Origin of the sequence: Aquimarina litoralis, assembly GCF_039523995.1 — a bacterium.
Taxonomy (GTDB): domain Bacteria; phylum Bacteroidota; class Bacteroidia; order Flavobacteriales; family Flavobacteriaceae; genus Aquimarina; species Aquimarina litoralis.
On sequence record NZ_BAAAGE010000001.1, the window covers coordinates 1,598,412 to 1,656,082 of the forward strand.

A 57,671-nucleotide genomic window follows, 5' to 3' on the forward strand; every position below is an offset into this window, starting at 1 on the left:
ACAAGCAGATACAATAGCTTTTTCATTTTGGGATGTATTGTTTATTTCGTTTTTTCTACAATTAGATTAGCTGTTTTGTCACTGGCTCCTTTTCCACCTAATTTCTTTTCTAGATCATAATATTCTAAGAACATGACAGCTCTTTTATAGTCATCCAATATAATTGTAAGTTCTTCTTTAAGTTTTTTTGTATTAAAATCTCCTTGTATTAATTCGGTAACCACAGGTTTGTCCATGATAAGATTTACCAAAGAAATATAATCAAGATTGATAATTCTCTTGGCTATATGATAGGAAATAGCATTTCCCTTATAACATACTACCTGAGGGACTTTAAATAGCGCTGTTTCCAAGGTTGCTGTTCCTGAAGTTACTAAAGCCGCAGTACTTAAACTTAGAATGTCATAAGTCCTGTTCATAATGAGATGAACTCCTTCTTTTTTTATAAAAGGCTCATAGAATTCTTCATCTTGACTTGGAGCTCCTGCAATGACGAATTGATATTCAGAAAAATCATCGACAACACTGAGCATTACCTCAAGCATTTTGCGAATTTCTTGTTTTCTACTTCCAGGTAATATGGCTATTATTGGTCGATCATCTAGTCGATATTGTTTTTTGAAATCATCTGGCATTACCTGTGTGTGATCCGCTATGGCATCGATAAGGGGGTGTCCTACAAAATTTACATCATAATCATATTTTTTGTAAAAATCTTTTACAAAAGGTAGTATTACGTACATATAATCTACGCTTGCCTTAATAGTTTTTACTCTTCCCGCTCTAGATGCCCATACTTGGGGACTTATATAATAGTGAGTAGTATATCCTTTTGGTTTTGCCCATTCTGCAATTCGTAGATTAAAACCAGAATTATCAATTAAAATGAGTGCGTCTGGGTTGTATTCTTCAATGTCTTTTTTACACTGCTTTATGAATCCTAAAATTTTAAATAAATTCCTAATAACTTCTAAAAAACCCATAAAGGCTCTTTCTTTATAATGAAGTACCATAGTACCTCCAACAGATTGCATTAAATCTCCTCCCCAAAACCTAATTTCGGCGTTGGGATCCTCTTTAAGAATAGATTTCATTAGGTTGGCTCCGTGTAAGTCGCCAGATGCTTCTCCTGCAATAAGATAATATTTCATCTTTTAAGATACGTTCAAAGTGTGTTAACCAAATTTGCTGATAGCAATTCCTACTGCGGCTACTAAGGTAGCTAATAGAACACCTCGAGCTCTATAAGGTTTGTTCTGTTTTAAAAATAAAAAGAAAACTATGAGATTAAGAATCGCTCCTAAAGCGATTAAACTTCCCAAAAAGTTATTTTGTTGAGCTGTTTTTAACGTTTCAGTAATACTTAATTCCGAAAACAATAAAATATATAAAGCAATCCCAACAGTGTTTGCAATAATTCCGGTAATAAAACCGATTATAATTTCTTTTTTAATCATGTAATGACCAGTTGTTTAATTCTTGAATATAATGATGAGCAGTAAGATCGAATTGTGTCGGCACTATAGATACATAACCATTCTGTAATGCCCATTCGTCGGTATCTTCGCCTTTATCTTCATTGATAAATTTTCCAGAAAGCCAGTAGTAGTCTCTTCCCATAGGATTGGTTCTTTTATCAAATTCTTCAACCCAATGAGCATTTGCTTGCCGGCAAATTTTAATTCCTTTAATTTCTTCTTGGCTTAATTTCGGGATATTTACATTAAGTACTATTCCTCTGGGAAGACCATTCTGTAGCACATTTTCGACAATTGTTTTAACGTATTTTCTTGCGGGCTCAAAATCAGCATCGATGCTATAGTCCAATAACGAAAATCCGATAGCTGGTATTCCTTCTATGCCTGCTTCCACAGCAGCACTCATAGTGCCGGAATAAATGACATTAATAGCCGAGTTAGATCCATGATTAATTCCGCTTACACATAAATCAGGTTTACGTTTTAAAATCTGTCTTGTTGCCATTTTAACACAATCTACTGGAGTGCCTGAGCAACTATACTCTTTTTGAGGAGCATTTTTATCCACAACAATAGCATCACAATACAGAGTGCTGTTTATTGTAATAGCATGCCCCATAGCACTTTGAGGGCTATCTGGAGCGACGACATACACGTCTCCAATTTCATTCATTATGTTGATTAACATTCTAATTCCTGGGGCTGTAATCCCGTCATCATTCGTAACTAGAATCAACGGTTTTCCTTGTGACATGCGGTTGTTTTTTTCTCTGGTAAAAATACATTTTTTTTATTCTAATTATATAATTCTAAATCAGGAGTATATATTATTAGTTCTTTTAAGAAAAATTTAGTAATATTACCTCTTATTGGCACGATTTTTAATGTATTTTGCCATGAACACCCCTAAATTAAAAATGAGCGTATGAAAAAGAGTTTTTTGGTATTGATGCTTACCGTAATCGTTTCAGCTGCTTCTTGCAGTTTTACAACAAAAGTAGACAACAATGACCCTGACAAAGATCGAATACTGATTGATCTTATTAGTTATGTATTAAGTAAAGGTCATTATGATGCAAAGGATATTAATGATGATTTCTCTAGAAATGTTTTTGTTGATTACATAGACGCTTTAGATCCATTGAAGCGATATTTTTATCAAAGAGATATTGAAGAATTTAAAGAGTTTGAAACTTTAATCGATGATCAAATTAGAGATAAAGAAATTGAATTTTTTAATCTCACATACGAAAGACTGCAAAATAGAATGGAAGAAGCAAGAACCTTGTACAAGGATATCTTGGAGCATCCTTTTAATTTTGATATAGAAGAGTCGATAAATACAGATTACGAAAAGCTATCATACGCAAAAGATAGAGAGGAAATGAAAAATCGATGGAGATTGCAATTAAAATTTAATGCATTGTCCAGTTATTATGATAAGGTTGATGAGCAAATAGACTCCATTACCAAGAATAAAAGTTACGAAAGAAAATCTGCGGTAATCCTTGAAGAAGAATCACGAGAAATTACAAAAACTTCATTAAAAGAGTATTTTGAATTTGCTGATGATTTAGAACGAAAGGATTGGTTTTCTATCTACATAAATTCTATAGTTGAAGAATTTGATCCTCATACATTTTATTTCGCTCCACAGGATAAAGATAGATTTGATATAGCGATGTCTGGTAAATTAGAGGGTATTGGTGCTAGATTACAAAAGAAAAATGATAATGTAAAGATTATCGAGATTATTTCTGGAGGACCCGCTTGGAGAGGAAATAAAGTAGAAGTTGGTGATTTTATCATGAAAGTAAAGCAAGAAGATGAAGTTGAGCCAGTAAGTATTGTAGGTATGCGACTTGATGATGCAGTAAGTTTGATCAAAGGACCAAAAGGAACTAAAGTATTGCTTACCGTAAAGAAAGTCGATGGAACGATTGAAAACGTGGAGATCGTTAGAGATGTTGTTGAATTGGAAGAAACCTACGCTAAATCCTCTGTTGTAAAGAAAAATGGAAAGAATTTTGGTATCATAAATTTACCTAAGTTCTATTTTAACATGCAAGATTATAATCAACGAAATGCGGCCAAGGATGTAAAGCAGGAAATCATACGTTTGAAACAACAAGATATGGAAGGCCTGGTAATAGACCTTAGAGATAATGGTGGAGGATCGTTACAAACTGTTGTGGATATAGCTGGTCTTTTTATTGATAAAGGACCCATTGTACAGGTAAGAACAAAAGGAGAAACTCCTGAAGTATTAAGTGATAAAGATCGTAATATCTTGTGGGATGGACCTTTAGTAATTTTGGTAAATGAATTATCTGCTTCTGCTTCCGAAATTTTAGCTGCTGCTATGCAGGATTATAAAAGAGCAATCATTATTGGAAGTAAGCAGACATACGGTAAAGGTACGGTACAAAATGTAATGGATCTGAACCGATGGATGAGAAGTAACGATTTTGGAGATTTAGGAGCACTTAAGTTAACGACTCAGAAGTTTTATAGAGTAAATGGAGGATCTACACAATTAGAAGGTGTAAAGAGTGATGTAGTTGTTCCGGATCGATATAGTTATATCGATATCGGTGAGAAAGATCAGGAAAATCCACTTCCTTGGGATAAAATTCCAGCTGCTGATTATAATTTATGGGATGGTTATATAGATTTTGACCAAACTATAAACAAAAGTAAAGCTCGTATGGCTACTAATGAGCAGCTTAAATTGATAGATGAAAATGCTAGATGGGTAAGAGAAAAAAGAGATGTAAACGAGTATTCTCTTAATTATAATAAGTATAAAGCGAATATAGAGCTTAACGAGAAGCAAGCTAAACGTTTTGATCGTTTAAATGATTATAAAACAAATCTGACTTTTGAATCTTTGCCTTATGAAAAGGATTTAATGAAAAAAGATTCAATTCTAGAAGAAAAAAGAAATAGATGGCATAAAAGTCTTAGTAAAGATGTATATGTAGAAGAAGCATTAAGTGTTTTAGAGGATATGAAAATTAATAATATTAGAAGATCTAAAAATCCACTTACGCTAAAGAACTAACATGCTTTAATGCAAGAAACAAAATCAAATTCATTAACACAGCTAGCGCTCCAAAGATTTAATAAAAATTTTTGGGGCGTTTTGAGTTTTTGGTTTATCGTAATGTGCGCTTTTATTGCGATCCTTGCATATATGCTGGCTCCTGATAGTTCTAAAAATGCCAATCAGATGCATTTGTCTATTCATTCAAAAGGACCTGGGTTTTCGGTAAAAATGATCACTATTCCTTCACAAGTAGAATCAGATCAGTCTTACTTGAGTAAGATCTTTTTTGGTACAAAAAATATGGATACCGAGATTCCTATAGAATCCTATAGTTTTAATGAGGAAATAATAAATGTAATACCATACACAGAAGGAGAACTTATTGGAGTTTCTAAAAATATAGCATTATCTGGTTTTCCAAAGGGATTAAGCTCAGAGGAAATCGAAAATCAATTTATTCATGATAGAACTTTTATACTGGGAACGGATAAGTATGGAAGGGATATGTTAAGTAGAATGCTCATAGGGATTCGTATATCGTTTTCTATTGGTTTTGTAGCTGTGCTTATATCATTACTTCTTGGAATAACTTTGGGCGCTTTAGCTGGATATTTTGGGGGTAAAGTGGACGTCTTTATTATGTGGCTCATAAATGTTACTTGGTCTATACCTACTTTATTACTAGTGATAGCAATAACCTTAGCTTTGGATAAAGGGTTTTGGCAGGTTTTTATTGCCGTAGGACTAACAATGTGGGTAGAGGTAGCTAGAGTTGTAAGAGGCCAGGTTTTGAGTATTAAACAGATGCAGTATGTTACAGCCGCGAAAGCCTTAGGGTTCACACATTTTAGGATAATTACAAAACATATACTTCCTAATAGTTTAGCTCCAGTAATTGTCATTTCTGCGGCTAATTTTGCAGGAGCAATCCTAATCGAAAGTGGATTGAGTTTTTTAGGTATTGGAGCACAGCCACCTATGGCAAGTTGGGGAGCAATGATAAAAGATCATTACTCTTATATCATTTTAGGGAAAGCGTATTTGGCAATTATTCCTGGTCTTGGTATTATGAGTCTAGTTATGGCTTTTATGCTTATGGGTAATGCATTAAGAGATGCTCTGGATGTAAAAGGGTAAAGTATTTATAGTAAGGAAACTGTCAATTACTTTTATAAGGTGTTCATAAATCAAAAATACCAAGAAGTTCAAACCTAATCAATCAAGTTCATTGAGGCTAGTTGAACTCAGTTACCATGTGTTTTAGACTTTGTCGAGAATAAGTATTGTTCGTATATAGACCTAGAAAATATCTTCAATTTTAAGAGTAATGAATGTATATTTCTATAATCATTTTTTACTTAAACAGATTAAGAAATTACCAAGTGATAATGGAATAGACTGATTAACATCTAGTTAACTTTATTTAAAGCCTTTAATCCTTATATTTAATAACATAAATTAATGTTTATGATGTAGTGTACATCCTTTATTGATCTCATCAAAGTATTTCCTGGGAGACGACGATCATTTTAGTCTTACAGCACAGATACTAGTTGTGTTTAAAGCTATATGAAAAGGTGTTAAAAACCCTTGGATCTCAATCACTCATCAACTACATAATTTTATAATTAAAAATTGGGGATATGAAAAAAATACTTTTAGCACTGTTAATTTTTTATTCGGGAAATCTTTTTAGTCAAGCCATGATTCAAATACGTTCAGTTGTAGCTGATAGGAATTCGCGTCAACCACTGAAATATGTCAATGTAGGTTTTGTAGATAGAGGTTTGGGTACGGTTACGGATAAAGAAGGATATTTTGAATTGTCATTTTTGGAAAAACGCATTACTAACAATGATACTCTACAAATTACATCACAAAACTATTATCCATTGAGGATAGCTTTCTCTGATCTTAAATCTATTATGGATAAAACAAAGGTTTTTTACCTGTCTAAGATTCCAATTGATTTAGAAATAACCAAAAAAGAAGCGATAGAGGTAACTGTTAAAGGTCAGGTGGGTTCCACAGATATTTCGGAGGATAAGATAGGTTGGTCAGAGGAGAGTATGAAAGGTTCTGAGTTTGCAAGTTTGATCGATTTACCTTCAAATAAGGATACTCAGTTACTAAATTTAAAATTTAATGTAGCAAATCACAAAGCGGATAGTTCGAAAGTAAGGATTAACTTTTACAGTGTGGTATCTGGAATACCTGGAGCAAAAATAACTAAATCTTGCTTGTATAGTATTAAAGATAAATCTGGAGAACAAGTCATAGATCTAAGAAATCAAGAAATTATTGTTAATAGTAGGTTTATTGTGGGCATAGAATTGCTGGATAGCTATGGTGATTATGCAAATCAATTACAGTTAAATATGTCAAGAAATTTAGGGATTTCATATCTGAAATCCTCAAGTCAGGATACTTGGCAAAATGTTCCGTATAAAATGTTAGATTTTTCTTTTGATGTACTAAGATCACAAGATGTTTTGGTTAAGGAAGATGTAGGCGAACAGAGCATCAATGGTGTTGTTAAAGTAGGGAAGAAGCCTCTTCAGGGATGTGAGGTAATGGTAAAAGGTCAATTGTATTATACGTATACTAAATCAGATGGAACTTTTAGCATTAAGGCAAAAAAAGGAGATGTACTGGAATTTCGATCTTTGGTAACAAAGCCTAAAGATGTAACGGTTCAGGAACCTCAAAACATGAAAGTTGCTCTCAGATCAAAATATGATAGTTTGTCCGAGGTAATATTAAATTCAGAAAGTGAAGAAAATAAAGAACTGGTTATAGGCTTGGGAATTGGTCCTGTAAAAAAGAGAAGTTTAGGGTATGGAGTTTATTCATTGGATAATAAGGATTTTAACAAGTTTGCTATCAATGTTCCAGATTTAATTAGAGGAAGGTTTCCTGGGCTTTTTAATGGTTTTGGTCGAGGTTCTTCTAGTTTTATTCTATCCAATCGAAGAGCTGTTGTGGTAGATGGAGCAGTTTTTATTGGAGATATTAATACTATTGATCCTAATATTGTTGCCAGTATTTCTTGGGTTCCTGGTTTAGCTGGGAATACAATTTATGGGACTAATGCTAGAAATGGAGTTTTATATATAACTACCAAAGCTGCTATGCGAAATCTGGAATCTGTCAAAAGAAAAGAAAAAAGAAATTCTTTATTAGTAAAAGGCAATTATTATAAAAATTCAGCAAGGGAATATCAGGAGACTTTTAAATTTGAGACTTCTGCGGTTAATCTGCTAACTGCTGCTTCTTTTGAAACGGCAAAGTCAATCTATCTCGAAGAGCTGCCTAAAAATAAAAGTAATATAAGTTTTTACAAGGAAGCTTTTACCTATTTCTTACAATGGGAAGAAAAATACGCCTATGAAATTTTGGGAATTGGAATTGAGATAACGTATAATAATCCGAAAGCACTAAGAGCCTTGGCATTTCTCTACGAAGAGAAAGAGAGATTTCATGTATCCCATAGGATTTATAAAAGAATTGGTGAGCTAGAACCTCAAAGAGCACAATCATATATGGATCTTGCTCAAAGCTATGTATCCATTGGTGATTATAAAAAGGCATTTTCGCTATATAAACTTATCCTAGATAATAAAATACCTGGGGTAGTCTTTGGTGATTCGGTATTACAGATTGCTGTTACAGAAATAAAATATCTTGTGACAAAACATAAAATAGATGTAGATTATAGAGATTTGCATCCTTCTTTTTATAGTAAAGCGCAAGATTTAGATGGAAGAATTGTTTTTGAATGGAATGATCCACAAAGTGAATTCGATATTCAGTTTGTTAATCCAAATGGTAAATATTTTACATGGCAACACTCAGTCAGTGCTAGTCCAAAAGAACTTAATAAAGAAAGGTTAGAAGGGTATAATACCAAAGAATTTATTTTAGAAGAAAGTGATCCTGGAATTTGGTTAGTAAACCTTAAAGGGCATACCAGAAATGATGAGTATCATAATGTTCCTCGTTTTGTTAAATGCACATTATATAAAAGTTATGGAATGCCTGATCAAAGTAAAACAATTAAAATAATTGAATTACATAAGATTGTTGATGATAATTTTTCTATTGCTAGTTTACAATTGGATTAGGAACTTCTTGTTTTCAGAATTTATTAAAAAGGAAAGGGAATTTATAAATTCCCTTTCCTTTTTAATAAAATATAACGTTTGTTATGTTGTTAAAAGCATGGAGGTCCTTGAACCCATGTAGTTCCGTTGTGGTAGCAACAACTTAATGCAGGATTACATCTTCTTCTTGTGTTACCAGGTTTCGTAAGCACTAAACCACCTTGTACATCCTTTTGTTGTGATTTGGATAATGTTTTTGCTCCTTTCAATTTTTTAATCTGATTCATAATTTTTTAAAGGTTTAAGAGTTTGTAAATATTCCCCGAAAGTTTTAAGACATTCGGGGAAATGTCTGAGTGAGTGTGTGAAGAAAAAGAGTATTTACATACGTCTTTTACAAAAATGTTCTTTTCTATGTATATATAGAAAAGATAAATAACATTGTAATTAGCCCCAATTACAACATTATTATGCTTCCATAGGTTGGTTTTCTACATCATAATCTTGTTCTTGTTGGTTCTCTATCATCATACTGGTAAAATGAAAGAATTCATCATAACTGTACTTTTTAGGATAGATAGAAGTATTCATTAATGATGCAGGAGTATAAAATAAATTATTTTTTTCTGCCCAATTAGATTGATTTTGTAATGTTTCTATATGTACTTTATCGTTTTTCGGTGCGCCATATTGTTTTATCCATTTACTGAAAGTTCTGTCATTGAACCATTCAGTGTAAGCTTTTATAAAACTTTCGGAACCATCTTTTTGATATATTTCCATAAGGCGTAAACTTACTTGTGTTGCTTGATTATCTAGGTCATTTAGAGCTACTTTTAATCTAATTACTACTTGTAATTGATCACTCATAGTTCTTAAAACTCGAGTGTAAGCTTCAAAAGCTCCTTTGCAATAACCGCACATTGGATTGGTGAGACTTATGATCTTAAATTTTGCATTTGGATTACCTAAGACTATTTCGTTAGCAATTGCATTATTATCCTCAATTTTTTCGGATATGCTCAATAAATGATCAAAAATTTGACGATCTCTTTTGAAGTGATTTAATTTTACATTCTCGTTTTTATAGTCTTTGTTCTGAACCATATTTTCTTTCACATACATGTAAACCAATATACTTAGTGCTGAAATCATTATAAAGCCAGCTATGGAAACTATAGAAAAAGTAAAAGGAAGATTAATAAGTGAAATAGCTGTTAACCCTATTGAAATTGCGCTAATAGCTAAACATATAGCACACCATTTTTTTATAACAAAGGCTTGCGAGTATAGTGAATAAATGATGAAAGGAATTCCAGCAATTGTAGGTATTAGTAAAGTACTATTAAAACCATAAAATAGTTGGTAAATGGTAAGTATTCCGAAAAAGGTGATGCTGGCATCTGCTAAAGAAAAATTCTTTAATAATTTACCAGTGTTATTATTTATAACATCTCCACAATTAGAATTTCCTACAGAAGTACAAAATTGGTGCATGGTGTTAGATTGAATACCGAGACTTTCTCTAACAGCAAAAAGACCAAAAACTACTCCTGTTACAGATAATAGTAAGAAAAGTATTTGATATACATTAAAAGGTTGATAGAATAAAGATGCTGCTGCTCCTATTAAAAGTGCTCCAAACAGTATGTTTTGAACCAAAGACTCCTTAGAAAAAAGAGATCTGTTTCCAGTACTATGTTCAACAGCAATTACCTTTGGAACCCAAATTTCTTTAAATTCCTCATAGGTAAACTTTTTTTTCTCAAGGTCAGTGTGCTTTAGTTGGATTGTCCCATTTTTGTTGATCACAGCAACAATTTCTTCTGCATGATCTTTTTGTATTAAAGAAATGAAACTTTCTGGTAGTTGATCTAAAGCATCTATTGGAACTTCTACTGCAATATTATCAATGTCAAAATAATCTAAAGTATCAGTTATCGATTGAAAACTTGGGTAATTTGGATGGATTTGGAGTTGAAGCTCAAGGTCTTGTTTATCGTAATTACCTATTCTGTTTTGAATAAGAATTGTTTCCACTATTTTCTCAATACTATTTTTCATGAATACTTTAGATCTTTTGTTTTGTGTGTTTTATTCTATTAAATATACTATAAGTAAAGAACCCCATGCTTCACCTATATAATTTTTTATAAAAGTATTAAGAATTAAGATTTAAAAACTCATAATTCTGATAAAAAAGCTTTGTAAAATAGAAACTTTAGAGCAATATATCGATGAGGGTATTACATAAAATGATAAGGTAATAACCGTATTTTTGAAATTTGAAATCATTTTTAATTTGTAAATAATTGATTTTCAAATTATTAAACAAATAAAGATTAAAAGTAAAGTGTATTTTTGAAGATGTTAAAGTTTTAGAACCTAAAAAGAATGAAGAATGGGTTTCTAATAATGTTTCTTCATGTTTAAGGCTTTTGATACTTTTGTGGTTCTCAGAATGAATTATAAAAGAGATTGATTTGAAAAGAAAATTTGTATATCCAATTTTAGTAATAATTGTAACTATTTGCTTCTATTATGTAGAAAAACATATAGATGCTCAGAAGCCTAACAGTATGGAAAATAATACTATTGGTGATGATGAATTTGGTTTTTTTTATCTACCTACTTCTACAACAGGTGCAATTGTAACCCATCAAAATTATTTTTTATCCTATTCTGAGACACATGAGCAACCAGAATGGGTGGCATATGAATTAAAAAAGGAGCATTTATCCAAGAATGATTACAAAAGACCATTTTTTGAAATGGATGCTAAAGTAAGATCATCATCAGCGGATTGGCGGAATTATAAAAAATCTGGATTTGATAAAGGTCATTTGTGTCCAGCTGGAGATCGTAGATTTACCTATAAGGCTTTTAAAGAAACATTTCTTACCTCTAATATCGCTCCGCAAGATCATGATTTTAATGCTGGGATATGGAATAGACTAGAGCAAAAAGTACGCTACTGGGCCAAAAAATACGATGGTGTATATGTAGTTACAGGTGGTGTTTTATCCAAAGATCTTAAAACAATTGGATACGAAGCTGTTACAGTACCAGACTATTTTTATAAAATTATTCTGGATAAAGAAGCCAAAAACACAAAGATGATAGCTTTTTTGATTCCTCATAAAGATACCAATAAATCGCTTCAGAGTTTTGTCGTCACTACAGATGAAATTGAAGCATTGACTGGAATTGATTTTTTTTCAAAATTACCTGATAATATAGAAGAAAAGTTAGAGAAATCTTCTAGTATTGACGGATGGAAGTTTTAACTGAAGTACTGTAAAGATTTTTTAAACTTCTATATTTCAATGGAAAATATTACCATTCGTTAACCCTATTTGCATCAAGTTTGATAAAAATAAAAAGTAATAATGTAAACCCCCATAAGCCAGAACCTCCATAGCTAAAAAAGGGCAATGGAATTCCCACAGTAGGAAGTAGTCCGGTTACCATACCTACATTAATAACAAAATGTATAAATAGAATCCCGACAACACTATATCCGTAAACTCTACTGAATTGTGTTTTCTGTCTTTCTGCAAGGTATAAGAGTCTTATCAATAGGCCTACAAATAAAATAACCACTGTTGTAGCTCCAAGAAAGCCCCATTCTTCTCCCACTGTACTGAATATATAATCTGTATGCTGTTCCGGAACAAAACCACCTTTAGTTTGAGTTCCCTCTTTCCAGCCTTTTCCGATCCACCCTCCACTTCCAATTGCAATTTGGCTCTGATTCGTGTTATAGCCAATACCTCTAGAATCTACTTCCTTCCCTAAAACAATATTGAAACGATCTCTATGTCTTTGTTCAAAAACATTATTAAAAATATAGTTGACAGAAAAGCAGAACCCAGTGATCACTATGATCGCTAATAGATATCTAGAGTACTTTGGTTTTTGCTTTCTATTTTTAATCAATAAAAGTGTCATCGCTAAAGCAATTCCTAGAACGACCCACAACGGTGAAAATAATAGAGTTAATATGAATAGTGCGGCTGCAGAGGCTCCAATAATTAGATACATAGCGGCTAAACCTTCCCGATATAACGGAAAGAAAAAAGCAGCGTATACTAATGCACTTCCTGGATCAGGTTGAGGAATTATAAATAAAGCCGGTAAAGCAATAATTAGAAATGCTCTTAATTGGTGATTTATTCGGTTAATATTGGTTTGCATATCACTTAGGAACTTAGCAATCGCTAAGGCAGTGGCGGCCTTTGCAAATTCTGAAGGTTGCAATCCTACAGGTCCGAATGAATACCAAGAAGTAGCTCCATTTACATTCTTACCGAATAAAAATAATCCTAGGAGGGATACTAATGAGATGACATATATTAAACCAGCGAAACGTTCGTAAAATTTTGTTTCAATAGCCTGGGTTATTACAATAATTACAATGCTAAGGGCAATCCAGTACAGTTGTTTGATATAAGGTTTCGAAAGATCTGTGATAGAAAACTGTTCATCTCCATAAGATGCTGAGTATATATTAAGCCATCCAAAACCCACTAATAACAAAAATAATAATACGGTTAACCAATCTATGGTACCGACAGTTGATTTACTCATTATTGGTTAATTTTGAAAGGTTCACCACTATAAGGCTTTGCATATTCTTCTTCAAGGCTGTGAGTTAAGACCCAATCTTCTAAATCTGTTCTGGAAATGGTTCCTTTAATATATTTTTCTATCATTAAACTAGCTATCTTACCCGCATATCGTGATCCCCAGTATCCGTTTTCTATAAATACTGTAAGAGCGATTTTAGGGTTGTCTTTTGGAGCAAACGCTACAAATACGGAGTGATCTGTAAGTTGCATGCGCTCTCCATTAACTACTGTGTAATTTTCTGCAGTACCAGTTTTACCACAAATTTCTATATCGTTTACTTGAAGTGCTTTAGCAGTACCCTGAACATAAACTTGATGCATTCCTTCTATAACAGGTTCGAAATGTTCTTTGTCTATAGTAGTGTATTTTGGTTTGGTAAAGTTTTCTATAGCTATAGGCTGACCATCAACAGCTTTTATGATATGAGGTGTGTAAAAATATCCTCTGTTAGCAATTGCTGCGGTCATATTAGCGAGCTGTATCGGTGTTGCCGAAATTTCTCCTTGTCCAATCGCATTAGATATGGTAGCGGTAGAATACCACTTATATTTTGGATAATTATATTTTCTATTGTAGTAATTGGAATTAGGAACAAGTCCTTTACTACCACTAGACAAATCATTGCCCAGATAATTACCTAGTCCAAAGCTTTTTACGTGTTTTTCCCAATTGTCGATACCTTCTTGTGGAGTATCAAATTTATTAATACTTCTAAGGTATACATTGGCAAAATACGCGTTGCAAGATTGTGCAATTCCTGGTATCATACTTAGTGGACTCGCGTGTGCATGGCAACCAAGTTTAGCTTTTTTTCCATATCTAAAGCCATGACTGCAAAAGAAGCTTTCTCTTTGGTCTACAACACCTTCTTGCAAAGCAATTAATGCAGTAATTGCTTTAAATGGAGATCCTGGAGGGTATTCTCCTTTTACACCTCGATCAAACAAAGGTCTCGAAATAGAATCATAATGTAATCTAGTGTAGTTGGGGGATCTTTTTCGACCTACCAATAATTCTGGTTTATAATTTGGTGCCGTAATTAAGGTTAAGATTTCTCCAGTTGAAGGATCTAGAGCTACAATTCCACCACGTTTATTTACCATTAATTTTTGACCATACGCTTGAAGTTCTTCATCTATAGTAATGGTTAAATCTTTTCCATTAACTGGAAGTGTATCGTATTTACCATTTTTATATGGACCAATATCTCTATTAAAACGATCTTTTTGAATTCTCTTGATTCCTTTTATTCCTCTTAATTCATTTTCGTATTGTTTTTCTACACCTTGCATTCCAATAAGATCACCAGAAAGATAATAAGGATCTTTTTTAATTAATCCATCATTTACCTCGGCTATATATCCCAAAACATTGGCTGCATTTTCTGTATGATAATCTCTAAGAGAACGTTTTTGAATATAAAAACCATCAAACTTTCGCATTTTTTCTTGTAGGTAAGCATATTCGTCTTTAGTTAGCTGTGGAATAACAACAGAGGGAACTCGAGGCGAATATATTCTAGCTTTTTTTAATTGTTTGTTGAGCTTTTCTTTAGTGATTTTCAGTATGGAACAAAATTCTAAGGTGTCAAATGGTTTTAGCTCTCTTGGAATTACCATTACATCATAAGATGGTTGATTGGTAACCAAAAGTTTGCCGTTTCTGTCGTAGATAGCACCTCTTTGAGGGTAGTCATAGAGTACTTTTATGGCATTATCTTCTGATAAGGCTGCAAACGAGGTATTATAAATTTGCAAATAAAATAACCTTCCGATAAAAACAACACCGGTGGTAATGATTATTAAATAAAGTAATAGTTTTCTCATGAATCTTTTCTTCTAAACAATACCAAAACAAGCATAATTACAATGATTGAGAATAAACTAGAAAATAACGTTTTTTTTGCAATTAATAGTATATGAGAAAAGTTAAATATTTCTAATGTAAAAAGTATAATATGATGTATAAAAACCATTAGGGTAACATACGCTAAACGCTGTCCAAAATTCACCTTGCTTAACTTCACGGTCTGAAATTCATAGCTTAGTCCAAAAACAGATCTAAGAATAACAGGTCTTAAATATGCTATCGATATGCAAGCGGTAGCGTGTACACCTCCAGAATCTCCAAATAAATCAATAGTTATTCCTAGAATGAAACTTAACACAAGAAACAAACTTTTATTAATGTTAATTGGAGAAAGTAATATGAAAATAATGTAAATGTAAGGGTTGAGGTATCCCCAAAAGTTAATATGATTAAGAATGAAAACCTGAACAAATACCAAGCTTATAAATCTACCTATATATAATGGAATATTATTATTCATTAGTTTTAGGGTTTTCTAACAATCTCACTTCGGCGGTATCATTACTTTTTATAGCATAAACAAAACCAATGTCCGTCATGTCATTAAATAGCAGGACATCTATTAGAAAATAACTTTGGTTTTTGTCTAATTCATAATTGAGGATCGTTCCGATACCAATTCCACGTGGGAATATGGTTGAACGACCGTTCGTAATAATAGTGTCCCCTTTTTTTAGTACTGCTTGTCTTGGTACGGTTTCTAATTGCACAATATTTGGATCTTTACCATTCCATACTAATGATCCATATTGATTAGATTTTTTTAGACCAGCGTTAATTCTAGAATTACTATTTAGTATAGAAATAACTCTACTATAATTGGTAGAAGTGTTTTCTACGATTCCTATAATTCCTTTATCGGTAATGACTCCCATATCTGGTTCAATCCCATCTTTTTCACCTTTATTAATAAGGATGTAATTATCAATTTTACTGTAGTCATTTTTATAAACATTTCCTTTTATAAAATGATACGGTTTATCAAAGGAAGTAGTGTCGGTGTAATTAGTCTGAATGGTATCTGTAGTGAAAAAACTTAATTGATTACGTAATAGTTTATTTTCTTCTAATAGTCGTTCGTTTTCGCTTTTTAGCCCAAAATAATTACTTATAGAGTATCTCCATCCATAAACTCCACCAGATAGAAAATTCGTGGAACTTATGAACTTGCTTTTGTGATAACTATGCGATTGAATGGTAAGAACAAGAGATATAAATAATAACAGCAGGAATAATAAGAAGTTCTTATTCCGTATTAAAAAATTAATAATTTGCTGCATATGTTATCGAGATACTAAAATTTTATCTATAGTAATAACAATCGCTCATACCACGTTATGAAAACAAGTATGAATGATCAAAGCAGAATAACGTAAAAATTACTTTTTAGGTATATTCTAATTTGTTTTTTCTAAAAAATATTATTTAATCAATACACTTTTGTAACGATTGATATTTTTTAGGGTAATACCTGTTCCTCTTACCACTGCTCTAAGCGGGTCTTCGGCAATATAAACAGGCAAATCGGTTTTTTGAGATAATCTTTTGTCTAAGCCTCTTAGCATAGAACCTCCACCAGCAAGATAAATTCCTGTGTTATAAATATCCGCAGCAAGCTCTGGAGGAGTTTGCGATAATGTTTCCATTACAGCATCTTCAATTCTAAGAATTGATTTGTCCAACGCTTTTGCTATTTCACGAAATGAAATTTGAACTTGTTTTGGTTTTCCGGTAAGAAGATCACGTCCTTGAACGTTCATTTCCTCTGGAGGTAATTCTAAATCTTCTGTAGCTGCTCCAATTTGGATTTTTATTTTTTCTGCAGTGCGTTCTCCGACATATAAGTTATGTTGAGTTCGCATATAGTAGATGATATCGTTGGTAAATACATCACCTGCAATTTTTACTGATTTGTCACAAACAATTCCACCTAATGCAATAACCGCAATTTCAGTAGTACCACCACCTATATCTACAATCATATTTCCTTTAGGTTGCATGATATCCACACCAATACCAATGGCAGCTGCCATTGGTTCGTGGATTAGATAGACTTCTTTACCATTTACACGTTCAGCACTTTCTTTTACTGCTCGCATTTCTACTTCGGTAATACCAGATGGAATACAGATAACCATTCTAAGAGCAGGAGTGAAGATTTTTTTCTTCAAAGCAGGAATATCTTTAATAAACATGCTTATCATCTTTTCACTAGCATCAAAATCTGCGATCACTCCGTCTTTTAGAGGTCTTATCGTTTTTATGTTTTCATGTGTTTTTCCTTGCATCATCGCGGCTTCTTTTCCAGCGGCGATTATTTTTCCAGACATGATATCTCTGGCAACAATGGATGGACTATCTACCACCACTTTGTCGTTATGAATAACTAAGGTATTTGCGGTACCTAAATCTATAGCAATTTCTTCAGTAAAGAAGTCGAAAAATCCCATATAAAACAGTAAAAAGGGTTAGAGTTGAGTAAATGTACTAAAATTAATGTTTAAAATGACGTGTTCCGGTCATTACCATAGCAATTCCGTTTTCATCGCAGTAATCAATACTTAATTGGTCTTTTATAGAACCTCCTGGTTGTATAACTGCCTTGATTCCTGCTTTGTCTGCAAGCTCTACACAGTCAGGAAATGGGAAAAAGGCATCACTAGCCATTACAGCGCCATTAAGATCAAAATTAAATGAATTTGCTTTTTCTACAGATTGTTTCAATGCATCTACACGAGAAGTTTGTCCTGTTCCACTAGCTAAAAGTTGTTTGCCTTTAGTGAAAACAATTGTATTAGATTTTGTGTGCTTACATATCTTTGAAGCAAATAAGAGATCTTCTATTTGTTCATCGGTAGGAGCTACTTTGGTAACCGTATTTAAATCTTCCTGAGCATCGGTTTTTAAATCTTTATCCTGTACTAAAGCTCCGTTTAAACAAGAGCGTACCTGAGTTTGTGGAAGCTCTATGTCTTTTTGAATTAAAATAATTCTATTTTTCTTTCCTTTTAATATTTCAATAGCTTCATCACTGTAAGAAGGAGCAATTACCACTTCGCAAAATAGTTTGTGAATTTCTTCAGCTGTTGGAACATCTATTTCTGAATTACTTATTAATATCCCTCCAAAAGCTGAAACCGGATCACCAGCTAATGCATCTACATAAGCTTGATGTATTTTCGAACGTTGTGCTAAACCACAAGCGTTATTGTGTTTAAGGATTGCAAATGTTGGGTCTTCTCCTTTAAATTCATTCATTAGGTTAACCGCAGCATCTACATCTAATAAATTATTGTATGATAATTCTTTTCCATGCAATTTATCAAACATTGCATCGAAATCTCCAAAGAAAAATCCTTTTTGATGAGGGTTTTCTCCATAGCGAAGTGTTTTACCTTTAGTTTCGCTAATTTTTAAAGAAGCGATCTCATGATCGTTATTAAAATAATTAAAAATTGCACTATCATAATGGGAAGAAACATTAAACGCTTTTGCTGCAAATCGTTTGCGATCTTCTAAAGAGATACTTCCATTTCCTTCAGAAATGATTTCTAAGAATTCTGCATAATCTTCCACAGAAGCTACGCAAGTAACATCAGCAAAGTTTTTAGCAGCAGCTCTAATCAAAGAAATACCTCCTATATCAATTTTTTCAATAATATCTTGTTGTGATGCTCCAGAAGCAACTGTTTTTTCAAAAGGGTATAAATCAACTATTACGATATCGATCTGTGGAATTTCATATTGCTCAAGTTCAGCTACATCACTATCATTATTCTGACGGTTTAGTATACCTCCAAAAACTTTGGGGTGTAATGTTTTAACTCTTCCACCAAGAATTGAAGGGTAAGAAGTAACATCTTCCACAGGAATTACATCTACTCCTTGTTCTTTTATAAATTTTTCAGTTCCACCAGTGGAATAAATACTAATTCCAAGTTCATCTAATTTTTTAACGATTGGTGCTAATCCTTCTTTACTAAATACAGAAATTAAAGCAGATTTAGCCGTTTTTGTTGTGTTCATAACAATGTTTAGTTGATAAAACGCAAAAGTAGCAATTTAGTTGCCAATTAGACAACCCATTGTTAGTAATTGTTTTAGATATTTTGTAACAAAATTATTAAGAAAACGTCCTATCTTTATATTGTTCAAAAATTAGCGCATGCTTATCTATTTAAGAGTACTTAAGGAAAGTTTTAATTTTGCTATTAATGCATTGAAAAACAATAAGTTAAGAACATTTCTTTCGTTATTGGGAGTTACTATTGGTATATTCTCTATTATTGGTGTGTTAGCGGCCGTGGATTCTTTAGAAAAAGAAATTAAAGGAAGTATTAGTTCCTTGGATAATAGTACAATTTATCTTACGAGAATTTCTTTTGGTCCAACAGATGTTCCTGATTGGAAAAGAGAACAATTTCCTGATGTTACCTTTGAAGAATATCAGCTTATCAAAAGAAGTATGCCCGATTTGAAAGCAGTAAGTTTTTTGTTGAATGTTGGGCAAGAAACTTTGAAATATAATGATAAAAGTATTAGTAATGTAAGTATGGCGCCAGTTACTAATGACTATTACGATATCGAAGATTTACAATTGGTAAAAGGAAGATTTTTTAATGAGCAAGAGTCTGTAGGTGGAGCACCAGTGGTAGTAATAGGGGATGAAATTGCAAAAAGTTTATTTGGTGATAGTGATCCCATAGGAAAGAAAATCCGTGTATATGGAAGAAAATTCACAGTTATCGGTGTTCTGAAAAAAGAAGGAAGTGGTCTTTTTGGAGATTCTAAGGATACAGCGGCTATACTTCCTGTTAACTTAGTAAGAAGAATCTATGGAGATAATAATAAGTTTACATTTCCTATGATTATCATGAAACCAGAATCGGGAATTGATATCCCAGAATTTGTGTCTACCTTAAAACAAAAAATGCGTTCATATAGAGGTTTAAAACCAAGCGATATAGATGATTTTTTTGTAAATCAATTGCAAGGTTTTACTGATTTTATTGATAATATAACAGGAACCATGTCACAAATAGGAGGTTTTATTGGTATGTTCTCTTTGTTGGTTGGAGGTTTTGGAATTGCAAACATCATGTTTGTAAGTGTAAAAGAGCGAACTAATCTGATAGGTATTCAGAAAGCACTAGGAGCAAAGAGAAAGTTTATATTACTTCAATTTTTATTTGAAGCCGTTATTCTTGCAATTTTTGGAGGATTAATAGGATTGGTGTTAGTTTGGTTGATTTCAAAAGGAGCTTCTCAGTTTACAGGTGATTTTGAGTTTGTACTTTCATCCTCTAATATGTTTTGGGGTATGTTTTGGTCCACACTGATAGGGTTGATAGCAGGAATTTTTCCAGCATGGATGGCTGCAAGATTAGATCCTGTGGAAGCTATAAGAACCGGAATGTAATATTTACTCATTACATGAATCGAAATAGTAGGTAGATATTCATACCTAAAGCAATTAATATAAGTATTAATACTGCAATTGGAATTACTTTCATCATCTTCTTGTCTTTCTTTGTATTTGGGGTTACTACATTTGTCATTATATAGACAAAGATATAGTGAATTCATGGCGATGGAAATAGGTAAAAATACTTGATTATGAAAATAAAAGGTCGAGATTATTCTCGACCTTTATATTTAATGAGGTTTTATTAGAAAACTATTCTTTAATTATTCGCTTAGTAGTGGAACCAGTTTCGGAATATATAGTTATTAAATATAAACCAGAAGGTATGGATGTGATATCTATAGTATTTATAATATCATTTTTATTTAGTTGTTGAGAAATAATTATTTTACCTCTAACATCAAAAATTTCTATATTTTTTAAGGCTACATTAGTTACTCTTGGTATATAAATAACATTTTTAGAGGGTACTGGGTAAATGTTTAGCTCTCTTTCAAGTATCTCATCTTCAATGCTTAATAGATTGTCAAACATAATAGTAAATTGAGAAGCTATTATGTTTCCATTACCGGCTCCATCCGTAGCAACATCTGCAGCTATATCAGCTGTAACTGTACCATTTGCAATAGGAGTAATATCAAAAGTGTAGGTATCTCCAGATCCAGTAAAATTAGTGGCATTTCCATTTCCTATAGTTACATCGTTAATATCAAATCCTGTAACAGATTCACTAAAAGTAACTGTAATAGGAATAGGGTTGGCTCCTGTAGGGCCAGGACTTTCAGTTGATGTAATGCTAACTGTTGGTGCTGGGTCAATAATAGTTACGCTTATATCAGATGAGTTCGGGCAAGTTCCTACAGTGGTATAAGTTACCGTATATGTATTAGGAGTTGAAGCAGATAAATCAATTTCTCCTGTAGAACTGTTTAGAGTTAACCCTGTTGTAGAGGCAAAGCTACCTCCGGTTACACCGGTAATTGTTGGAGTAGGGTCAGCATCAGTAGTTAGATAAGAAGAAGCAGTGTAGCTAAAGGTTGCATCATCCAATGCATTGATAGTTACAGAAGTATTCGATGAGTTCGGACAAGTTCCTGTGGTTGTATAAGTAACTGTGTATGTGTTAGGAGTTGAAGTAGATACATCAATCTGTCCAGTAGTAGTATTGATACTTAAACCAGCGGTAGAAGAGAATGTTCCACCAGTTACTCCAGTAATTGTTGGAGTAGGATCCGCATCATCTACACAATAAGTGCTTGTACTATAATTAAAAGACGGATCATCCAGTGTATTGATGGTCACCGATACATTCGATGAGTTCGGACAAGTTCCTACGGTGGTATAAGTTACCGTATATGTATTCGGAGTAGATGCTGATACATCGATTTGTCCAGTAGTGGTATTGATACTCAATCCAGCAGTAGAAGAGAATGTTCCACCCGTAAGTCCAGTAATTGTTGGAGTAGGATCGGAATCATCTACACAATAAGCGTTTGTACTATAATTAAAAGAAGGATCATCCAGCGCATTGATAGTTACCGACACATTCGATGAGTTCGGACAAGTTCCATTAGTGGTATAAGTTACCGTATATGTATTTGGAGTTGAGGCAGACACATCAATTTGTCCGGTAGCAGTATTGATACTTAAACCAGTATTAGAGGAGAATGTTCCACCCGTAAGTCCAGTAATTGTTGGAATAGGATCCGCATCATCTACACAATAAGCACTTGCATTATAATTAAAAGACGGATCATCCAGCGCGTTGATAGTTACAGAAGTATTCGATGAGTTCGGACAAGTTCCTGCGGTGGTATAAGTTACCGTATATGTATTGGGTGTAGAAGCCGAAACATCGATTTGTCCAGTAGCAGTATTGATACTTAAACCAGCTGTGGAAGAGAATGTTCCACCCGTAAGTCCAGTAATTGTTGGAATAGGATCCGTATCATCTACACAATAAGCACTTGAACTATAATTAAAAGACGGATCATCCAGTGCATTGATAGTAACAGAAGCATTTGACGAGTTCGGACAAGTTCCTGCTGTAGTATAAGTTACCGTATATGTATTAGGAGTAGATGCTGAAACATCAATTTGCCCTGTAGAGGTGTTGATACTTAAACCAGCAGTAGAGGAGAATGCTCCACCTGATACTCCTGTAATTGTTGGAGTAGGATCCGCATCATCTACACAATAAGTACTTGAACTATAATTAAAGGATGCATCATCAAGATTATTCACTGTAACGGAAACAGAGCCACAAGATCCTGGTGTTACACAACCACCTTCTCCTCTAATAAAGTAAGTTGTTGATGGTGCTGTAGGAGTCACTACAATAGAAGAGGTAGCTGTTGTACCAACTTGTGTTCCTCCGCAAGAACCAGTATAAACTACCCATTGAGTAGCATCGTTTAAACTTCCAGTGATATTTAATGTTGTTGTGCTACCATTACAAACCGTTGTAGGTGAAGCAACTATTGTCGGTGTGTCAGGATCAGAGCAGGATGAAAGCGATGTGAAATCACAAAGTGGAGGAGATTGGGTATATGGATTATCATTGTCAGTTTCCCAATTAGAACTTGTATTTAATAAAGTTCTTAAAGTAGCAACATCTGTGAAATTGGAACAATTTGCGGCAGTCAATCTTGCATTATCTACTTCTGGGGATATAGAAATAGAGTTTGTTCCATCAGTAAAAACAGACGGTTGTGCAGATGTAGTAGTTGAAGATGCATCTGTATCCCAACCTCCATTCATTTGAATAGCCGCAACGAAGCCGGTTTCATCTCCAATAGAAGGAACATTCGCAGGGTCATACGCAAATATTTGATCTCCACCAACTGCAAGACTAAGTCCAGATCCGGATAGAGTGCCTGCAGAACTTCCATCTTGATCTAATGCCTGAAATGGACTACGTGAAATAACAATCTGAGTTCCTGTTCCATAATTACTGCCAAAAGTTAGTGTAAAACTATTTTCTCCTGATCTAAATCCTCCGGTTGCTAACCATCCGTTTTCTGTAAAACCCAAAGATTCTCCAGAAGAGACATCTCTTAATAAGATTATTGTAAAACTGTCTTCTGGAGTAAGGGAATTATCCGAGTTGTAAGCTGAGAAAGCAATATCACCTAAAGAGAATTGGGAAAATGCGCTTATACTACTAAAAATAAAAAGGGACAATATGCGCGCGCGTAGTTTTGATTTCATGGTTAATATTTTAAAAGTTAGCGTATTATAACCCTCTTAATTTAGTGAATTTAAATTTACATATGGTAATAAAGTTTTTAACTTCTACTCGGATAAATACCTTGTAAACAAATTATGAAATAGGTAGCAAGAGAAGGTTGTAAATTATTAAAAGACTGTCCTGCTCCTGTATTTTGTGTGTTTATATTTCCCGTAACTGATGCCCTGAAAGGAGCTAAGTTGCTATCGATAGCGTTGCTAGGACCATAAATATTGGTAGTTACGGAATTATTGGAGGAAGCAACTGCTAATACGTTTCCATCTGATTCATCTAGTGTAGCTTCATCATTTATTGTTGGGATAGATACGGCAGCATTTAGTACATTAGTAGTTCCGTCAACGGTTACCATATGATGGTGTGGTGGTAAATTGCGACTGGTTAGTGTTGTAGTTTCTACACCGGTCTTTTGGCCTTCTCGATAAGTAGATAATCCAGGTCCGCTTCCTGGTCCAATAGGAACACGTCCTCTAAGATCTGGTAAAGCAAAAGTAGTTCTTCCATCACCACCATAAGTGATTCCTATAATTGAAAATAAAGCTGTGTTTTGAGCTACAGGTAATAATTGTCCTTCACAAAATGCCCAGGATCTTGGTGCAAAATTACCTGCAAACATTCTGATTTCTCCTATAGTTCCCTCCATATGTTGTTTTTATTAGTTGTTATTAATGATTGATTTTAAAGAATAATCTGTTGTGTTGTTTTTAATGATGTTGTAAAACAATGTCCTTTGCGTACGCCAAGATGTACATATTTTGAACCTGATAAGATCCCCGCGTCAGAACTGATCATATTGATACGAAGAACTTTTCCATATTTGCAACAAACAAATAGTCCTTCTTGGGGATGAGCATGTATAATTTCTCCCGGAGTTTTTCCTAATAGCGGAATATGATAATCTACTGGTGATACTTCTAAGATTTTAATAATACTCCCTTGGTAATAACTTATAGCTCCTCCATATTTTGGATTGCAAGCATTGATGAGTTGCTCGATTTCATCTGCAGTCTGGTTTTCCCAGTCAATGGTAATGTCTTTATCTGTTGGTTTTTTTTGGTAACATATATTCGTTTCTGATTGAGGCTTTAAGTTTTTCGGATCTGTAATGAGTTCAATTGCTAGTTTTGTGATGTTTTCCAGCATATTACTCATTTTAGAATTGACCATACCTAAGGTTTCTCCGGGTATCAGAGCAACGGATTGTTCTAATAAAATTTCACCTGTATCCCAGTCTTCATCTATTTGATGAACTGTTATTGTTGTTTGTTTTTGTCCTTTTTTGATAGACCAAAAAACCGGATCTGCTCCCCTGTTTACGGGTAGTTTGCCGAAATGAATATTTAGAAATCCAAACTTAGGAATAGGTAAGGCTTCTTTAGGAATTTTGATAGAAAAACCACAAACCAATACTAAATCTGGTTCAATATCATATAACCATTGTAAGAATGTATTCTTTATATTTTTTTGGTCTACAACGAAAGTGTTATAACCTTCTTTTTGAATAGAAGTTAACCAGAAATCTTTTTTAGGATTTAGTACTAGTGATTTTTGAAAACAAACAGCATTAAGGTATTCTTTTTCTGTTAAGAATTTATATACAGTAAGGCATATAGGAAAGCTTCCGATTAGTACCGTTTTCATGATCTTTTGTTTTTATAAGCTGCCATATTCCAATGAATTCTGGGGATTTTAATCATTGAAGTGTGTTCCAAAATCACCAAGAATCAAATCTAATCAGGGGATCACAAGGAGTCAATACGTAGAAATACCTGATTTATACAAATAGAAGAGTGAATTTCTAAAAACTTAAGAATATAATTTTTGTAAACTGCTTCTAATAAAGATAGTATTAATGGAATGATTTTATGTCTAGATTCGCTTCAGAAAAGTTGAAGAAAGATAGTGATCTTCTACTTTAAATAGAGACATTTTTTTTCATAGTCAATAACTGCTTTCCCTTTTTTTAACACATCGGCTCCGATAATTCCATCTACGGGTGTAGCATCATGTGCCGTTAGTGCTGTGTTAACATGGGTTAAGTCAAAAAGAATTAATGAAATGTTTTTTCTGGACCACTTGCCCAATTGTAAGCTGTTCTTTTTGGAGAGTTGGGTATGCATATCTGTAGCACCAGCACCAGCAGCCTTAACATCACTTTCTTGGGTAAAAAGGTTAAACTTTTCCACAGCATCAAAGCCTACACAAGAATTAGAAGCTCCCGTATCAACAATAAAATTTCCTTCTACGCCATTCAAAAGTGCTTTTATTTCGAAATGGTTGGTTTTTGTATAGTCAAGTTTAATCCGGTGATACTCTTTTTTGAGTAAAAATTGGCGAAGTGTGGTCATTTTAATTTTCGTCTGATCAGTAGCAAAAGTACTATAATTATAAAAAATAGAATGCTAATAATTATCCAATGACTTTTTGCTACAGGATGTTCATAAGAACCATAGTATACAAAGGAAGCCCAATAGTATGGAGATTTTTGTGCGTTGGTAATTTTTTTAGAGGTCAAATACTCAAGTTTTGCAGTATACAAACTATGCGTTTTAGAATGCTGATCTTTTAGGTTTTTATAGAAATAATGCATTAGTTGCGAGGTGGTTTTGTCATTAACCTTCCATAAAGAGAACAGTGCGTTTGGTACTCCCGCATATTGAAATCCTCTTGCAATACTCAGTGGTCCTTCGCCTTTTGCTACAGCGCCTATGCCCGTTTCGCAAGCGCTTAATACAACCAAATCAGCATCTAGTTGTAAACCGTATAATTGGTTCACTAGTATGTTTTGATCTGTAAATTGTATGGATGCAGGTCTTGCAAAACTTCCTGATGCTGCATGAGTTGATAGGTGTAAAATTTTATGATCTTTTAATTGATCTATAAAATTAGCATAAGTAGCGTCTTCGTTTTTCAAAAAAGTACCATCGAAATGTTCTTCAATATGTTTTTTTTCTTCTATAGAAAAAGGTAGTTCTAAGTTGGTTTTTTGGAAAATGGGAAATATGCCTAAAACATTTTTCTTGGAATGTTTGCTATTTATAGTTGTAAGATATTTATTGATAGAATTTTCATAAGTAATGATAGAGGACTTTACTAAGAAAGGCATGTTCTCAAAATTGAAAGCAGCGGTTTCTTCTTTCAATAAAGCTTCAAAAGGAACGAAATTTAGAAGTCCGTCTGGTATGATTAGTAACTTTTCAGAATTTGGGATTTTTAAACTTTTATATAAATTAAAACTAGCTTTGGAAAAGCCATTCACATCATTAGTGATATTTGAAGCCTCCTCGAAATATCGAATATATTCTCGAATACTATTTTTCAAAATTGTATTCTTTTCAATTTTGAGAATGCTGAGTGTTTTGCTATTACCTGTAAACTGATAAATGTTATTTTTTCCGAAAAAATAAGAAACTAACAATAGCTTGTCTTCTTTTAGTTTTTGATGAAGTTGAGGAACGGAAATAGTTTGTTGATCAGGAATTAGATCAGGATATTTTTCCTGTAGTGTTTTTGATAGTTCTTTCAGTTGTATAGAGATATTTGAATGCTGCTCAGTCCAATTTTGGATTTGAGAAATATTTGCCTGATCTTTTTTAAGTTTTTCCTTTAGAATATTGGTTTCGTAAAAAGCTAATTGAATATGAAATTGTTTGTTCTTTTTGATCAAAGAATCATTTTGGTATTTAGATAAAAGTCTTTTGGATACTAAGGCTTCATTTACAAAAGGAGCCTTAGAATTTTCTGAAGCATTGAATGCCTTTTGTATATACTTAATTTCATTGGTTTTTTGGTATAACGCGTATAACAGCTCAATGTAGTTTTCAGTTCGATTTCTGTTCTGACCATGTTGCATAATCTTGGTGCTTTGTAGCGGATATGCAATATTTAATTTAGAGTTTACTATAAAAGCTGTTTCTAACGATTTTATTGCTAAAACAGGCTCATTTAATTGCTCATAGGTATATGCTTGAATATCTAATGCTTTTAACAAAATTTGATCAGCAACAAGTGTTTGTTTTTTAGGGATAGCGACTTCGGAGTCATATCTGGGTAGTAAAAGAGAATGGATTTCTTTTAAGGATGCTAATGCTTCTTTGTATTCTTTTTTTGAAATGAGGATGTCTGTATAGGCTAATTGCCACTTTGCAATATCTCTGGCAGATACATTGGATTGGTCTAATAAGAGTCTTTTTGCAGTTGATAAATGTTGCTTTGCAGCCGTTGCATTATTGTTTTCTAGTGCAATAAAAGCTAGAATTTTATATGCGTTTACTTGTTTAGGGTCAATAGAAAGTACTCTTTTTGTAAGTTTTTCAGCTTTTGTGATTGCTCCTTTATCCAAATAATTTGTGGCTAAATTGGTGAGAATATTTGGATTGTTAGGCTGTATCTTTTCTGCTTTGTGTAGAATCTCTAGTGCTTTGTCATATTCACTTTGATTATTGTAGTTAATGGATAAATTTGTAATGGCTGAAATTATTTTTGAGGTGTTTCCATTTTGTTCAGCAATGAATAAATAATTTGTAATGGTACTTTCTGCTTTTTTTAGGTCACCGATTTTTAGATATAAATTTCCTAGCGGTTGCAAACAGTTTTCAATAATATCATAATCCTTTAGGTTGTTTGTATTGAAGGTTTTCCAAGCTTTTTCATAATGTATTATTCCTGAAGAGATATCATCATATCTATTGTAGTAATATCCTAAATTACTTTGTACAATCACCCAGGCAAGAAGGTCTTCTTCAGAAGATAGTTTCGACTCTTTGGAGGAAGTGATGTTTCTAAGTTGTTCTAAGTTTTGGTTCGAAGGTTTTTCCAGGAAATTATCTAATTGATTGTATAGAAACTCTGAAGTTTTTGAGATGTCTTGTGCATAATTGACTGATCTCCCAAAAATGAGTAGCAGTATGAAAACTGTCTTTTTAAAACTTCCAAATCCCATACAATTGAATTTGAGAATTTGGTTCGTTAAGGTTGTACACATATCTAACACCTACGCTTGGACCAATTCTCACGGTTCCAAGGTTCATTCCTATAAAAACACCTGTTTGTAAATTGGTAAAGCTGTCATCAATTTCAGTAGTATTAAAAGAATCTAAATCGGGATTAGGGATTATTTGATTAACGTTTTCGAAGACGGTAAAACCTTGACCAGTAGTTTCCTGATCATTTGTTTTTGTTACATCTAATTTTAATTGCACGCCAGCTTCCATAGCAAAGAAATTGGAGAAATTATAACGATAGGATGCCGGTACTGCATACACAGAAATATTGGTAAATTGATTAACCTCAGAAAAACGGATTAAGTTTACATTACCTGTAGGATCGGTAGTTCTTGTTTCAAAATTTCTTGTTTCGTCATAAGAGGAAGTGGAGAACATCAATTCTGCCTGATAATATCCTCTATAAGATTTAAAAGGAGATAAAGTTGCTCCAACAAAATATTCACTTTGATTATCTAATTCTGGCACTGTAATATATCCTACTTTTGCTCCAATAGAAATTCCAGGCATAAAACGAGTGGTCGCATAATTCGTAATAATGGGTTCATTCTTGTCAAAATAAATGGCAGTTCTACTTTTTGTCTTTTTTTTATGAAAGTTTTTGCCAAATTTCATAGAATATTTTACAAAACCTTTGGTGGAGTCGATTTCAGAAACATTCTTTTGCTCACTTCCTGGAAGGTAGATTCTGTTAAACTTAAATATAATTTTGTCCTTTTTTAAAATAGTATCTAAGCAACTGTAATTTACCTCTCGTTCCTTTGGACAAATTGGACATTCTGGGTACATATTGTCAATTTGTAATGTGGATTTGTCAAACATTTCAGGCGTGTCTACCTCTAATCTTATGGTATTCGCAGGTCCTTCGCCATTATTCTGAAAGCGTACTTTAAATTTTAATCTTTTAAACCGTACTAGGCGATAATTCATTAACCAGCCATTAGATGACATTTTATTAGGGTCGTGAGAAGTAACAATTTCCATTTCGGTATCCTTTACCGTATGATCGTCAAAATTGCTATCCGGAACATAAACACTTCTTAACGTTACAATCGCACTTGTGTCCTTAATCATTTCTGGAGTGGTTTTTAACGTTCTGAAAATATTGCGTTCTTCACCGGGTTTCATGTTGTCAAACTCAATAATCTGATAATTTCTATAGAGTGCTTTTGATTCTTCTAACGTAAGTGGAAGGTTTTTGCGTTTTGTGGTATCCTGTACAAAAAGAGTTTTCTGAGAGGATGAGTAATTACTATTAGATGCTAATAAAGTGTGGTCATTATTCGATTCAAGGTTCATAGAAATAGCGTCTAACGGAATGATACGTTCACCATGATGTAGTCGAGTATCTTCAATAATAAAATTACCATTTTTGAACTGTCTGTCATTGTAAAACAGGTACATTTTTCCACTAGACACATAATTATTATTGTTTTTATAACTCGTGATAAATACCATTTCCTGATTAGGAATTGGTTCTCTGTTTCTTCTTAAAATAAGATCTTCATCTTCTAAGAAAGATGTAGTGTTGTTATTTATAGAAGCCTCATCGGTTTGATCAGTATCATCAGTAATAGTCACTGATTTGGGTCTACTGGTTGGAGGTTTTCCATTGTCGTAATTATTAGTAGCCCATAGCTTTACTTCGTAAGAACCCTTTTTTTTAAAGGAATTGGTTGGATTTTCTTTAAAACTATAATTACCATCACCAAATTCCCAATAATAGGAATAGAAGGCTTTTGGTGCGCCAGCTATTTGATTAAGTGGAGGCATTGTTGCACCATATCTAACCTGATTGCCTTCAATTTCATATGATATTGGAGCGATTCTAGGAATCGTATCATATAATGCGATTTGTCCTGGACAGAAATAGGGTAATAGTATCAGAAGTAATAAAGCCGAAAATCTGTTCATGTTCTTTTGTTAGTGTTAATAAAGATAAACAAAAAGTTATATGCGATATATGACTATAATTAGTCAATAAAAATTCCGGAAGGTAAACCTCCGGAATTTTTTCTGAAATTTGCTGTAACCCCCATTACCTAATTCGCATATTCCAGTGTGAGATTTATTTACGGGAGATCGTTTATTAGAGCTACTAATCCCGTTTCGGTAGTAGTGCTTGTTGTTTCAATTGTTTCTAAGTGATCTTCTTCGATGGTTGTTTCCTGAATCGCATATACGTATTCATCGTTCTGAACGGATACAAAGATGATGTGTACTTCTAATCCTATTGGGATTAATCCATAATGTTCAGAAAACAGTTCTGTTTCTGGATCGTAGATGTCTAGTAACGCTAATGCAGTTGGTTCTCCATCATAGGATACGTATACATTGCAGTTGGTATTATCGAAACCTTCTGGAACATCTACTTGTAATATAGTTTTAGGTCTTGGGTCATTATACCAACGGTCGATGTTTGTCCATCCAAAATTGCTTATAAAACCTCCATAACCACTTACACCTTGTCCATTAGGTCCTTCTCTTTGCATGGGCTCCAAACCTCCTTGTTCCTCTTCTTCCCATACAATATCACATTGCATTTCATCTCCATCACAATCATTATCCTGCCCATTAAATAATCGCATATCATCATTAAATTCATCTGCTGGAGCAAAAAGCATAAAATCGTTGGCAAGTTGCAGTTGTTCTCCGTTTTGAGTTGCGTTTACATAAAATTCTCCACCAGAAACCAATGTTTCTATATCACCATTAGGGCGTTTTCCGTTGGTAGGCATTTTAGTAAGTAGCATTTTTGCTTTATCGTAAATTTCAATCAATTCAATAGTAACGGTTCCGGTAACGGGACTTCCGCTATCATCTACGATACTATTTGGAGGAAAATAAAGGATCGTACCTTCTAATCCATAGATTTCTCCAGTTCCACCACCATTTAGTGTAAAGGTTTGTAGCGCTTCTTCTCGATTTTCTGTAATCTCTGTTTCTAATTCTAGTCCTCCTAAAGTAGGACTAGCTAAGATAATGTCATTATCATCATTTTTGCTGCAGCTTGCTAATAGCAGTATTACGAAACCTAAAAATAAAATTTGTATCGTCTTTCGGTTTGCATGCTTACTATTATTAGACAATGCAATTGTTCTACTATTGTTTTTCATTTTTTTCTAATTTTAATGGTGCTTTTTTAATTATTACACTTGTTGTTTACATCTTCATATCAATACCTCTTGTTTTTTGTTACCCTTTTTTTAAAAACTTTTTTAAATTAGTTGCATAGACCAATCTTTTTTATGGGAAATAACAAGGTGCACGCAGATCAAAAATATATCGAAGCTCTTTTGAAGAATGATACGCTAGTATTGAAAGAGATCTACGAAAAATTTGCTCCTAAAGTAGTTGGGTATATTAAAAAGAATAGTGGGGATGAATCTAAGGCTCGAGATATTATTCAGGAAACATTGATGACAATTTATGCTCAGGCCAAAGAAAAGAAATTGGAGCTCGCATGCCCTTTCGATGCCTACTTTTTTTTGTTGTGTAAAAGAAAATGGTTGAATGAATTAAAAAAGAATAACAAACAAAAGGTAACAATTAATGAAGAGATCGTATCTATAGGTGACGAGAGTGAACAATACGCAAATGAAACCATGATTTTTGAAGCTAGGAATGAACTGTTTTCAGAGATTTTCGAACAACTAGGAAAGGCTTGTAAAGAATTATTGAAGGCTACATTTACCATAAAGTCAATGGAAGATGTTGCTTCAAAGTTGGGAAAATCTTATGGATATGTTCGTAAAAAGAAATCTTTGTGTATTGGTCAGTTGACCAAAATGGTTCAGAGCTCTCCAAAGTATAATCAAATAAAAAACTTGTTATGACCCCAGAAGAAAAATACGAGCTTTTTGAACGAAAAATTAGTAATGAAATCTCTATAGAGGAGGACCGGTTGTTATCCCAGATAATTGAAGATGATCAGACGATAGCGAAAGAATTTAAAACCTATAAAGAATGGAATTCATATTTGTCATCTAACCTTGGTTTGGATACTGAGAAAGCAGAAGTTGCTAATAACCTAAAAGATATATCAGATTCATTCTTTACTAAAGAAACTCAAAAAACAAAATCTAAGGTAATTAAGATGCCTTCTTGGGGATATGCAGTAGCTGCCAGTGTGTTAGTTCTTCTTGGGGTTTATACCTTTACCAAAAGTACTACACCGGTATATAGTGATTTTGTTTCGATACCTGAGTTGTCAATAAGTGAGAGAGCTGATGCAAATGAAATAGGTAAAAAAGCAGAAGAGGCTTTTAATTCCAATAATTATAAAGAAGCTGAGGTGTTTCTTAATCAATTATTAGAAGAGGATAAGTCGAACTCAGAGTATCTATTTTACTACGGAATATCTTTGGTGGAATTGGATGAGTTTGAGAAGGCGTCAGAAGTTTTTACAACATTACAAAACGGAACATCAATATATAAATATAGAGCTATCTGGTTTGAGGCTCTGAATCAATTAAAACAAAAAAATACAGATAAGTGTAAAGTGCTATTGGAATTAATCCCCAAAGAAGCAGAAGATTATCAAACAGCTCAAGAATTACTTGAGGAATTGTAAAATAATTCAGAATTGTTCGCTTTGAATTGTTAATTAGTTGCTAATAATGCAATAAAAATTAAGTTTTTGTGTAATTATTAATGCGCTATCACCACTAAATGACAGAATGTTTTAATAATTGTGAGTCATGAATGGATATAGATCAGTACCAGCTGTTGAGAAAGAAGATATTAAATTTTTGCGTTTTCCTAATCAAGAAGTGCTTCGTGATAAAAAAGATAAATATTGTAGATCAATCAATGTAGAAAGAGCTATGCGCTTAGGAAACTTAGAACATGAAAAAGTAAAAATAATTTTTGCGGATGATCAAGGAGCGAAAAAAGTAGAAACTACCATATGGGGAGTAACAGAAAAGGCTGTTATTCTAAAACAATCCACTATTATACCCTTAAGAAGAATTATAAGTGTAAATTAAATAACTAATTTTAAAAATTAGGAGCGATTGTTTTTTTTAATAACCGCTCCCTTTTTATTATTAACAGTTATTGCTGTTTGGTTTAAAGCATACATCAAAAGATGTACAAACAAAACCACAACCAAGGTTGGAGCAATCTCTGTTTGTTGAACAAGATTGGCCAAACCCACCATTAATCATTGTTTGTTGTTTTCTGTTAAGGACTTTTGCTCCTTTTAGATTTAATAAGTTTTTCATTTTAGAATAATTTTGTTTTAAGTCTACTCTTTTGTTCATTGGATTTTCGTCATGCTCTATGTAGAAAAAGTCTGCACTTTTTGGATTTTGCTGTAATCATACTACATATTAAGTACCTTCTCTAAAACATGAAAATGTTACTATAACTTTGTTAAATCGATGAATAAGGTTAAAAAAGATTCGATTTTGATTTTTTTAGTAGATAGTTTTTTATTCCAGCGGAAATTAAATTTAATTACTTTTGCCGCATGATACTTACAGATACACATACACACATATATAGTGAGTCCTTTGATGAAGATCAAGAGGAGATGATGCAAAGGGCTATGGAGGCTGGAGTAAAAAGATTCTTTGTTCCAGCGATTGACTCTGAGTATACAAAGTCGATGTACGCGATAGAAGAGAAGTACCCAGAAAATGTATTCCTTATGATGGGTTTACATCCTACACATGTAAAAGAGAATTATAAAGATGAATTGCTGCACGTAGAGGAGGAACTAGGTAAACGATTAGATCGAGATAATGATTTAAAGTTTTACGCTGTAGGAGAAATAGGTATAGATTTATATTGGGATAAAACTTTTCTTACAGAACAACGGGAAGCGTTTAGAAATCAAATACAGTTAGCTAAAAAATATAAGCTACCCATTGTGATTCACTGTAGAGAAGCTTTTGATGAAGTTTTTGAAGTATTAGAATCGGAAAAGGGGCCAGATTTATTTGGAATTTTTCATTGTTTTACGGGTACAATCGAACATGCACATAAAGCTATTGATTGTAACATGAAACTTGGTATTGGAGGTGTAGTTACTTTCAAAAACGGAAAAATTGATAAGTTCTTACATGAATTTTCGTTAGAACATATCGTTTTAGAAACAGATGCTCCTTATTTAGCGCCTACACCTTATAGAGGAAAACGGAATGAGAGTTCTTATCTTATTAATGTAGCAGATAAACTATCTGAAATCTATAATAAATCAACAGAAGAGATTGCGAAAATCACCACACAAAATTCAAAAGATATATTCGGAATCTAGAATATGTTTTTAATTTAAATTTTGTTCATTTGTGATGTCTTATAAATATAGGTAAGCAATGAAGAACTCTCCTAATATATTGTTGATTTATACGGGTGGAACCATTGGAATGGTTAAGAATTTTGAAACGGGTGCATTGGTAGCTTTTAACTTTGATGAACTTTTATTAAGAATTCCCGAATTAAGACAATTGGATTGTAATATCGAAACAGTAAGTTTTAAAGAACCAATTGATTCTTCAGATATGGATGTGGATCGATGGAGAGAATTAGGAGATATAATTAATGACCATTATAGCTCCTATGATGGTTTTGTGGTGTTGCATGGAAGTGATACGATGTCTTATACAGCTTCTGCTATTAGTTTTATGTTTGAAAATTTAGGAAAACCTATCATTTTTACAGGATCTCAATTGCCAATTGGAGATTTAAGAACAGATGCTAAGGAAAATTTGATTACAGCAGTTCAGATTGCTGCTTTGCAGAATAAAGGCAAGCCAGTTGTTACAGAAGTAGGATTGTATTTTGAATATAAGTTACTACGAGCAAATAGGACTACCAAAATAAATGCTGAACATTTTGAGGCTTTCCAATCACTCAATTATCCCGCTTTAGTAGAGTCTGGTGTGCATTTAAAGGTGCATACTTCTTTTTTGCGAGAAGTAAATCGTAGAAAGAAAATGGTTTATCATACTCATTTTGATAATAATATAGTGTTGATAAAAATGTTTCCCGGTATTAATGAGGCTATTCTTAAGAGTATATTTGCCTCTGAAACTATAAAAGGGATTATTCTGGAAACTTATGGATCTGGTAATACTACTACAAAAACATGGTTTTTGAAGCTTATTTCAGACCTAATTAAAAAAGGAATTCCGGTGGTAAATGTTACGCAGTGTGCTGGTGGAAGTGTAGAAATGGGTAAATATGATACTAGTGTTGCGCTGAAAAAAGTGGGTGTAATATCAGGAAAAGATATAACCACAGAGGCAGCTTTGGCAAAATTGATGTATTTGTTGGGAGAAAAATTACCGCTTAAAGTGCTCAAAACCATTTATGAAACCTCTCTGCGCGGCGAAATGTCAGAAAATTAACGCCTCAAATTTTAGTAGTTAACATTTTTTTTGTTATTTGCTCAACCATTTTGGGCAAACAATCATAGAGAGGTGGCCGAGTGGTCGAAGGCGCACGCCTGGAAAGTGTGTATACGTCAAAAGCGTATCGAGGGTTCGAATCCCTTCCTCTCTGCATTATTATTAAAATTATAATGGATATTATAATATTTTTTTATCTTTAACCCTTTAACTAATTAAAATTAAGAATCAGCGCAATGAAAAGACTATTTTCTATTCTGGCAATCGCAACAGTAATGGCTTTCGGAAATATACAAGCAGCTACTGCTCCAGCCCAGTTAACGACAAACGTGCAATTATTAATTGCTCCAATAACAACAACTATTCAAGCAGAAGAAGCTGCTGCTGAAGAACCAGAATCCTTTCACCAAAATCTTAAAAAACGTTTTATAGAAGGAGGTCCTAGCTTTATGGGAATCGTTCTTTTATGTTTGATTTTAGGTCTTGCGATCGCAATTGAGAGAATTATCTTTTTGAATTTATCTACTACTAATAGCAAGAAACTACAGCAAAATGTAGAGGATGCTTTAAATAGTGGTGGAGTAGAAGCAGCTAAGGAAGTTTGTAGAAATACAAAAGGACCAGTTGCATCTATCTATTATCAAGGTCTTGACAGAGCTGATGAGAGTATAGACGCTGCAGAAAAGGCAGTTGTTGCTTATGGTGGTGTTCAAATGGGACAATTAGAAAAGAATGTTTCTTGGGTATCATTATTTATCGCTCTTGCACCAATGCTTGGGTTCATGGGTACGGTAATTGGTATGATTGATGCATTCGATAAGATTGAAGCAGCAGGAGACATGCAGCCGTCATTAGTAGCAGGAGGTATTAAAGTAGCACTTCTTACTACAGTATTTGGACTTATTGTTGCAATTATCCTTCAGGTATTCTATAACTACATTATCGCTAAGATCGATAGTATTGTAAATGATATGGAAGATGCATCGATTACTTTAATCGATATGTTGGTAGCTTACAAAAACAAGAAGTAATAAAAGTTTTAAAAGACTTTCGTAGTCAGAAGAATTAAAACATTTATTATTTAAAAATAGAGTTGTTGTAATTAAACGACTCGTTATAAAACATAAGTCACATGAAAATTTCAAAAATATTATCATATGTTGTACTAGCGGTAGGTGCAATAGGTGCGGTATTGTTATTTCTAATGAATGGTAACTTTACAACGCTTATGGATAACTATGGTATCACGGAAGCTAAAGATTTGGTGAAAGATACATCATCATCCGCTTTTGCAGAAGCTACTTCTTTAGTTAGTCCTATGTATAACCTTACACTAGTAATTTTTGTAATCATTATTATCGCTACATTGATTGCAGTTTTTTCAGCTTTAGCAAAGAATCCTGCTGGTCTTAAGAAAGCAGGAATAGGTATCGTTGCTTTCTTAGTAGTAATTGGTATTGGATATGCAATGGCACAAGGTGTAGAAACGCCAATGAAAGATGGAGAAGTTCTTTCTGCTAGCGGTTCGAAATGGGTAGGAACAGGTATTTATGCGTTCTACTTTTTAGCAGCAATTGCTGTTGGTTTAATGGTTTTATCAGGAGTTAAAAAATTAATAGGTAAATAATATGGCAAGAAGATCAGCACCAGAAGTGAATGCGGGATCTATGGCGGATATTGCGTTTTTACTTCTTATATTCTTTTTGGTTACTACAACCATTGATACAGATAGAGGTATTAGCCGTAAGTTACCACCGCCATTGGATGAAACTGTAGAACCTCCTATTCTAAAACAGAAAAATATTTTTGTAGTAGAATTAAATAAAAATAACGATCTTTTAGTAGAGGAGGCGCCAATGCAGTTGAGTGAATTGCGTGCTGCAGCTGTTGCTTTTCTAGATAATGGAGGAGGAACTGGTGATGAGGCTTGTAGTTATTGTAAAGGAGAAAGAAGTCCAAGTTCTTCAGATAATCCTGAAAAAGCCGTGATTTCCCTTCGAAACAACAGAGAAACAAGTTATGCAGCGTACATTGCCGTTCAGAACGAATTAGTGGCAGCATATACTGAATTGCGTAATAGAGAATCTGAACGTCTGTATGGTAAATCTTTCACTCAAATGGAAGAAGAGCTTAAAGATGTAAATTATTCTGGTAGTAAGGATAGACTTAAGGATCAGATTAAGCAAATACAGTTAATGTATCCAGAAAAGCTTTCTGAAGCAGAGCCAAAGAAATAATAGTATAAACGTAAAAACGAAATTATGTCTAAATTTAAAAAGAAAAAAGGTGGTGAATTGCCTGCTATTTCTACAGCATCATTGCCAGATATCGTATTTATGTTATTATTCTTTTTTATGGTTGCTACGGTAATGAGAGAGAATAATCTAAAAATCGAAAATAGACTTCCTCAGGCAGACCAGACTGAAAAATTGGATAAGAAGAACTTGGTAATGTATATTTACGCTGGTAAGCCTAGTTCTAGGTATGCAGCGAGTGCAGGTACGCAAGCAAAAATTCAGTTAAATGACAAATTTGCTGAGGTTAGTGATATTAAACCTTTTATTTTAGCCGAAAGGGCTGCTAAAAGGGAAGAAGAGGTACCATTCCTGATTACTGCTCTAAAAGTAGACGGTGATACGAATATGGGTCTTGTGGGTGATATTAAAAAAGAACTTAGAGAAGTTCAAGCGCTAAAAATAAATTACACTACAAGAGAAGGTGCCGCAACTGGAAATTTTGAATAAAGGTTAAAGACTTTATATATTTAAATCCCGCTGAAAAGCGGGATTTTTTGTTTAATATAGTTTTTGAATAAGAACTCTGGTTTGTTCTCTGAAAGTTACTATTCAAAATCTTTTTATACTTACAATTGTAAAACACTAATATTCAATTTTTATACATGATCATGTCGATATGGCATAACTATTGTTGCAAATATATAAGACTGTGATCTACTAATTACATCAATATCTAACCTTCCAAGCCACGTGATATTGAAATAATGGAGTTATCGGTTTTATCTTTAGTGGATGCTGTTTTTAGCGTCACTTTGAGGTTTCTATATGTTTTTTATATAGGTCCATTTTATTTTCAAATATACATATCACTTCGAGTTCGCAGTAATTGATTTAGTACGTAATTATTAACTAAATATGAATTATTATGGCTAGAAGATTAGCACCAGAAGTGAACGCAGGTTCCATGGCAGACATTGCCTTTTTATTATTGATCTTTTTTTTGGTCAGTACAACTATCCAAACGGATTATGGAATTAATAGGAAGCTACCACCACCTCCTGAAGAATTAAAAAATGGCAGTGTAATGGTAAAGGAGAAAAACCTTTTTAGGGTAGAGCTAAATCAACTTAATGAGTTGTTTGTTGAAAAAAAGCGATTAGAACTAAAGGATTTGAGAGAGGCGGCAATTGCTTTTTTGGATAATGGAGGAGGAGAGTCAGATCAATATTGTTCCTATTGCAAGGGAGCTCATGATCCTAAGTCTTCTGATAATCCCAATAAAGCAATTATTTCACTTATTAATAGTAGAGAAACCAATTATGAGGCATATATCGCTGTTCAGAATGAATTGGTAGCAGCTTATACCGAGTTAAGAAATAGAGAGGCGACAAGATTATATGGAATGACTTTTACTTTAATGAGAGATCATTTAAAAGACCCTAACTATTCTGGAGATAAAGATAAACTTAAACAACAAATTGAAGAGGTTAGAGGTATGTATCCGGAGAAGCTTTCGGAAGCGGAACCAGTAACGGCCGAATTATAATTAATAAAAAAATATCCATATGTCTATATTTAAGAAAAAAGAAAAAGAGGGTATGCCTGCTATATCTACAGCATCACTACCCGATATCGTGTTTATGTTATTGTTCTTCTTTATGGTGGCAACAGTAATGAGAAAAGATACATTAATAGTTAAGAATGAATTGCCATTTGCGGATCAAATAGAGAAATTAGATCGTAAAAATATGGTCATTCATATCTATGCCGGAAAACCAAGTTCTCGGTATAAAAATGTAGGATCCGAAGCTAAAATTCAGCTGAACGATAAATTTGCAAATATTAAAGATATTCAACCCTTTGTATTGGAAGAGATAAAGTCTAAACCGAAGGAGTTACAGCCTTATTTAACAACTGCTTTAAAAGTAGATAAGGATACTAAAATGGGGTTAGTTGGTGATATCAAGAAAGAACTGAGAGATGTACGTATGCTTAAGATTAATTATACTACTAGAAGTGGAGAAGCTACAGATAATTTGAAATAAAAACCTATTGAATATTTATAAGAATTCCATGAGTATTCATGGAATTCTTATTCTTTTTCTAAAACGTTATCTTTTCTAAAGAAATAGAATTATTTTAGTGAATTGTATGGGAGGGATATTGAAAAATTCAAAAATTCAAAAATTATTATTGACTTTAATAGGTGTTATGTTTGCGGTAACATCTGGTTTTGGTCAAAGTGATACTACGGTAGAGAATGTAAAAAAAACGGTCTTAGATTCGCTCTACAGGGAGGATCAATTTTATGCAGGTTTTACGTTTAATTTACTTTGGAATACACCCTCTGGGATAAGTCAATCTGGATTTTCTGGAGGATTCCATCTTGGATATACCAGAGATATGCCGATCAACAAAAGACGAAATGTGGCTATAGGGTTAGGTTTAGGATATTCAATTAATACCTATGGACAAAATCTTTTCATCGGAGAGGATATAGATACAGGACAGAGTATTTTTAGGAATCTTGATGGAATAGATTATGACAAGAATAAATTTATCACACATTTGGTAGAAGCGCCTTTGGAATTTAGATGGCGTACCTCTGTTCCTAATACGCATAAGTTTTGGAGGATTTATACAGGATTACGAATTGGTTATTTGTACTACTTCGATGCTAAGTTTGAGCAACCTGGTAACCAGGTAAGGCAGATCAAAATTGATGAGTTAGATCGATGGAGAGTAGGAGCTACTTTTACATTTGGTTGGAATACCTTTAATTTCCATTTTTATTATAGTCTTAATCCTTTGTTTAACGGAGATGCTAGAATAGGAAATGAGAGAGTTGGTCTAAATGCTGCTAAAATAGGCCTGATGTTCTATATACTATAACCAGAAATTCAGCAAAGTGAGCTGGGGTATTACTCCAATCAGGAATCCTAATGTTAATTCTAAATTTGTATGCGCTTTTTCGTGCAATCTGGAAGTTGCTACAAGGCCATTGGCAAATATCATTGCTGCTATCAATAATATTAGATTGATCTCAAAATGGATGCTTAAAGCAATGGTAAACATCGTAACTGCTCCTGAGCCAAGCATATGTAAACTTGCTTTAATATCAAAAAAGACAATAAATATGGCGCTTAATGAGGATAATAAGACCCCAAGAAAGAAAAAATATAGTTCTGGATAATTATATACATCTATAATCATTTTAATTACTAGAAGTAAAATTAATGATTGCAGAAGAAGAGGGATTTTTCTTTGTTTTGCATCTTCTAAATGTATAGAAGAGACAATACCCATTGTCTTTAGAAAAAAGTAAAGGACAATAGGAATTAAGATAGTAACGACTACTAATCCAAAAATTTTAGCTTGTACTATGTTTTCAGGAATAAATCTTGGAGCAGTAACAAAATAAACTACCGCGCCAGCAATTGGCATCAGTAACGGGTGAAAAATGTATGAAATGCTTTTTAGTAAAAAATTCATTAAATCTTCTTTCGCAGCCTGGCTACAGGAATATCTAATTGTTCCCTATATTTAGCTACCGTTCTTCTAGCTATAGGATATCCTTTTTCTTTAAGGATTTTAGCTAACTTTTCATCTGTAAGAGGTTTTTTCTTATCCTCTTCTCCTATGGTTATTTCCAGTATTTTTTTAATCTCTCTTGTGGATACTTCCTCACCTTGATCATTGGTCATAGATTCAGAAAAGAATTCTTTGATCAGTTTAGTTCCGTAAGGAGTGTCTACATATTTGCTGTTAGCCACTCTGGACACAGTACTTACATCCATATCAATCTCATCAGCAATATCCTTTAGGATCATCGGTTTTAGACTACGCTCGTCTCCACTTAAAAAATAACTTTCCTGATAGTGCATTATTGCACTCATCGTTAAAAAAAGTGTTTGTTGTCTTTGTTTAACAGCTTCTATAAACCATTTGGCAGCATCTAATTTTTGTTTTATAAATAATACTGCATCTTTTTGAGATTTAGATTTTTGTTTACTGGCTTTATAGCCCTGAAGCATATTATTGTACTCTCTAGAAACGTGCAATTCTGGAGCGTTTCGACCATTTAGGGTAAGTTCCAGTTCTCCATCAACAATTCTTATGGTAAAGTCAGGAACTACGTGTTCTATTAGCTTGTTGTTTCCTGCATAAGCTCCGCCTGGTTTTGGGTTTAATCCTTCGATCTCTTCAATTGCTTCTTTCAACAGATCTTCTGTAATATCAAACTTAGCAAGTAGTTTTTCATAATGTTTCTTGCTAAAGTGATCAAAAGACTTTTCTAAAATCTGTGTGGCCAATTTTATGGGAAGCGTAGTTTCTTTTCTGTTTAATTGAATTAGTAAACATTCTTGAAGATTTCTGGCGCCAACACCCGCTGGGTCCAGTTGGTGAACTGTTTTTAGGATGCTTTCAATTTTTTCTTCTGTGGTATATACATTTTGTGTAAATGCAAGATCATCCAGTATATCTGTTAGAGATCTTCGTATATAGCCACTTTCGTCAATACTGCCCACAAGAAATTCTGCTATTTCTCTTTCTTCTGGTTCGAATCGATACGTATTCAGTTGATTTACGAGATGTTGATGGAAAGAAGTTCCCGAAGCATACGGAACATTTTTTTCTTCATCATCAGAGCTGTAATTATTAGAACTTAAGCGATAACTAGGTATTTCGTCATCGCTAAGATATTCATCTACATTGATTTCGGTTTCTATTTTTTCAGTACCATAATCATCATCTACACTGCCTTCATTACTATAAGCATCTTCGTACTCATCCATTTTTTCTTTTCCACTATCTAGTGCAGGATTCTCTTCCATTTCTTGCTTTAGACGTTGTTCAAAAGCTTGGGTAGGAAGTTGTATTAACTTCATTAATTGAATCTGCTGTGGAGAAAGTTTTTGAGAGAGTTTAAAATTTAGTTGTTGCTTAAGCATAAAAATATCAATGTTCTTATACTTACAAAAATAAACAAAATACAGCGTATTTTTGTAGGTATTCGATGGTTAGTTTAGTGAAACTTTTTTAAAATTTGTTGAAAACAAAGAATTAAAAAAATATAGTTGAACCAATCCCATATGTAGTATGGGATCTAATTCAAATAGCTCAAAAATTTACTTAAAGCATAAATTTTTAAAACTATTTCATGCAACTAATCAATAAACGCGCCAAAATAGATTTATTACACATTAATAGACGCTTTTTTTAGTTAAAAAAAAGCCAAATAAATACTGATCAAGGAATGAAAATTTTATTCTTAATCGCATAAATGACCAACCCTGTTCGGTTTTTAAGATGTAGTTTTTCGAATATAGAATCGCGATATCCTTCGATTGTTTTAGGGCTCAAGCACATATCGCTTGCAATTTCTTTATACGTTTTTTCGGTGCATGCATGTTTAATAAATTCCATCTCGCGATCCTTAAGTACTACTTTGTTTTCTTTCTTAGGATTTAGAGAACCTAATAATAAATTGGTCACATCTTTGGTATGGTAAAACCCGGTTTCCTGTACTTCTATTAATGCATTTTCTAAGATGCTTTTCTCTGTGTCTTTTAGTAAATACCCTTTGGCACCTGCTCTCAGCATTTTAAGAATGGTTTTTTCATCTTCTTCTACCGAAAGGGCTAATACATTTACTTGTGGATATTCTTCTTTAAGAGCAATAGTAGTTTCGATACCATTCATAATGGGCATATTAATATCCATTAATACAATATCTGGAATGTTTTTTGGATCTTTAAATCGCGTAAGTAACTCTCTTCCGTTTTTACACAGGTATAATATTTTAAACTTAGAAAACCCATTCACCAATCCTGCTAGTGCCTGTGATAATAGGATATGATCTTCTACAATAACTACTGAGTATTTCATTTTTTTGATGTTTTGTGTGTATAGTGCTTTTTATGCGCTTGTTTATTTTGATTCTTACGTTAGTCTGAGCCTGTCGAAGACTCTCTTATTTTTGTACACTTCGACATCTGTCCGTCTTAGGATGAAGCTCAGTGTAACAAACTAATATAAATCCTCTTCCTCTTCTTGTTCCAGTTTTTTATAATGATAAGTTAGTGTAATCGCTGTTCCTTTTCCTTTGGCCGCATCTAAGCTAACTTCTGCATTGATCAATTTAGCTCTGTTTTGCATATTACATAAACCAATACCTACTTGCTTTTTATTTCTCACATCGTTCATGTCGAATCCAACTCCATCATCCTTAGCATGAATCACCAGCTTCTCATTGCTATATTTTACGTTTACACTTAATGTAGAAGCCTTAGAATGTTTGATGGTATTGCTAAAAAACTCTTGTAATATCCTAAAAATAATGACTTCAGCTTTGTCATCTAAGGTACGTACTTCTGTATTACTACTTAAGGTGGCTTCTATAAACTGTAAACGATTAAAACGTTCTACTTCTAGTGCAATAGCTTCTGTAAGACTTAAACTCTTAATCGCATCAGGATTAATGAGTTTTGATAAAGCTCTTAATTCTATTAAGCTCTTTGTAATAGTGTCCGTAACCTCTGGTAACTTTTCTGGATCTTCTTTGGCTACATCTACCTGTATTTTGGCAAGCGTTAATAACTGACCAATATTATCATGCAATTCCCAGCTAATATTGCGCAAGGTTTCTTCACGTATTTCTATCTGGGTTTCGGCAATGGCTCTTTCAAATTTCTTTTCAGCTTCTTTTTGATGTAATAAAAGACTGTTCTTTCTCCTCTGGTATATAAGAAATAAAACAATCATCATGACTATAATCATGACAAGAATAATGCTAGCAACTAGTATTGCTCTTTCTTCTGGCTCCATATAAAACCTATTATATAGCAAGTATTCATGATAACAGTTAAGGTTATCATTACGGCAATAATTGCGGATGATTTATCAAGTTCAGTATATATATTTCTAATGATCCGGTATGGAGTATATCCCGCATAATAAATTAAAAGACCTACACTTATCCAGAACAATAAATTTTTTTTGATAGCTAAAATTTTGTTTGAATTCAAGATCTCAACAAAGTATAATATTATAGTTATGATTAAGCATAAAGACGCTATTATATATGCTGTTGTTTGAAACTCTTTTATGTAATTTTTAAAGAATCCTTCGAGAACATAAGCTAACAAATAAAGTATTAAAAATCCTAAAACCAAATGTTTTGATTTTTTGTTTGTAAGATATCTTCTGTAAAGTATTAGAAGGTATGTGAAATTGATGCCATAATATACATTATATATTATGGCATTATGATCGGAGATATATTGTCTTATACAAAATCCTAAAACTTCATTGAATAATATATACCAAAGTAAAAATGGGAATAATTTAAGAACAGGAACTTTTTTGTATTTATCATAATATATAAGACTAAAAATAGCGCTTAACAATTGAATAAATACAGCTAGATTTCGTGGATCAGATAAAAGTTCTCCCATTCATTATAAATTTTAGTGTTCGCCATTTGGTGGTGATCCTTGAAGTTCATTAGCGATTAAACTATTTTCTTCTTCAAAGGCACTTAAATTAAGATTAAAAAATCCTGCTTTTTGAATATTTCCATTTTTATCGATTCTACTATCCAGGCCTATTTTATCTCTTAATAATTCGACTTTAAAGTTATTGTCTAAGGTGTATCCCAGGTGTTCTATATTACCAGCAGCATCTTTTACTTCTTGTGTTGGTGCTATAAAAAAGGTCTGTCTTTTTGCGTATCTTTTATCTTCTTTGTCTCTTAAATAGTTATCTGGATATAAGGCAAAATAAAATCTAAATCCAGATGGCTTCACTTTAGCTCTACGAGATTGCACTCTTACATATCGAATGTACTTCTGTAATTCATCGATATCATAGAACAAAGATCGAGTAGCTTTAAATTCATTTCCTTCTCCATCTTGCCCTACTACTTCGTTGATTAATTCTTCTCGTTGATCATATAAGTGGAAGATCTCTTTAGCAAAACCGGATTGGATGATATTTTCGGGTTTTCGTTTATCATCGATACTGCCCAATTGAGATTTTAATTCTGCAATTTCTTTTTCATAGGTTTCGATCTTTTTTTTATAAGTTTCTAATTCAGCGCAATTTGTGGCTTCATTGGATTTATTGCATGATCCTAATAAAAGGCAGGCACATGCAATCATTAGATACTGTTTGATAAGGTTAGTTTGTAGTTTCATTTTTTGATAGGTTTAATAAGTATTTGTGTGATTTTGGCAACGGCCAAAATGTTAGTTAGTTAAAAAACTTAAGTTTTTGTTAAGTTTTCAGTTTTAAAAATACCATTTTAAATAGTTTTAAAAAATTCAGCGAAGTAGCAATTACGGTTTTATTGTTGAAAATACTGAATTACAAGCGCTTCTGAGCATTTTCTGAGAAATTGAGTTGTATCTAAAAGGGGTAAACACCCCTTTTAAAAAAAGTGGAATAACGGTTGATTTGTTGTATCCTCTCCCAACCTCTCCTTCAAAAGTAGAGGAGCTAATAAAGTCCCTTTGTTAAAGCCTGTCCGCAGATTAGGGAGGAAGAGATTTTGGGCAATGTTTTTAAGTAAGGTAATCTACCAAGCATCTGTATTAGATTTCTATCCCTTATCATCTTATTGTAAGAAAAACTGTACGAACTTGTAGTACGAGTTTATTAAATCATTAACGATTGTCTAGCTATAAGAGGTGTTTTGTTTTCGTAATCGATAATATTTGGGGATTTTTCTACTAAATTTTTGCGAAAACAGGCACGAAAGTTTTTCGATAGAATTGTCAATTTTCTAGTAAATAACGGGGAAAATAGAGCGACTTGATAATGTCAAAAAAATGGATTTAAAAAAATGTTAATTTTTGATTTTAGCGAAAACGTTTTTCGTTAAATAAATTGTTAAAAATTAACTTTCAAATCGCCAAGCGGCCTTTTCTTTTCTTACTTCATAGTAGCTAGAACAGCTAAGAACTAAACTTTTCGAAAAGTAACTTTTGCTAACTCACAATGTTAAACAAAAACTAATAACCGCAATCATGAGAAAAATTTATCTAGTACTTAGTGTAATCTTTGGTTTGTATTCCTGTGCATCAGATGTAGAAACCTTGGACTCAGAAATGACAATCGAACTATCTTCAAAAAATAGTTCCGAAAATGTGAAACTCATAAGCGCATGGACCGCAAATAGGAGTAGTCCTGTTCAGATTAACTACCAACGTAAATTTAAGGTAAAGGTTAAAAATTTAGCTTACCAGAAAGAAGTAGCTATACACCACGCAACCAATAATGGTAGTTGGGTCGATATTCCATTAACGTATGATCAAAGCATTGGTAATAATGAAGAAATTTGGGTAGGAGAGGTAACACCTGATAACGAAATCTATAGTACTGACTTTGTGGTAAAATATACTGTAGATGGTGAAACGTATTGGGATAATAATAGTGGCAAGAACTATAGCATGTTGGTCAATGTAGGAGGCTTTTTATCGCCAAATGTAGATGTAGAGGTAAATGATAGCTTTACTAGATGGGCTGGAACTTCGTTTGCTATCAATGTAAATGCGAGACGAAATTATGGTGCTAATGCCACAGTAGAAGTAGTGTATACTACAGATGACTGGGCAACAAAAAATACTGTACAGATGTCTTATCAACGATATTTTAGAGTAGGATATGCACATTATATCATGAGTCCAAATCAGCATGATGTTGATATTTATGACACACTAATCAGAGTCCCAGATGAAGTAGATTCTATTGAGTTTGCAGTAGTGTATAAGGTAAATGACGAAGAATACTGGGATAATAACTACGGAAATAACTATACCCTAAGTAAAATCACGTATTAACCAATAATAATCAACAAATCATTTAAAATGAAAAAGTACCTTTATCTATTAATCAGTCTTGTAGTACTCTCTTGTAGTCAAGATGATTTTATGGAAAACTCAGAAGCTTCAATAAATTTATCAGAAGTTTCAACAAAAAATTCAGATCCTGTACAATTAGTAAAAGCTTGGACGGTTTACAGTTCTTATAGAGGATTTCAGTCGTATACAAGAAACTTTACGGTGGAAGTTGAAAATTTAGCGTATGCAAAGAATGTTAGTATTTACCATCAGAAAGTTGATGGTAGTTGGGATGATATTCCATTAGCTTATGATCAAAGTATTGAAGATGGACAAAAAGAATTATGGACTGCAGCCTATACTCATGGTGGATTTGCAATTGATAGAATATACTCAGATGAGTTTGTAGTTCGATATGAAGTAGATGGAACGGTATATTGGGACAATAATAATGGTTCTAATTATGCTATGTCTAGAATGGAAGGTTGGTTCTTTGCAGATCCCGAACTTAACGTCAATGTAGATACAAACTATACAAGCTTGTCATATTTTCCAAATGGTAATACCAACTCTCTCAATGTTACGGTAGATGTGCGAAACTTGGCTCCAGACAAAGAGGTAGGAGTAGTGTATACATTGGATAATTGGCAAACACAAGGGTATTTGCCGCTAACGTATCGTCAGTTTTGGTCTAATGGCCCTTTGTTTACAGTGCAAAGTCCGAATAATTTTGGTATAGAAAGATGGCAAGGATATGTTGCATTAGACCCTTCAATTAATGAAGTGGAGTACGCTGTTGTGTATAGAGTAAACGGAAACGAATATTGGGATAATAACTACGGTAATAATTATAAAGTAGCTATAAACGATTACAATTAAATAAGCATATTTATTGTAAGTGTGGAAGTCCACCTGGCATGTGTGTTAGCTGGGTGGGCTTTGTTTTTATAGTATAAGCTCCATTTTTATGTTACTTCGTAAATATGGTGAATCTTTCTCAAGTTCAATTTCTGTAAAACCATATTTTTTATAAATGTAGATGGCATTTTCTAGTTTCGTATTGGAGTAAAGTATAAGTTTGGTCCAGTGCTGTTTTTTGGCAAAGTCAATGCAAAAAGTTAAGAGTTGCTGTCCTATTTTTTGTCCTTGAAATTCTGGAGACACTGCCATTTTTCCTAACTCATAGATACCTTTTTGATTTTTGATCAATGAAAAGGTTCCCGAAATTTCAGAGCCAACTTTAGCAAAGAATATATGGCCTCCATTATTGATAATGGTTTCTTCACATTTTTCTAAAAGTTCTACGTCGTGAGGTTCTACAACGAAGTATTTTTCTAACCAAGCGACATTAAGATCAGCGAAATCTTTGGCATACTTTGGGTCAAATGGGATAATTGTAACTTCTTTCATGGCGTTTATGGTTGTTGTCTAATGTTTTCTAATATACGTTTGCTAAGAGATTTCTCTTTAAACTGATTCTCCATATAGGTTAAGTGGCGTGTTAAACTAGTCGATGAACCTTCAGTAACCCATTTGACTTGCTTGTCTATAGTTTGCCAAACAGGAACTAGTTGATCATGTGTTTTTTTTCCTTGAGAGGATAATTGATATAGTTTTTTTCGCTTATCCTTGGTGTCTGTTTTATATCGTATCAAACCTTTCTTTGATAGTTTTTGTAAACCTTGTGTAATCGCTGGTTGCGTATAATGTAGTTGCTCCTGAATTTCTGAAGTGGTTACTATGTTTTGATCTGCAATAATCTTGAATATAGGAAATAGATAAGGGTCGAATTGTATTTGAAGCGTGTTATACACTATTTGAGTTTCTTTCATCAAGTAGTCGCTAAGACGTTTAAATCTTGATCCCAATCCTAATTCTCCAAATTCTTGTAAAGAATCTTTCATCAATTAATAAGTAATTATATAAGTGCTTATGTAAAAATATAGAATTTAGAAATTGTATACAAGAAGAATGTTGATTCTATATCATGTATTCTTAATCAGGAATATGGTGAAATATGAATTATCGATGGTAGGTTTTCCTTTTTATAGGGTTTTTATAGGAATTTCATTTTCGAATTCTTTCTGTATTACAACGAATACTACTTTAATTACTACTAATACTATTCGTCATAGATTTTCGGTAATTTTTGTTCAATAGTTTCGTTATCAATAGATTATGGTCTTCGGGGATGCGTCTGTTTTTTTAATCCTTGATTTTCAATAATAAACCCGAATATAACAATCAACAAAATTAACCACACAATGATCACTTCAACTCGACTAAAACTATTTGCACTATTTGCATTCTTTTCTTTTACAATTAGTGCCCAAAATCCTCAAGGCGAATTAAAAAGATGGCATAAAGTTACCCTTTCATTTACAGGGCCAAACACTTCTGAGACGGCAAATCCGAATCCATTCTCAGATTATCGTTTGGATGTTACATTTACCAATGGTTCTTCTTCTTACACAGTTCCAGGCTATTATGCCGGATGTGAAGACCCGGCAGAATCTAGTTGTGATTCCGGAGCGATTTGGAAAGTTCATTTTGCACCTGGTAAAATAGGTACATGGAACTGGACAGCTTCTTTTAAAACTGGAGATGATATTGCAATTACGAATGGAGGAGCATCAGCTGGATTTATGGATGGAGATACTGGTTCTTTTAATATCGCAGAATCTGATAAAACAGGACGTGATCATAGAGCCATGGATAAAGGTAGATTACAATACGTAGGGGAACACTACTTAAGACATTCTGGTACAGATCCAGAAAACCCTAATGGTAACTGGTTTGTTAAGGCAGGTGCAGATGCTCCAGAGAATACCTTGGCTTATGAAGATTTCGATAATACACCAAACCGAGGAAACCGACGAAAAAATTGGAATCCCCACCAACAAGATTATGTCGCATCTGATGCTTCAGCATATACTTGGGATGGAGGAAAAGGGTCTGAACTATTAGGAGTGGTTAATTATCTTTCTACCAAAGGATTGAATGCGTTTTCTTTTTTAACGCTTAGCCTACATGGAGACGATGAAAATGTATTCCCCCATTTACTAAAGGTTACCGAAAGCGTGTATAATGGATATAATGATAGTCAGCAATGGAATCAGGGTGTACATAAAGATCGTTTTGATGTTTCAAAAATGGCTCAATGGGAAAAGATCTTTGAATATGCTGATAAAAAAGGGGTGTTTATGCATTTTAAAACCATGGAGACGGAGAATGATAATATGATGGATAATAATACCAACGGTAGAGAAAGAAAATTGTATTACAGAGAACTGATTGCGAGATTCGGACATCATTTAGCATTAAACTGGAATATTACAGAAGAGACAACAATTCCTGATAATGTGGTGAAAAGTATTGCATCTTATATTAAAGATGTAGATCCTTATGACCATCATATTGTGTTGCATACATATCCAAATCAGCAGGACCAAAGATATGATCCTTTATTGGGTGCTAATTCTGAACTTACTGGAGCCTCTATTCAAACAGGAAAAAACAATGTGCATAATGATGTAAGAAGGTGGCTTGAGAAATCTAGAAATGCTGGAAAGAAATGGGTAGTTGCTAATGATGAACAAGGAAGCGCAAATATAGGAGTAGATCAGGATGGTACTGAAGATAAATTGGTTCGTGATCAAGTACTTTGGGGAACATTTATGGCTGGTGGTACAGGAGTAGAGTATTACTACGGTTACCAAACAGGCGAAACCGATTTAACAGCTCAGGATCATAGGTCCAGAGATGTAAAATATACACAAGCTAGTCATGCATTGCACTTTTTTGAAACGTATTTAGATTCTTATTTAGTGGATATGGTGTCTTCTGATGGTCTTACTTCTGCTGACGATTATGTACTAGCAAAACCAAATGAGGTATATGTGGTGTATCTTCCAGATGGTGGATCAACTAATATTAGTTTACCTTCAGGAACTTGGCAGGTACAGTGGTTTAATCCAAGATCAGGAGGAGCATTGTCTTCTGCACAAGGAGTTACCAATTCTTTATCTGCCCCAGATACTAATGATTGGGTAGCTTTGATAAAAGGTGAATCAGACGGAGAGCCAACCTGTGATGATTTAGAAAGTATAGCAACACAAGATGCCTATTTACAAGGAACTACTAGATTTAATACGGATGAACTCAGAGTGGAGCAAGGAAATAGGGTTTCGTATTTACAGTTTGATGTGCCATCAACAGAAGATGCAGTGAGTGCTATTAAACTGAGATTAACAGTAAACGATGATCCTGGTCAGGGTACTATAGATGTTTATAAAGGAAACGCTAACAATTGGACAGAAGGAAACTTATCCGATGCTAATAAGCCATCAGAAGGTGATAAAATAGGCTCTATAAATGGTGCATTTTCTGCTGGGCAATCATATGAATGGACCTTATCTGATGTTTCACAAGGAGAAACAATTTCATTAATACTAAAACATACAGGTTCTAATGATGTTTCGTTTCATTCTAAAGAAGGAGCTGTGGCTCCAAAAATCATTGTATCCTTAACTGACTGTAATGATGGTGGTGATGGAGATGGTGGAGGAGATGGAGATGGTTCTTCATGTGTACCTACAGAAGAGAATGGTGTGGTAGCAATAGAAGCAGAAGACTTCGTAAACCAAACCAAGACAGAAAAAAGACAATGGTATTTCCAAGATGGAACGGTTTCTACACCAACTCCAGATCCAGATCCTAGTCATCATGCTTCTGCCAGTGGTGGTGGATACTTAGAAATTTTACCTGATACCAGAGTAACTCATGATGATCCATTGGTTAATGGAGAAAGCTTTTCTAACACACCTGGAGTAGTGGGGGTTTTAGACTATAATGTGAAGTTCAATTCTCCAGGAAAATATTTTGTTTGGGTACGTTTGTATTCTACAGGTTCTGAAGATAATGGGCTACACGTAGGAATCAACGGTACTTGGCCAGCTTCTGGACAACGTATGCAATGGTGTGCTGGTAAAAATCAATGGACTTGGGAAAGTAAACAACGGACAAATGCGAATCACTGTGGTGAAGAGCAACTTATTTATATTGATGTTCCTAGTGCGGGAGTACATACAATTTCATTGTCTATGAGAGAAGATGGAACAGAAATCGATAAATTTGTTCTTTCTAAAGCATATACAAAACCGACGGGTACAGGACCTGATGTAGTATTATCAGATTGTCAATTGTCTGTTGGAGAATTTGATAAGGCTCAATTTAGGGTATATCCCAACCCTGCAAATAATATAGTAAATGTAGCAGGACTAACTCAAGGAAAGGTATCTGTATATGATATGACTGGTAGAAAAGTGATTTCTGCTATAGAAATTTCGGAACCTGATAATAATTCTTCGATAGATATCTCTAGTATTCCTTCAGGAGTTTATTTCATGGTGATTAGAGATGGAAAAAATCAAAATACTTTAAAGTTTATTAAACAATAGTGTAACTAACTATCTAACTATTTGTAAAGAGGATTGGATATGATTATCCAATCCTTTTGCTATTTTCTATATTAGATTTTACCTTTCTAATCCCTTTTTTAATACTTCTTGAATTCCAGATAGGTGATCACTAAATTGCATCATTTGTGCAAGCACTTGTGCCATTTCGTTTTTATCGCCAAACCCTTTTAGTTTATTGTTTTTTACAAAGGTTTCTTTGATAACTTCCCAGCGGTTTTTTTCTTCCTTTGAAATGTTGTTTGTTAGCTCTTTGTACTTCAAAAGATTGGCTTCTGCAGCACTTGTTAAAGTTTGAGATTCATTTTCATAATGAGATAACAATAATGTCTGCAATTCCTTTTCATTCATAATAGGAACTACTTTGGCTACTAATTTACTCATATCACGATACGAACCTTGTAATTTAAATGATGGCTCTGTACGATACGAATCTTCCATTGCAGCAGACTGTATATACGTTGCATTTACTTGCATGACCGTATCACGAATCGTAACTACTTTTTCTAATATAGCTAAGTAGTCTTGTACTTCTTGTTTTGTATGGTTTCCTTTAAGCTCAATACCTTCTTGGGTTCCTGATGCTACCATTTCAATTAGGCCGTAGATATCTTCGAAATATTTACTACTTAATTGATGTAATATAGGATTAGAAGTGAGTGCGTTTTCAATCAAACTCAATTTGAATAAATCAGCTGTATCACCAATAATATCTCCCAAGTTATAGATGTCAGCTCTGTTGGCTAACATATCTGGAATCTGAAATTTTTCACCACTTTCTGTATATGGATTTCCGGCCATGATTACGCAGAATTTCTTACTGCGTAAATCATATGTTTTAGGGTTTCCTTTGTAAACCCCTTCAATCTTACGAGTACCATCGGCTAGAGAAATAAATTTCTGTAAAAACTCTGGATTACAGTGTTGAATATCATCTAGATATAGCATCACATTATTACCCATTTCGAATGCAAGGTTTAGTTTTTTCAATTCTTCACGAGCGGCGGCATTATTAGCTGCCATAGGATCTACAGAAGTTACTTCGTGACCAATTGCAGGTCCATTTATCTTCATGAATACCAATCCCAAACGATTTGCCATATATTCCATCAGGGTAGTTTTACCATATCCTGGTGGAGAAATAAGCAATAACATTCCCATTCTATCCGTACGTTTGTTATCTCCAACACTTCCTAATTGCTTGGCTAAATTGTCACCAAATAAAGGAAGATATACTTGATCAATTAGTTTGTTTCTAACAAAAGAGGATAAAACTCTTGGTTTAAACTCAGAAAGTTTCAAGTCTTCTTTTAGCATTTCTGTAACCTGATGCTTTGCATCTCTATACGCTTCATATGCAGGAACATCAATCTGCACAAAGTCAGTTACATTGGCAATAAACTTATGATAATTAAATTCAAAATTTCCTTCTTGTATCGTTGAATGACTTCCTTGTAAACCATCAATAATTTGCGATGGACTTACATGAATAATTTCTGCTATGGATTCTTTTTTGTACAACAGACAACAAACAATCTCATGTGCATAATCAATTTGTTTTGGATGATGTGTTTTTAAATAGGCGGTTACCCATTGCAATGCTAAACGGATGAGATCTTTTTGATATTTATCTCCCGTTGCTTCCAATGATTTTTTGAATTTGTCGAGTACCTTTTTCTTTTTTAATTCGGTTAAAAAGGACTCGTGTAGCTCATTTGCCGTTTGACTAATACAAAAAACATTATCGCTTTGTAATTCCTCAAAAAGATAGTTACTAATGATCTCTGCATGATCTGATGCAAAAAGTTGATGTTCTTCTGAGAATAAAATCACCTCTTTTGCTAAATCAGCAAGTACAGTTTTGTACTCAGTACTATCTGAGAATATAGTTAATACTTCACCTGAAGCTTTAATAGTATCATTCCAATACCCCTTTTTGTTATCATCCAAACTATTCCAGAAATATTGCGCATACGACCTTGATTTGGAATCATATCTTAATAAGCCGAGATCATGATCTTTTTGTACTAAAACTTTCAGAATTTTTGCAGCGTCTACATCATGTACGCCTTTTACATAACCTTCTGCATAGTTCTTGCTACTTTCTGATTTTATAATTTCTAGTAGATCTTTTTCAGATATACTAGAAAGGTCTTCTTTTGAGTTTTTGAAAATCTTGTAAGCTAGATAAGCAGCACGATACATATCTTGATTTTCGGAAATAAGTTCTTGATCCCAGTATTTTTTAGAAACTAATAGGGTCTCATTTTCAATCTCCTGATAAAAATCGGTCCCTGTAAGATGATATTGTAAGGTCTTATCTTTGTAAACAATGGTAAGATCTAGTGGTTGCTTGTTAACACCAAACTTATGTTTTCCTAATTTGATGATATTCTCACCATCTTCATATAGGTCTTGTTTGTCTTTTAGTTTACGAGTAGCATCTTCTTTGGCAACTTTTAATGCTGTTTCAATGGTTTCCGCTTTACCAGCATCATTTAATTCCATTAAATTAGAGATGATATCACGCAGTTTATTGATCATCAAATCCGAAGCAAAATAGCCATTAATATCTGCAACAGTATCAAAACTTAATGCCTTTTTAGTAACTCCTTTGAGTATTCTGTTCGCAGCATTTTCTAAGGCAACTGCCTTTTTGTTTCTTGCCTCGATCAGACTATTTTTTCTAGCTTCAAAAGCATTATATACTTCTTCTCGCTTCTCTATAATCTGAGTGATGAATTCTTCAAAATCCGCAAATCGACCTTCTAAATCTTCTAGTTGAACAGATACTTTGTTTAACAACTCATCTGCTTTTTCTGGAGTGTTTGCGATATCTAGATAATTGATAATGCTCTGATCCACTAGTTTTAATTGGGCTGCAAACTCTGCATTGGCTTCTTTGCTACCAAGCGATTTTATCGTGTTCTTTATTCCTGCCTTTAATTGATTAATAGTAGCAAAAATCAAAGAAATATTATCGATAATCTTAGTAGAATGAGATGTGTCTTCAATCTGAAGGTTGGAAACAATATCAATAAGCATTTCTAAGTCCGTTGCAATCTGATTTACTTCATCTTCTAACTTTTTAGCATCGATTACTTTTTTTATGTTATCCAGGGATTGCTTTTTTTCTTCTACTCTCTGATGATAGGGTAGTAGTGCCTTGTCATCTAGCAAGAATTGCACACACCGCTGAGAAATTTTATCCGTTTGCTCTGCAATTTCTGTTTCAAGCTCAGTGATAAAGGTTTTGTCTACATAACGAATGTCTTGTAAACCGATTACTTCACCGCGCAGGGTTCTTAGTTGTGATAAAACTTGCACAAAATCATCTATAGATCGGAAGGAGCTACTTTTTATCTTCCCAAAGATTTTTTCTGCTTTTGCTTTGGTTTCTTTGGTTACATTGGCAGCAGTTCTTCTTAGTTGTACTACCTTTTCAAATTCATCGATGGCCGCATTTGCAGCGTTGCTGATCTCTCCTAACGGAATATCTAAGCGAAAGGTGTCATCTTCTCTAATCCAATAATAACTATCTACAATTTCTCCCGAAGATTTAGCCAGATCATCATACAAACCATCATAACTATCTTCTTTATTCAGAAGTGTAATGAGTGCATGGCATTCTGCCATTGCTTTTACGATATCTTTATTTCCTATTTTGTAAATTAAAGTGTCTGTATGCTGAGAAGGAATTTCGTTTCCGGTTAAGAAAGGAGTTTGCCAAATCTGAATAACATGATGTTTTGTTTGCTCATCTTCAGTTTTGAAATAGCACAACTCTCCATCTTCTAAAATGGTAAATCCATTACAAACGATAGGAGTCTTTACCTCTTGTTCGATAACATTGTATGACATCAAAGTATATAATCCTTTTTCGCTTTCATAGAAAACATATAGAAAATCTTCTCCATTAGGAGAGCTTATTTTTTCTTGAAATTGAACATCAGA

49 protein-coding genes and 1 tRNA gene (2 of these 50 cut by a window edge) are annotated in these 57,671 nt (G+C 33.4%); 21 read left to right on the forward strand and 29 right to left on the reverse strand.

Going from position 1 to position 57,671, the window contains the following annotated elements; genetic code table 11:
• The 4 genes in view from ABD077_RS06400 to surE are tightly spaced (at most 24 nt apart) and all read right to left on the reverse strand, a layout consistent with a single transcriptional unit that may run on beyond the window.
• On the reverse strand, positions 1-26 hold the 5' end (the start) of the coding sequence (locus tag ABD077_RS06400) for a C40 family peptidase (protein WP_343911527.1). 490 nt of this gene lie to the left of the window's left edge; only the first 26 of its 516 coding nucleotides appear in the window; it begins with the start codon at positions 24-26; the stop codon falls past the left edge of the window.
• A gap of 15 nt (positions 27-41) precedes the next feature.
• Complete coding sequence (gene lpxB, locus ABD077_RS06405; protein WP_343911528.1) at positions 42-1,151, reverse strand: lipid-A-disaccharide synthase; 1,110 nt, start codon at positions 1,149-1,151, stop codon at positions 42-44.
• 24 nt (positions 1,152-1,175) lie between these two features.
• Positions 1,176-1,457 carry a hypothetical protein gene (locus ABD077_RS06410; RefSeq protein ID WP_343911529.1) on the reverse strand — a complete coding sequence of 94 codons (282 nt, stop codon included), beginning with the start codon at positions 1,455-1,457 and terminating at the stop codon, positions 1,176-1,178.
• Positions 1,450-2,232: a 5'/3'-nucleotidase SurE gene (gene surE / locus ABD077_RS06415; RefSeq protein WP_343911530.1), complete on the reverse strand. Its 783-nt coding sequence runs from the start codon at positions 2,230-2,232 to the stop codon at positions 1,450-1,452. The genes ABD077_RS06410 and surE overlap by 8 nt, the downstream gene beginning before the upstream one ends.
• 171 nt (positions 2,233-2,403) lie before the next feature.
• Between surE and ABD077_RS06420 the strand changes: the two genes are divergently transcribed.
• The 3 genes from ABD077_RS06420 (at position 2,404) to ABD077_RS06430 (ending at position 8,651) form a co-directional block, all read left to right on the forward strand.
• Positions 2,404-4,542, forward strand: coding sequence for a carboxy terminal-processing peptidase (locus ABD077_RS06420; RefSeq protein ID WP_343911531.1), 2,139 nt, complete (start codon positions 2,404-2,406; stop codon positions 4,540-4,542).
• Positions 4,543-4,551: 9 nt separating this feature from the next.
• Positions 4,552-5,664: an ABC transporter permease gene (locus tag ABD077_RS06425; protein WP_343911532.1), complete on the forward strand. Its 1,113-nt coding sequence runs from the start codon at positions 4,552-4,554 to the stop codon at positions 5,662-5,664.
• Positions 5,665-6,170: 506 nt separating this feature from the next.
• Positions 6,171-8,651, forward strand: a complete 2,481-nt coding sequence (locus ABD077_RS06430) for a hypothetical protein (protein ID WP_343911533.1) — start codon at positions 6,171-6,173, stop codon at positions 8,649-8,651.
• An 89-nt stretch (positions 8,652-8,740) separates the two neighbouring features.
• Here ABD077_RS06430 and ABD077_RS06435 read toward each other — a convergent pair whose 3' ends face one another.
• Positions 8,741-8,917 carry a hypothetical protein gene (locus ABD077_RS06435; protein ID WP_343911534.1) on the reverse strand — a complete coding sequence of 59 codons (177 nt, stop codon included), beginning with the start codon at positions 8,915-8,917 and terminating at the stop codon, positions 8,741-8,743.
• Between the two features lie 181 nt (positions 8,918-9,098).
• Positions 9,099-10,694, reverse strand: coding sequence for a vitamin K epoxide reductase family protein (locus ABD077_RS06440; protein WP_343911535.1), 1,596 nt, complete (start codon positions 10,692-10,694; stop codon positions 9,099-9,101).
• 419 nt (positions 10,695-11,113) lie between these two features.
• Between ABD077_RS06440 and ABD077_RS06445 the strand changes: the two genes are divergently transcribed.
• Positions 11,114-11,917 carry a DNA/RNA non-specific endonuclease gene (locus ABD077_RS06445; RefSeq protein ID WP_343911536.1) on the forward strand — a complete coding sequence of 268 codons (804 nt, stop codon included), beginning with the start codon at positions 11,114-11,116 and terminating at the stop codon, positions 11,915-11,917.
• A gap of 49 nt (positions 11,918-11,966) precedes the next feature.
• Here the strand turns inward: ABD077_RS06445 and rodA are convergent, their stop codons facing one another.
• The 6 genes from rodA to purH all read right to left on the reverse strand — a co-directional run bounded on the left by rodA (position 11,967) and on the right by purH (position 19,157).
• On the reverse strand, positions 11,967-13,220 hold the full coding sequence (rodA, locus tag ABD077_RS06450) for a rod shape-determining protein RodA (protein WP_343911537.1): 1,254 nt from the start codon (positions 13,218-13,220) through the stop codon (positions 11,967-11,969).
• Positions 13,220-15,088, reverse strand: coding sequence for a penicillin-binding protein 2 (mrdA, locus tag ABD077_RS06455; protein WP_343911538.1), 1,869 nt, complete (start codon positions 15,086-15,088; stop codon positions 13,220-13,222). Before mrdA ends, rodA begins: the two co-directional genes overlap by 1 nt.
• On the reverse strand, positions 15,085-15,591 hold the full coding sequence (locus ABD077_RS06460; protein WP_299894806.1) for a rod shape-determining protein MreD: 507 nt from the start codon (positions 15,589-15,591) through the stop codon (positions 15,085-15,087). Before ABD077_RS06460 ends, mrdA begins: the two co-directional genes overlap by 4 nt.
• Positions 15,584-16,411, reverse strand: a complete 828-nt coding sequence (gene mreC, locus ABD077_RS06465; RefSeq protein WP_343911539.1) for a rod shape-determining protein MreC — start codon at positions 16,409-16,411, stop codon at positions 15,584-15,586. Before mreC ends, ABD077_RS06460 begins: the two co-directional genes overlap by 8 nt.
• Before the next feature lie 141 nt (positions 16,412-16,552).
• On the reverse strand, positions 16,553-17,581 hold the full coding sequence (locus ABD077_RS06470; protein WP_027393894.1) for a rod shape-determining protein: 1,029 nt from the start codon (positions 17,579-17,581) through the stop codon (positions 16,553-16,555).
• 43 nt (positions 17,582-17,624) lie between these two features.
• Positions 17,625-19,157, reverse strand: a complete 1,533-nt coding sequence (gene purH, locus ABD077_RS06475) for a bifunctional phosphoribosylaminoimidazolecarboxamide formyltransferase/IMP cyclohydrolase (RefSeq protein ID WP_343911540.1) — start codon at positions 19,155-19,157, stop codon at positions 17,625-17,627.
• 139 nt (positions 19,158-19,296) lie between these two features.
• Here purH and ABD077_RS06480 point away from each other — a divergent pair, with 139 nt between their 5' ends.
• Positions 19,297-20,550, forward strand: a complete 1,254-nt coding sequence (locus tag ABD077_RS06480) for an ABC transporter permease (RefSeq protein ID WP_343911541.1) — start codon at positions 19,297-19,299, stop codon at positions 20,548-20,550.
• A gap of 258 nt (positions 20,551-20,808) precedes the next feature.
• Here ABD077_RS06480 and ABD077_RS06485 read toward each other — a convergent pair whose 3' ends face one another.
• The 7 genes from ABD077_RS06485 to ABD077_RS06515 all read right to left on the reverse strand — a co-directional run bounded on the left by ABD077_RS06485 (position 20,809) and on the right by ABD077_RS06515 (position 31,922).
• A complete protein-coding gene (locus tag ABD077_RS06485) occupies positions 20,809-23,766 on the reverse strand; it encodes a T9SS type A sorting domain-containing protein (RefSeq protein ID WP_343911542.1) in 2,958 nt (985 codons plus the stop codon).
• A gap of 77 nt (positions 23,767-23,843) precedes the next feature.
• The gene (locus ABD077_RS06490) at positions 23,844-24,446 is read right to left on the reverse strand and encodes a phage tail protein (RefSeq protein ID WP_299894818.1); all 603 of its coding nucleotides are present in this window, start codon (positions 24,444-24,446) and stop codon (positions 23,844-23,846) included.
• A gap of 35 nt (positions 24,447-24,481) precedes the next feature.
• Complete coding sequence (locus ABD077_RS06495) at positions 24,482-25,444, reverse strand: methionyl-tRNA formyltransferase (RefSeq protein WP_343911543.1); 963 nt, start codon at positions 25,442-25,444, stop codon at positions 24,482-24,484.
• 269 nt (positions 25,445-25,713) lie between these two features.
• Positions 25,714-26,151 carry a retropepsin-like aspartic protease gene (locus ABD077_RS06500; protein ID WP_343911544.1) on the reverse strand — a complete coding sequence of 146 codons (438 nt, stop codon included), beginning with the start codon at positions 26,149-26,151 and terminating at the stop codon, positions 25,714-25,716.
• Positions 26,148-28,745 carry a CHAT domain-containing protein gene (locus tag ABD077_RS06505; RefSeq protein ID WP_343911545.1) on the reverse strand — a complete coding sequence of 866 codons (2,598 nt, stop codon included), beginning with the start codon at positions 28,743-28,745 and terminating at the stop codon, positions 26,148-26,150. The genes ABD077_RS06500 and ABD077_RS06505 overlap by 4 nt, the downstream gene beginning before the upstream one ends.
• Positions 28,726-30,720 (reverse strand): PKD domain-containing protein, encoded by a 1,995-nt coding sequence (locus tag ABD077_RS06510; RefSeq protein ID WP_343911546.1) that lies wholly within the window; start codon positions 30,718-30,720, stop codon positions 28,726-28,728. Before ABD077_RS06510 ends, ABD077_RS06505 begins: the two co-directional genes overlap by 20 nt.
• Before the next feature lie 158 nt (positions 30,721-30,878).
• Positions 30,879-31,922, reverse strand: a complete 1,044-nt coding sequence (locus ABD077_RS06515) for a hypothetical protein (protein ID WP_343911547.1) — start codon at positions 31,920-31,922, stop codon at positions 30,879-30,881.
• A 132-nt stretch (positions 31,923-32,054) separates the two neighbouring features.
• Here ABD077_RS06515 and ABD077_RS06520 point away from each other — a divergent pair, with 132 nt between their 5' ends.
• From ABD077_RS06520 to ABD077_RS06530, 3 genes are all read left to right on the forward strand, one after another.
• Positions 32,055-32,642, forward strand: a complete 588-nt coding sequence (locus ABD077_RS06520) for an RNA polymerase sigma factor (protein WP_343911548.1) — start codon at positions 32,055-32,057, stop codon at positions 32,640-32,642.
• On the forward strand, positions 32,639-33,379 hold the full coding sequence (locus ABD077_RS06525; protein ID WP_343911549.1) for a tetratricopeptide repeat protein: 741 nt from the start codon (positions 32,639-32,641) through the stop codon (positions 33,377-33,379). Before ABD077_RS06520 ends, ABD077_RS06525 begins: the two co-directional genes overlap by 4 nt.
• A 127-nt stretch (positions 33,380-33,506) precedes the next feature.
• Positions 33,507-33,794 (forward strand): hypothetical protein, encoded by a 288-nt coding sequence (locus ABD077_RS06530; protein WP_343911550.1) that lies wholly within the window; start codon positions 33,507-33,509, stop codon positions 33,792-33,794.
• A 60-nt stretch (positions 33,795-33,854) separates the two neighbouring features.
• On the opposite strand, the gene ABD077_RS06535 is transcribed toward ABD077_RS06530, so the two are convergent.
• On the reverse strand, positions 33,855-34,031 hold the full coding sequence (locus ABD077_RS06535) for a hypothetical protein (protein WP_343911551.1): 177 nt from the start codon (positions 34,029-34,031) through the stop codon (positions 33,855-33,857).
• Positions 34,032-34,279: 248 nt separating this feature from the next.
• On the opposite strand from ABD077_RS06535, the gene ABD077_RS06540 reads away from it, so the two are divergent.
• The 10 genes from ABD077_RS06540 to ABD077_RS06585 all read left to right on the forward strand — a co-directional run bounded on the left by ABD077_RS06540 (position 34,280) and on the right by ABD077_RS06585 (position 41,290).
• Positions 34,280-35,068, forward strand: a complete 789-nt coding sequence (locus tag ABD077_RS06540) for a TatD family hydrolase (protein WP_343911552.1) — start codon at positions 34,280-34,282, stop codon at positions 35,066-35,068.
• A 58-nt stretch (positions 35,069-35,126) separates the two neighbouring features.
• The gene (locus ABD077_RS06545; protein ID WP_343911553.1) at positions 35,127-36,161 is read left to right on the forward strand and encodes an asparaginase; all 1,035 of its coding nucleotides are present in this window, start codon (positions 35,127-35,129) and stop codon (positions 36,159-36,161) included.
• 66 nt (positions 36,162-36,227) lie between these two features.
• Positions 36,228-36,315 (forward strand) — tRNA-Ser (locus tag ABD077_RS06550).
• Between the two features lie 82 nt (positions 36,316-36,397).
• A complete protein-coding gene (locus ABD077_RS06555; protein WP_299603695.1) occupies positions 36,398-37,192 on the forward strand; it encodes a MotA/TolQ/ExbB proton channel family protein in 795 nt (264 codons plus the stop codon).
• A gap of 101 nt (positions 37,193-37,293) precedes the next feature.
• Positions 37,294-37,788, forward strand: a complete 495-nt coding sequence (locus tag ABD077_RS06560; RefSeq protein WP_343911554.1) for a phosphoethanolamine transferase domain-containing protein — start codon at positions 37,294-37,296, stop codon at positions 37,786-37,788.
• Position 37,789: 1 nt separating this feature from the next.
• Positions 37,790-38,398 (forward strand): ExbD/TolR family protein, encoded by a 609-nt coding sequence (locus ABD077_RS06565; protein ID WP_219007113.1) that lies wholly within the window; start codon positions 37,790-37,792, stop codon positions 38,396-38,398.
• Positions 38,399-38,422: 24 nt separating this feature from the next.
• Positions 38,423-38,905 carry an ExbD/TolR family protein gene (locus ABD077_RS06570; protein WP_343911555.1) on the forward strand — a complete coding sequence of 161 codons (483 nt, stop codon included), beginning with the start codon at positions 38,423-38,425 and terminating at the stop codon, positions 38,903-38,905.
• A 418-nt stretch (positions 38,906-39,323) separates the two neighbouring features.
• The gene (locus tag ABD077_RS06575) at positions 39,324-39,944 is read left to right on the forward strand and encodes an ExbD/TolR family protein (RefSeq protein WP_343911556.1); all 621 of its coding nucleotides are present in this window, start codon (positions 39,324-39,326) and stop codon (positions 39,942-39,944) included.
• A 19-nt stretch (positions 39,945-39,963) separates the two neighbouring features.
• Positions 39,964-40,443 (forward strand): ExbD/TolR family protein, encoded by a 480-nt coding sequence (locus tag ABD077_RS06580; RefSeq protein ID WP_343911557.1) that lies wholly within the window; start codon positions 39,964-39,966, stop codon positions 40,441-40,443.
• Between the two features lie 148 nt (positions 40,444-40,591).
• Entirely contained in the window at positions 40,592-41,290 is a 699-nt protein-coding gene (locus ABD077_RS06585; RefSeq protein ID WP_343911558.1) for a porin family protein, read from the forward strand.
• Here ABD077_RS06585 and ABD077_RS06590 read toward each other — a convergent pair.
• From ABD077_RS06590 to ABD077_RS06615, 6 genes are all read right to left on the reverse strand, one after another.
• Positions 41,285-41,842, reverse strand: a complete 558-nt coding sequence (locus tag ABD077_RS06590) for a hypothetical protein (protein WP_343911559.1) — start codon at positions 41,840-41,842, stop codon at positions 41,285-41,287. The two genes, ABD077_RS06585 and ABD077_RS06590, sit on opposite strands and share 6 nt — an antisense overlap.
• Before the next feature lie 47 nt (positions 41,843-41,889).
• Entirely contained in the window at positions 41,890-43,350 is a 1,461-nt protein-coding gene (gene rpoN / locus ABD077_RS06595) for an RNA polymerase factor sigma-54 (RefSeq protein WP_343911560.1), read from the reverse strand.
• 298 nt (positions 43,351-43,648) lie between these two features.
• Positions 43,649-44,287, reverse strand: coding sequence for a response regulator transcription factor (locus ABD077_RS06600; protein WP_299603672.1), 639 nt, complete (start codon positions 44,285-44,287; stop codon positions 43,649-43,651).
• A gap of 141 nt (positions 44,288-44,428) precedes the next feature.
• Complete coding sequence (locus ABD077_RS06605; RefSeq protein ID WP_343911561.1) at positions 44,429-45,226, reverse strand: sensor histidine kinase; 798 nt, start codon at positions 45,224-45,226, stop codon at positions 44,429-44,431.
• A complete protein-coding gene (locus ABD077_RS06610) occupies positions 45,199-45,855 on the reverse strand; it encodes a hypothetical protein (protein ID WP_343911562.1) in 657 nt (218 codons plus the stop codon). The genes ABD077_RS06605 and ABD077_RS06610 overlap by 28 nt, the downstream gene beginning before the upstream one ends.
• A 12-nt stretch (positions 45,856-45,867) precedes the next feature.
• Positions 45,868-46,596 (reverse strand): hypothetical protein, encoded by a 729-nt coding sequence (locus ABD077_RS06615; RefSeq protein WP_343911563.1) that lies wholly within the window; start codon positions 46,594-46,596, stop codon positions 45,868-45,870.
• An 831-nt stretch (positions 46,597-47,427) separates the two neighbouring features.
• On the opposite strand from ABD077_RS06615, the gene ABD077_RS06620 reads away from it, so the two are divergent.
• Positions 47,428-48,240 (forward strand): hypothetical protein, encoded by an 813-nt coding sequence (locus ABD077_RS06620; RefSeq protein WP_343911564.1) that lies wholly within the window; start codon positions 47,428-47,430, stop codon positions 48,238-48,240.
• A 27-nt stretch (positions 48,241-48,267) separates the two neighbouring features.
• On the forward strand, positions 48,268-49,119 hold the full coding sequence (locus ABD077_RS06625; RefSeq protein WP_343911565.1) for a hypothetical protein: 852 nt from the start codon (positions 48,268-48,270) through the stop codon (positions 49,117-49,119).
• Positions 49,120-49,185: 66 nt separating this feature from the next.
• Here the strand turns inward: ABD077_RS06625 and ABD077_RS06630 are convergent, their stop codons facing one another.
• Both ABD077_RS06630 and ABD077_RS06635 read right to left on the reverse strand, forming a co-directional pair.
• Complete coding sequence (locus ABD077_RS06630; RefSeq protein WP_343911566.1) at positions 49,186-49,650, reverse strand: GNAT family N-acetyltransferase; 465 nt, start codon at positions 49,648-49,650, stop codon at positions 49,186-49,188.
• Between the two features lie 5 nt (positions 49,651-49,655).
• Positions 49,656-50,144 (reverse strand): MarR family transcriptional regulator, encoded by a 489-nt coding sequence (locus tag ABD077_RS06635; protein ID WP_343911567.1) that lies wholly within the window; start codon positions 50,142-50,144, stop codon positions 49,656-49,658.
• 360 nt (positions 50,145-50,504) lie between these two features.
• Here ABD077_RS06635 and ABD077_RS06640 point away from each other — a divergent pair, with 360 nt between their 5' ends.
• The gene (locus ABD077_RS06640; RefSeq protein WP_343911568.1) at positions 50,505-53,699 is read left to right on the forward strand and encodes a DUF5060 domain-containing protein; all 3,195 of its coding nucleotides are present in this window, start codon (positions 50,505-50,507) and stop codon (positions 53,697-53,699) included.
• Positions 53,700-53,777: 78 nt separating this feature from the next.
• On the opposite strand, the gene ABD077_RS06645 is transcribed toward ABD077_RS06640, so the two are convergent.
• A protein-coding gene (locus ABD077_RS06645; protein WP_343911569.1) for a DNA repair ATPase crosses the window boundary here: on the reverse strand, positions 53,778-57,671 show its 3' portion. Its footprint extends 972 nt past the window's final position; only the last 3,894 of its 4,866 coding nucleotides appear in the window; the start codon falls outside the window, past its right edge — the gene reads right to left on this strand; it ends in the stop codon at positions 53,778-53,780.

Excerpts from the sequence above, each read along its gene's own strand:
- lpxB (WP_343911528.1), bottom strand. The coding sequence starts at position 1,151 with ATGAAATATTATCTTATTGCAGGAGAAGCATCTGGCGACTTACACGGA.
- ABD077_RS06410 (WP_343911529.1), bottom strand. The coding sequence starts at position 1,457 with ATGATTAAAAAAGAAATTATAATCGGTTTTATTACCGGAATTATTGCA.
- surE (WP_343911530.1), bottom strand. The coding sequence starts at position 2,232 with ATGTCACAAGGAAAACCGTTGATTCTAGTTACGAATGATGACGGGATT.
- ABD077_RS06420 (WP_343911531.1), top strand. The coding sequence starts at position 2,404 with ATGAAAAAGAGTTTTTTGGTATTGATGCTTACCGTAATCGTTTCAGCT.
- ABD077_RS06425 (WP_343911532.1), top strand. The coding sequence starts at position 4,552 with ATGCAAGAAACAAAATCAAATTCATTAACACAGCTAGCGCTCCAAAGA.
- ABD077_RS06430 (WP_343911533.1), top strand. The coding sequence starts at position 6,171 with ATGAAAAAAATACTTTTAGCACTGTTAATTTTTTATTCGGGAAATCTT.
- ABD077_RS06435 (WP_343911534.1), bottom strand. The coding sequence starts at position 8,917 with ATGAATCAGATTAAAAAATTGAAAGGAGCAAAAACATTATCCAAATCA.
- ABD077_RS06440 (WP_343911535.1), bottom strand. The coding sequence starts at position 10,694 with ATGAAAAATAGTATTGAGAAAATAGTGGAAACAATTCTTATTCAAAAC.
- rodA (WP_343911537.1), bottom strand. The coding sequence starts at position 13,220 with ATGAGTAAATCAACTGTCGGTACCATAGATTGGTTAACCGTATTATTA.
- mrdA (WP_343911538.1), bottom strand. The coding sequence starts at position 15,088 with ATGAGAAAACTATTACTTTATTTAATAATCATTACCACCGGTGTTGTT.
- ABD077_RS06460 (WP_299894806.1), bottom strand. The coding sequence starts at position 15,591 with ATGAATAATAATATTCCATTATATATAGGTAGATTTATAAGCTTGGTA.
- mreC (WP_343911539.1), bottom strand. The coding sequence starts at position 16,411 with ATGCAGCAAATTATTAATTTTTTAATACGGAATAAGAACTTCTTATTA.
- ABD077_RS06470 (WP_027393894.1), bottom strand. The coding sequence starts at position 17,581 with ATGGGATTTTTCGACTTCTTTACTGAAGAAATTGCTATAGATTTAGGT.
- purH (WP_343911540.1), bottom strand. The coding sequence starts at position 19,157 with ATGAACACAACAAAAACGGCTAAATCTGCTTTAATTTCTGTATTTAGT.
- ABD077_RS06480 (WP_343911541.1), top strand. The coding sequence starts at position 19,297 with ATGCTTATCTATTTAAGAGTACTTAAGGAAAGTTTTAATTTTGCTATT.
- ABD077_RS06485 (WP_343911542.1), bottom strand. The coding sequence starts at position 23,766 with ATGAAATCAAAACTACGCGCGCGCATATTGTCCCTTTTTATTTTTAGT.
- ABD077_RS06490 (WP_299894818.1), bottom strand. The coding sequence starts at position 24,446 with ATGGAGGGAACTATAGGAGAAATCAGAATGTTTGCAGGTAATTTTGCA.
- ABD077_RS06495 (WP_343911543.1), bottom strand. The coding sequence starts at position 25,444 with ATGAAAACGGTACTAATCGGAAGCTTTCCTATATGCCTTACTGTATAT.
- ABD077_RS06500 (WP_343911544.1), bottom strand. The coding sequence starts at position 26,151 with ATGACCACACTTCGCCAATTTTTACTCAAAAAAGAGTATCACCGGATT.
- ABD077_RS06505 (WP_343911545.1), bottom strand. The coding sequence starts at position 28,745 with ATGGGATTTGGAAGTTTTAAAAAGACAGTTTTCATACTGCTACTCATT.
- ABD077_RS06510 (WP_343911546.1), bottom strand. The coding sequence starts at position 30,720 with ATGAACAGATTTTCGGCTTTATTACTTCTGATACTATTACCCTATTTC.
- ABD077_RS06515 (WP_343911547.1), bottom strand. The coding sequence starts at position 31,922 with ATGAAAAACAATAGTAGAACAATTGCATTGTCTAATAATAGTAAGCAT.
- ABD077_RS06520 (WP_343911548.1), top strand. The coding sequence starts at position 32,055 with ATGGGAAATAACAAGGTGCACGCAGATCAAAAATATATCGAAGCTCTT.
- ABD077_RS06525 (WP_343911549.1), top strand. The coding sequence starts at position 32,639 with ATGACCCCAGAAGAAAAATACGAGCTTTTTGAACGAAAAATTAGTAAT.
- ABD077_RS06530 (WP_343911550.1), top strand. The coding sequence starts at position 33,507 with ATGAATGGATATAGATCAGTACCAGCTGTTGAGAAAGAAGATATTAAA.
- ABD077_RS06535 (WP_343911551.1), bottom strand. The coding sequence starts at position 34,031 with ATGAAAAACTTATTAAATCTAAAAGGAGCAAAAGTCCTTAACAGAAAA.
- ABD077_RS06540 (WP_343911552.1), top strand. The coding sequence starts at position 34,280 with ATGATACTTACAGATACACATACACACATATATAGTGAGTCCTTTGAT.
- ABD077_RS06545 (WP_343911553.1), top strand. The coding sequence starts at position 35,127 with ATGAAGAACTCTCCTAATATATTGTTGATTTATACGGGTGGAACCATT.
- ABD077_RS06555 (WP_299603695.1), top strand. The coding sequence starts at position 36,398 with ATGAAAAGACTATTTTCTATTCTGGCAATCGCAACAGTAATGGCTTTC.
- ABD077_RS06560 (WP_343911554.1), top strand. The coding sequence starts at position 37,294 with ATGAAAATTTCAAAAATATTATCATATGTTGTACTAGCGGTAGGTGCA.
- ABD077_RS06565 (WP_219007113.1), top strand. The coding sequence starts at position 37,790 with ATGGCAAGAAGATCAGCACCAGAAGTGAATGCGGGATCTATGGCGGAT.
- ABD077_RS06570 (WP_343911555.1), top strand. The coding sequence starts at position 38,423 with ATGTCTAAATTTAAAAAGAAAAAAGGTGGTGAATTGCCTGCTATTTCT.
- ABD077_RS06575 (WP_343911556.1), top strand. The coding sequence starts at position 39,324 with ATGGCTAGAAGATTAGCACCAGAAGTGAACGCAGGTTCCATGGCAGAC.
- ABD077_RS06580 (WP_343911557.1), top strand. The coding sequence starts at position 39,964 with ATGTCTATATTTAAGAAAAAAGAAAAAGAGGGTATGCCTGCTATATCT.
- ABD077_RS06590 (WP_343911559.1), bottom strand. The coding sequence starts at position 41,842 with ATGCCAATTGCTGGCGCGGTAGTTTATTTTGTTACTGCTCCAAGATTT.
- rpoN (WP_343911560.1), bottom strand. The coding sequence starts at position 43,350 with ATGCTTAAGCAACAACTAAATTTTAAACTCTCTCAAAAACTTTCTCCA.
- ABD077_RS06600 (WP_299603672.1), bottom strand. The coding sequence starts at position 44,287 with ATGAAATACTCAGTAGTTATTGTAGAAGATCATATCCTATTATCACAG.
- ABD077_RS06605 (WP_343911561.1), bottom strand. The coding sequence starts at position 45,226 with ATGGAGCCAGAAGAAAGAGCAATACTAGTTGCTAGCATTATTCTTGTC.
- ABD077_RS06610 (WP_343911562.1), bottom strand. The coding sequence starts at position 45,855 with ATGGGAGAACTTTTATCTGATCCACGAAATCTAGCTGTATTTATTCAA.
- ABD077_RS06615 (WP_343911563.1), bottom strand. The coding sequence starts at position 46,596 with ATGAAACTACAAACTAACCTTATCAAACAGTATCTAATGATTGCATGT.
- ABD077_RS06620 (WP_343911564.1), top strand. The coding sequence starts at position 47,428 with ATGAGAAAAATTTATCTAGTACTTAGTGTAATCTTTGGTTTGTATTCC.
- ABD077_RS06625 (WP_343911565.1), top strand. The coding sequence starts at position 48,268 with ATGAAAAAGTACCTTTATCTATTAATCAGTCTTGTAGTACTCTCTTGT.
- ABD077_RS06630 (WP_343911566.1), bottom strand. The coding sequence starts at position 49,650 with ATGAAAGAAGTTACAATTATCCCATTTGACCCAAAGTATGCCAAAGAT.
- ABD077_RS06635 (WP_343911567.1), bottom strand. The coding sequence starts at position 50,144 with ATGAAAGATTCTTTACAAGAATTTGGAGAATTAGGATTGGGATCAAGA.
- ABD077_RS06640 (WP_343911568.1), top strand. The coding sequence starts at position 50,505 with ATGATCACTTCAACTCGACTAAAACTATTTGCACTATTTGCATTCTTT.